The sequence below is a fragment of the Acinetobacter brisouioides genome (assembly GCF_004331075.1).
Classification (GTDB): Bacteria; Pseudomonadota; Gammaproteobacteria; order Pseudomonadales; family Moraxellaceae; genus Acinetobacter.
Map to the genome: position 1 here is coordinate 346,029 of NZ_SJNX01000002.1, position 57,671 is coordinate 403,699.

Consider the following 57,671-nt stretch of genomic DNA (forward strand, 5'->3'; position numbering starts at 1 on the left):
ATGATGCCCCACACATTCGGTGCATAAATCAGGATTGATCTCGTAAATCAGTTCCCCAAAGAAAATCGCTTCATTGGGGCACACTGGTTCACAGACATCACAGTTAATACATTCTTCAGTAATATATAATGACACGCTACCAACCTTGCTGATGTTTACGTTTAAATGCTTCAACCACATGCTTCGGTACAAATTTGGATACATCGCCATTGAGACGTGCAATTTCACGCACCATGGTGGATGAAATAAAAGAATACTGCTCGGCAGGTGTTAAAAATACGGTTTCAAAGCTAGCATCTAAAGTACGGTTCATATTCGCGAGCTGAAACTCGTATTCAAAATCCGAAACTGCACGTAAACCACGCAACACCGCTGTAGCTTTTTGCTCATTAAAAAAATTGACCAACAATCCATCGAAACCCATAAATTCAACATTATCGAGATGACTCAGCGAGTGCTGTGCCAGTTCCACGCGCTCTTCAAGGGAAAAAAGCGGATTTTTATGATGCCCCACAGCAATCGCAACCACAACTTCGTCAAACATTTTGGCTGCACGCACAACTAAATCAATATGACCTCTGGTAAATGGATCAAACGTCCCCGGGTAAATGATGCGTGATTTCGACATCCTAATCTTCTCTAGTTTCCGCTTTGGTGCAGCTATTCTAGCAAAAAGTTGTTTTTTAGCGAAGGAACTGCTTTGTTTTCTGTAGAAAAGCTTCACCTTGAGAAAAGTTTGCGGCACAATAGATGCAGTTTTGGAATGATTTAATTATGGCGAAAGCAACTGTAGTCAAGAAAAATAATGGCGGAACCATCGCACAAAATAAGCGTGCCCGTCATGATTATTTTATCGAAGAAAAATTTGAAGCGGGCCTTTCCCTACAAGGTTGGGAAGTCAAAGCCTTGCGTGCTGGGCGTATGAGTCTGGTTGAAAGCTATATTATTTTTAAAAATAATGAAGCATTTTTATTTGGTGCACAGATTCAGCCACTCTTGTCTGCCTCAACTCACGTAGTACCCGAAGCAACCCGTACTCGCAAACTGTTGCTGTCCCGTCGTGAACTGGAACAGCTTACAGGTGCAGTCAATCAAAAAGGTTACACTTGTGTACCTTTGGCATGTTACTGGAAAGGGCGTTTGGCGAAACTGGAAATTGCGCTGGTAAAAGGTAAGCAATTACATGATAAACGTGCCACTGAAAAAGACCGTGACTGGCAACGTGATAAAGCCCGTATCTTTCACCGCTAAAACAAATTTAAAAAAGCGAGATGATTTATCTCGTTTTTTTATGCCTAGACACATCATTTTTTTGACTGCATTTAGCTCAATTTCTGCATTACTTAGCAGTTTTTCTGTATTCCAGTTTTAAATCCAACAGAAACAAAATAAAAATATAAAACAATATCAACAACTTAAATTTTTAATTCCATTCTTATCTTATTTTTAGATTTTTATGCATTTTTTTACATAAGGTTTGCAACAAGCCTTATTTCTCAACAGTTTCATTTCTGATTAGGGTATGACAATGCAATCAAGGAGCTTGTCATGTCTACTATTCAGCCAAATTCCAATATTATTCAAAACGATCAAGAAGCGATTAATGCTGCCTATCAATTGGCAGATTTTGCTTTAGAACAACGAAATCTACGTGATCAACAACGCGTTTTACCTACCGATGTTATTCGGCAACTCAGCCAAAAAGGGCTGACAGGCATTCGTATTCCCAAAACCTATGGTGGTGCTTTTGTTTCCAATAAAACACTCAGCCATGTGTTTCGCATCTTGGCAAAAGCCGATGCCAATGTTGGTCAAATTCCACAAAACCAGTTTGGTGTACTCAATCTGATCGAGATTATGGGCACTGAAAAACAAAAAAGATGGGTTTATCAGCAAATCTTAACAGGGCGATTTCTCGCAAATGCAGGCCCTGAACGGCATAGTAAAGACACCAAAACTTTGCATACCACGCTCAGTCTGGTCAATGGTCAATATCTGCTGAGTGGCGAAAAATTTTATTCGACAGGCAGCAGCTTTGCAGACTTACTGGCAGTCAAAGCACTGCATCCTGAAGGTCATGTGGTGGTGGTCTTGGTTGAAAGACAACAACACGGCGTTGAAGTGATTGATGACTGGAATGGTTTTGGGCAACGTACCACATCCAGCGGTACAGTCAAACTGCATCAGGTACAGGTTGACCCCGAACTGATTTTTGATGAACGTAAGCTTAGTGAAAGCGCAAATTATCGTGGTGCATATTCACAACTACTACAAGTCTCGATTGATGTCGGGATTGCCGAAGCAGCTTTGCAAGATACGCTCAGTTCGGTACGCAAAGCCCGTCCAATCGTCGATGCTCAGGTAGAACGTGCCAATCAGGAATTATTTACCTTACAGGAAATTGGCAAGCTGGACATTTTACTCAATGCCAGCGTACTCCTACTCAATAATGCTGCTGAACTCCTCGATGAGCTTGATCAGCTGTCCAGTATAAGTGACGCTCAGGCTGCTCAAGCCTCGATTGCCGTTGCTGAAGCCAAAATTTATGCGCACCGTGCCGCACTGACCATTTCGGAAAAACTGTTTGAACTCGGTGGCAGCCGCTCTTCTTTAAGCCAATACAACCTCGACCAGCACTGGCGCAATGCACGCGTGCATACCCTGCATGACCCAGTACGTTGGAAATATCATGCCTTGGGCAATTATTACTTAAACGGCGTTTACCCTGCACGCCACGCATGGATTTAAGGAGAAAATCATGACCTCCTATCAAGATTTTTGGGCAGAGCAGCCTCAATTACACCACACCGCCCACATTATTAGCTCCGATACCGAAGCGCTGGCGATCGCACAGCAACTCAGTCAGGAATTCAAGCAACTGGCGGTTGAGCGTGATCAAGAGCGCCGCTTGCCTTTTGAAGAAATTCAAAAATTTAGCCAGTCTGGGTTATGGGCAATCACCGTGCCAAAGCAATACGGTGGTGCAGAAGTGTCAAGCTGGACAGTAGCTCAAATTGTGGCGTTATTTAGTGGTGTAGATGGTTCGATTGGACAAATCCCACAAAACCATTTTTATGCTTTAGAAGTGCTACGCAACACGGGCACAGAACAGCAAAAACAGCAGCTTTACCGTGAAGTATTGCAAGGTGCTCGTTTTGGCAATGCCCTTGCCGAATTTAAAACCAGAAATGCAGCCCAGAAACATAGCCAGATTCAGACCGTTGAAGGTGGCTATCTGATTCAGGGTGAAAAGTTTTACTGCACAGGCAGTTTGTTTGCCCATCGTATTCCCACGTTAGTGAAAGATGCACAAGAACGTGAGTTTTTGGCGTTTGTACCACGACATAGTGAAGGTCTAGAGCTGATTGATAACTGGTCAGGTTTTGGGCAACGCACCACAGGCAGCGGCACAGTCAAATTTAATCAGGTTTTTGTCGCAGAAGACGATGTGATTCCATTTGATTTGGCATTTACACAACCGACCTTGGTCGGGCCTTTTGCCCAACTGATTCATGCATCCATTGAAGTCGGGATTGCCCGTGCAGCTTTTGAAGAAACCCTGCAACGTGTGAAACAGGCACGTCCGTGGATAGATGCAGGAGTCGACTATGCTAGCCAAGACCCGCTGACATTATATGAACTAGGTCAAGTTGCTGTCGATATCAAAGCCAGTGAGCTGCTCCTGAAACAGGCTGCCTATACAGTCGATACTGCCAAACCGAAACCGACAGTAGACAGCATTGCCCATGCTTCGATTCAGGTTGCCAAGGTACGTGCGCATAGCACCGACATTGCCCTGCTGGCTTCATCCAAACTGATTGAACTGGCAGGTAGTCGTGGTAGTCAGCGTGATGATGGTCTTGACCTGTACTGGCGTAATGCACGGGTACATACCCTGCACGATGCTGCTCGCTGGAAATATTATTTTATTGGCAATTATGTGTTGAACCACATTTTGCCACCGCGCCGAGGAACGCTGTAATGTCCAAGCAAATTTTACTCAATGCCTTTGACATGAACAGTGTTGGACACATCAATCACGGTTTATGGACACATCCACGCGACCAGTCCTACCGTTTTGATGAGCTGAGCTACTGGACAGATTTAGCCAAAACCCTTGAAAAAGGCTTGTTTGATGGTTTGTTTATTGCTGACATTACAGGGGTTTATGATGTTTACCAAAACAACCTCGATGTGACCTTACGCGAATCAGTACAACTGCCGAGTCACGACCCTGCAACCCTGATTTCTGCGATGGCAGGTGTCACAGAGCATTTGGGTTTTGGCTTAACGGTGAATTTAAGTTATGAACATCCTTATCAACTGGCACGACGCTTTGCCAGTCTAGACCACCTGACTCGCGGACGGATCGGCTGGAATATCGTCACAGGCTACCTCGACAGTGCCGAACGCCTGATTGGTCAGTCAGGGCTGAAAGATCACGACTTACGTTACGAACAAGCCGAAGAATTTCTAGAGTTATCTTACAAGTTCTGGCAAGACTCATGGGAAGACGATGCTGTACTGAAAGACAAGCAGCAACGCATCTTTAGTGACCCGCGCAAGGTTCACCCAATTCAGCATCACGGGCGCTTCTTCCAAAGTGAAGGCGTGTTTCAGGTTGCGCCATCGCCACAGCGCACACCCGTGTTGTTTCAGGCAGGCGCATCGCCACGTGGCATGCAGTTTGCTACGCGCCATGCCGAATGTGTGTTTATTGGTGGCGATCGCCCTGAGAAAATCCGTCAGCAAGTACAGCGCCTGCGCCAACTGGCACAAGAGCAAGGACGCGATCCTCATTCGATTAAAGTCTTTGTCGGTATTACCGTGGTGACTGCGGCAACATCAGCCGAAGCTCAGGAAAAACTCATCGAATATCAACGCTATGCCAGCCCTGAAGCAGGCTTGGCGCATTATTCCAGTTCGGTTGGCATCGACCTTGCTCAATTTGCCGATGATGAAGCCATTCCTTATCAACACACCAACAGTATTGCTTCGGTCAATCAGAAATTTAAAGAACAGCGCATTACCCCAAAGGATTTGAAGCAACAACACATTTTAGGTGGACGTTATCCGCTCTTTGTGGGCAGCGGTGCTGAAGTTGCCGAGCAACTGATTGAACTGCTGGATCAAACCGACATTGATGGCTTTAACCTGACCCGTACCATCACCCCCGAATCACATGAAGATTTTATTCAGTATGTGATTCCTGAATGGCAGCAGCGCGGACGTTACAAAACTGCTTATGCCGATGGCACATTGCGTCACAAGATTTTTGCACAAGGCAATCAACTGCCTACTCAACATCCTGCACGTCAGGGCAAAACGCAAACACAGACATTATCAAATGCTGTCGCATTCGGCGGCTAAACACACAATTTTGAGATCTTTTTCATGGGACAAACACAGACATTATCGGGTAAGAAAATCGCCAGTATTGGCGTAGTGGTGGTTGCCGTCATCGCAGGCTTATTTGCATGGAATCAGCACCGCCAGGCACAAAGCAAAGAACTGGTGATCGGGATTACCCCCGCTTTTGCCAATACCTTGCAAGTCGCAGCCAATGAAGCCAAAAAACAAGGGCTGAATGTCAAACTGGTGGAGTTTTCTGACTGGAACACCCCCAACATTACCCTGAATCATGGCGATATTGATGCCAATTTTTTCCAGCATCAACCATTTTTAAATAATGCGATTAAAGAAGGTAAATACGAGCTTCAGCCTTTTGCCGCGGGCGCTGCATCACGCGTTGGGCTGTATTCGAAAAAATACAGCAGTCTGGATGCCTTGCCGAACAAAGCGCGTGTTGCTGTGCCGAATGACCCAGTCAACGAAGGTCGCGCCTTATTGTTATTACAACAAGCCAAACTGATTACCTTAAAAGACCCAAGCAATTATTTATCGGATTTAAAAGACATTGTGGCAAATCCAAAAGACTTACAATTCGTTGAAATGGAAGGCCCACAAACTGCTCGTGCCGTGGATGATGTCGATTTGGCATTCAGTTATCCGCATTATTTAAACCTTGCCAAAACCATCAACCCGAAAAAAGCCTTACTGCTCAATGCCCAAGAAGACAAACGCTATGCAATTCTTTTTGTAGTGCGTAAAGACTATAAAGATGAAGGCGGTCGCTTACAAAAATTTGTCGATATTTATCAACACTCACCACAAGTCAAAGCCTCACTGAATGCAGAAATTGGCTCTGGGCTGTGGTATGCAGGGTGGTAACAATGTCAGGACTATTAAAATCTCGCCCTTTAATTATAAGTTTTGTCGTGGTTTTGGCTATTTTTGGCTTGGCAGGCTATCGTTATATTCAGCAAAAAAATCAGGATAATGTGCTTACCATAGGCATTAGCCCACCCTATAAAGATCTACTTCAAAGCGTTGCAGATGATGTTGAAAAACAAGGCATTCATGTCAAACTGGTCGAATTTTCTGATTGGCAAGCACCCAATATTGCAGTGCAAAATGGTGATATTGATGCCAACTTTTTTCAGCAAAGTGTTTATCTAAAAAATGCGATTCGCCAAACTCATTTTAATTTACATGCTTTCGCTGTTGGAACTGGTAGCCATGTTGGGCTTTATTCAAAGAAATACCATTCGCTCGCAGAGTTACCTGAACATGCCCGAATTGTCATTCCAAGTGACCCAGTCAATTTGGCTCGCGCATTAATTTTATTAGATAAAGCGAAACTCATTCAGTTAAAAGATGTCAAAAATGAGCTTTCTACCCGACAAGATATTATTTCCAATCCTAAACAATTTCAATTTGTTGAAGTTGAAGGTCCTCAAACTGCACGTGCCATTGATGATGCTGATTTAATTTTTGGTTATCCACATTATTTAAAAATGGCAAAAACAGCAAACCCTAAAGATGCTCTTTTCTTAGATCCGATTGATAAAAAATATGCCATTCTTTTTGTAACACGCGGCGATTATCAAGATAAAAATCAAAAACTTGCTACTTTTGTTCAAACATTTCAACACTCAGCAAAAGTTCAACAAATTTTAGATAAAGATTTTGGTCAAGGTCTCTGGTTTAAAGGTTGGCAATAGGAGATAAGCAATATGGTTAGTTTTGGGACATCGCTCGAATTTAGTACACCACATATCAAAATTCGCAACCTGAATAAATACTATGCGGGACAAAGCCAACAGGTTCATGCCTTAAAAGACATTCAGCTGGATATTCCGCAAGGGCATATTTTTGGCATTATCGGTAAAAGTGGTGCAGGAAAATCCTCTCTGATCCGTAGCCTGAATGGTCTAGAACAGCCATCGAGTGGTCAAATCCTGATTCATCAACAGGATTTGACCCAGCTCAAACATGCCGAGCTGATTCAACTGCGTCAGAAAATTGGCATGATTTTTCAGCATTTTAATTTAATGTCTGCCAAAACCGTACGCGAAAATGTGGCATTGCCCCTAAAAATTGCAGGGGTTGCCAAAGCGGAAATATCTTCACGCGTCAATCATGTGCTGGAGTTGGTCGGGCTGAGTGAAAAAGCCGAGCATTACCCTGCCCAGCTTTCAGGCGGACAAAAACAACGTGTCGGAATTGCCCGAGCATTGGTACATCAACCAGAAATCTTGCTCTGTGATGAAGCTACCTCGGCACTCGATCCAGAAAGCACGACCACCATTTTGGCTTTGCTGAAAAAAATCAATCAGGAACTGGGTATTACCATTGTGCTGATTACCCATGAAATGCAGGTCATTCGTGACATTTGCGATGAGGTGGTGGTGATTGATCACGGTGAAATTGTCGAGTCTGGTGCGGTGTGGTCGGTATTTTCCAACCCTCAACAGCAGATTACCCAAGAACTACTGAACTTGGAACAACTGGATTTTGGTATGGCCTTAACTGCTGATGCCAGCCCTGAACATACCCAAAAAATTCTGCAAATTGAATATGCACATCGCGCCGATCAGGCATTTGACTTTAACCAACTTCTGCAACAGTTTCAGTCACCTGTACAGATTCTGCAAAGCCATATTGATCAGATTCAGCACTATATCGTGGCGCGTTTGGTGATTGCAGTTAATTCAGATCATCAAACACCTGATTTACAAGATTGGCAGCATATTCAGCATTTACAATTCAAGGAGCTCGGTTATGCAAGATCAGCTATTTGATTTATTACTGACAGGCACACTCGACACTTTAGTCATGGTCGGGCTGTCAGCAGTGATTGCCTTGCTGATCGGGTTGCCACTTGCGGTCATCTTGGTCAGCACATCTCCTCAAGGCATTTTTCCTTCCGTTAAGATCAATCAACCAATCGGCTGGATCATTAACATTACCCGTTCTGTGCCTTTTCTGATTTTAATGGTGGCACTGATTCCAATTACCCGTTGGGTTGTCGGGACGAGCTACGGCGTTTGGGCTGCAATTGTACCTCTATCACTGGCAGCCACACCATTTTTCGCGCGGATTGCCGAAGTGAGTTTAAGAGAAGTCGATCATGGTCTGATTGAAGCAGCTCAAGCCATGGGCTGTAACCGTAAGCAGATTATCTGGCATGTGCTGTTGCCTGAAGCTTTGCCCGGCATTGTGGCAGGATTTACCGTGACCATTGTCACCATGATCAACTCCTCCGCAATTGCAGGCGCAATTGGTGCGGGCGGTTTGGGTGATGTGGCTTATCGTTATGGTTATCAACGCTTTGACTTGCAAATTATGTTTGCGGTGATTGTAGTGTTGGTGATACTGGTGATGTTGATTCAAGCTACTGGCGATCAACTGGCACGCCAACTAGATAAACGTAAATTGTGATTGGCAATGAATACTGAACGTTCCTTCTCCCTTTGGGATGAGGAACACTGTTCCGCAAGAGGATGAAAGTATCCTCATTGTGCTTTTTTGCTTAAAAAATGACTTATGAAAGAAGCCTAATACTGTGAATACAGATTTAGGCTGAATGATTCAGGCGATTCAACATGAGCGCGATATATTCACCAAACCAGATAGCTGTATCCAGATCACCTTGCGGTGGGGTAATTTCGACAGGTGCATTGTTGGATTGGGTCATGAGTCCCAAATGGCTGGCCAAACGGTTTAAATCGGTGTCTTTTTGCCCTGTCGACAACAACGGTAAACCTGTCCAAAGCATGCCATGCTGCATGGCAAACAAGTTAATTTGCTGCAACACAGAAAGTTTGTCACCGCTTAAACCACCCGAATTGGTAAAGCCTGCGGCAAGTTTGCCTTGCCACAAACGGTTGATCCAGCGCTTCGAGGTTGAGTCCATAAACATTTTGAACTGCCCCGTAACACTGCCCATATAAGTTGGGCAGCCTAGAATAATGCCATGTGCCTGATCCAGCTTGTCCCAATCCACATGCTCAATCGACATGACATGCGTGGTCACGCCAATTTGCGCTGCGCCTTTGGCAATGTATTGGGCAACTTTTGCGGTATGCCCATACGGGCTGTGGTAGACAATAGCAAGGGATTTAGGCAACGTCGTCATTATTGAGAATCAATAGCAAAAAATCCCGAGCAGTTTAGCATGAATTATTCCTGCATAAACACGAATGTCGCCATGCGACCTGTTTTCGCATTACGGCGATAGGAGAAATAATCCTCCGTCTGGGTGTAGGTGCACTGATCCCCACCCGACACTAAAGCCACGCCATGCTGCTCTAAAATATAACGCGCAATCGCATACAGATCAGCATAATATTTCCCTGCCTGCTCGCCTGCTTTAAAGGCGAACTCTAACGGGTATTTTTCACAAAATGCCTGTTTGACTTCTGCGCCAATCTCAAAACAAGGCTGGCTAATACACGCACCGAGCCATGCCCATGTGGGTTGGGTCTGCATGGTAGCAATGGTATTTTCAATAATTCCGCCTGCCAGACCACGCCAGCCCGCATGCAGATTTGCTACTTCAGTGCCATCAGCATTACCTAAAACCACAGGCAAACAGTCTGCAGTCATCATCAAGATGGCATGCCCTTTTTGCTGGGTGACCAAACCATCCCCCACCAACGGCTCAAAGTAGACTTGCTGATTGACCGTATGGCAAATCGTGCTATGAGTTTGCGTCATCCACGTCAGCTTGTTGACGCCATATAGGGCAAACTCTTTCAATAATGCCATACGATGCTGTTGTACACGTTGCGGATCATCCTGCACATGCAATGCCAGATTAAACCCTGACAGTTCAGTACGTTCACTGGAAAGGCTTTCTGGATGCTGAACATGGGTTTGTCCAACATAAACGCCTTGGGGTAAACCTTGAACAAATTGCATGACTGAATTCTCCGATTGCGGTGTCACAGATACAGCCTGATTAGTAGGCTGCATTTTCTTCGCGTAATACTTGTACCAGATTTTTAAAGTCTTCTGGCCAAGGTGCTTCAAAAAGCATTTCTTCTTGCGTACGTGGATGAACCAAGCCCAGTTTCGCTGCATGTAAGGCTTGACGGCGGAAACCACGTAGCGTCTCGGCTAAACGCTCTGAAGCGCCAGCAGGCACACGAACACGACTCATATACACAGAATCGCCCACCAAACTATAGCCAATATAGGTGAAATGCACCCGAATCTGATGCGTACGACCTGTTTCAAGCTGTGCTTGCACACGGGTAAAATTCTGAAAACGCTCTTTGACATTATAATGCGTCACCGCATCACGCCCACCAGGCAGCACGGTCATTTTCACACGGTCAACAGGGTGACGTTTAATTGGTTCATCAATCGTGCCACCTGCAATAATGTTGCCATACACCACAAGGTCATAGACACGATAGACTGACTTATCACCGAGTTGCTTGGTCAATGAAAACTGTGCTTCCAGATTTTTCGCTACTACGAGCAAACCACTGGTGTCTTTATCGATCCGATGTACCAATCCGGCACGCGACAACTCTGCCGATTTTGGATAGTGATACAGCAAAGCATTGACCAGCGTTCCAGAGCCATTACCAGCGCCAGGATGCACCACCATACCAACAGGTTTATTAATGACAAGAATATCGTCATCTTCATAAACAATATCTAAAGGAATATTTTCAGGCTGGTTGTGAGTTTGCACCTCAAGCTCAACATCAAGCGTGAGCAATTCATGCCCTTCACAGCGATATTTCGGTTTAATTTTGTTACCGTCTACCAGCAGATGCCCATCTTTCATCCATTGTTTAAGTTTTTCTCGTGAAAAATCAGCCCAAACGGTTGCTGCAACCTGATCAATTCGCAGCCCAAGGTATTGTTCATCCACCTGAAATTGCAACGATAAATGTGTTGCAGTTACGCTCGAAGTATGATTATCTGCATCCTCAGCATCTTCAAGTAAATTGAAATCTGTTTCAGTGGAATTAGAATGAGAAGATTGTGTTGAAGTCATTTGGCTCATTAAGACAATAATGGTTTAATAATGCCATTGTAGCTCATTGGCCGTATTAACTGAGGAATTTTTATGTCGCTACCACGTTATAAAGTTACTATGCTTGTGCTTTGTTTAGGCATTGCTGGTACATTTGTGGGCTGTAGCAGCAATCCATCAAAAAAAGAAGTTGTCGATCTTGGACCACAAAACAGCGAACAAGCCTACTTTGATTCGGCTGAACAAGCGCTCAATAATGGTCAATATAATGAAGCGGCAAAAAATCTCCAAGCGATTGATACTTACTTTCCAACAGGCACACATGCTCAAAAAGCGCAGTTGGATTTAATTTATGTGAAGTTCCAACAAAAAGATTATCCTGGGGTTGTCACAGCGGCTGATCGCTTTATTCGTTTAAACCCAGACCATCCAAATGTTGCTTATGCTTACTATGCACGTGGCGTTGCCAACATGGAACAAAATTATGATGGTCTTGTGCGTTACACTTCACTTAAGCAGTCACACCGTGATATCAACTATTTAAAATTGGCCTATCAAAACTTTGTTGATCTAATTCGTCGTTTCCCATCAAGCCAATATTCTGTCGATGCTGCACAGCGTATGAAATATATTGGTCAGGAACTTGCAGAACACGAAATGACTGCTGCACGTTTCAACGTTGAACGTAAAGCATGGATCGCTGCAATTGAACGTAGCCAATGGGTAGTTGAACATTATCCAAATACACCACAAATTCCAGAAGCGCTGGCAACCATTGCTTACAGCTATAACCAGTTAGGTGATCAGCAAAGCGCTCAGCAATATACCAATGTCTTAAAACTAAATTATCCAAATTTAGTCAAAGCCAATGGCAGTGTGAACCTTGCAGCAGCACGTAAAGAAGGTAGCTGGTGGAACAAGGCGACTTTAGGTATTTTTGGTCGTAGCTCAGAAAACAACGTGCGCGATCAGAAAGCTAGTCATGATAATGCTACAGAAGAAAAACGTAGCTGGACCAATCGACTAAGCTTCGGTGTGCTCGACAAACCTGAAACAGAAGCAACAGCCACAGCGACCACTGCAACACCTTCGCCAGTGATTGCTTCCGAACCTGTTGCAGCACCTGTTAGCAATTCAAATGAAAAACCAAAGCGTAGCTGGACTAACCGCCTAAGTTTAGGTTTGCTCGATAAACCAGAAAGCAACTAATTTCGGTCTATCGTTCATAAAGGCAAGCTCATGAGCTTGCCTTTTATATTTTGTGTACCTTGAAAATTTGTTACACTGCTTAACCCGCATCGTATTGTTACATCCCTGATTATGGCGATTCCACAACAGACCATTGACCAAATTCTTGACCGTACAGATCTTGTCGATCTGATCAGTCAGCGTGTCAAACTCAAAAAAACTGGACGCACATATTCTGGCTGTTGCCCGTTTCATCAAGAAAAAAGCCCGTCTTTCCATGTGTATCGGGACAAGCAGTACTATCATTGTTTTGGTTGCCAAGCCAATGGGAATGCCATTAAATTCTTAATGGACATCGACAACCGTAGTTTTATCGATGTCATGAAAGACTTAGCCAGTCAGACAGGGATAGAGCTTCCTAAAGACAATCAGGACAGTAAGAAGCTTACTTATAAAAAAACAATTACACCAACACCAAGCATCAGTGCTCCACCTGTTGCTCCTGTAGCCGCACCCGACAATATTCAGGACTTTGAGCCATATCCATTCCCACACGATGATCCTTTTTTATTTGCAGAAAATCAGTTTTCTGAGATTACTCAAGAAGGAAACTTGTATGATTTACTGGAAAATATTGCCCAGTTTTATCAGCAGCAACTACCCAAAAGTGCCACTGCACAGCGTTATTTTAAACAGCGCGGTTTAAGTCCTGCAACCATTCAAGATTGGCGTTTGGGTTATGCACCAGAAGACTGGCAGCACTTAGAACAAGCATTTCCTCAAGATATTGATGGTTTAAAACAACTCGGTCTGATTCGCACCAGTGACAGCGGACGAGACTTTGACTTATTACGGGATCGGGTGATTTTCCCAATTCGTGACCCCAAAGGTCGAGTGGTTGGTTTTGGTGGTCGTGCCCTAAACGACGAAATCAAACCCAAATACATCAACTCACCCGATTCTGAAGTCTTCCATAAAAACCAGTTGCTATATGGACTGTATGAAGGCACCAAATTTAAAGCCCAAGACTGGCTATTGGTCGAAGGTTATATGGATGTAATTGCCTTACATCAGGCAGGTATACATGGTGCCGTCGCGACACTCGGAACCGCCAGTAACACCGAACATCTCAACATTTTATTCAAACGCAATCATCGAATTACCATCGCTTTTGACGGCGATAGTGCAGGGCAAAAAGCAGCGCAGCGTACCCTAGAAATTGCCCTACCCCTTCTCAATGATGGTCGCGAACTGAAATTCTTTATTTTACCCAATGACCACGACCCTGACTCTTTAATTCGCCAAGAAGGCGTAGAGAGATTCCAGCAGCTCTGGCAACAAGCGCCTTTGCTATCTGATTTTTTATTTGCTCTGTTGACCCAGCAGCACGATGTCAGTACACCCGAAGGAAAAAGTCAGGTGATGGGCGAACTGAAAAATATGACGCAATTACTGCCACCGCAAGGCTCTTATCGTTATTTGCTCAATCAGGCTTTTCGGGAAAAACTGGGGCTAGGTAAACGCTTTACCCCAAAAATCAGCCATGATGCTTCACTCTCTTTCAATATTCGCACGCGAGATGAAGACTTTGCGGTTGCCTTGCTCATGAGTAATCCGTTTTTATATACGCACTTTGAGCAATTACGCGCCTATATTCAGCAAGATGACTTATTGGCAGAAATTCTAGCAGTTCTTGATCAGGTCTTTGACAAACTACCTGAAGATCAGGAGCGCGCAATTTATTATGTTTTAGGCGCTTGCTATGCGTATCGAAATGAAATTGCAGAATTATTACAGCGCACCAACGTTTTAGATATTTTAAATTCGCCAGAACAGGCTTTTAATTTTGCCAAAGAAAATGCTTTAGCTTTACAAGAAAAGTTGCTTAGACAGCGTATGAAACGCCCTGCATCATTACAGGAATCGCAAAATTTACGAATACAGCTCAATGAACTTACCAAGAAAATCAGTTTAAGATTATTGCACTAATCAAAATAGCAGGTGAAATTTATCTCACCTGCTTTACATCATAACAATTAATTAAAAAATAAATGCTGATAAGCAGACTGAAAACACTTATGCACGCCAAGCTGTTGGACTTGCTGCTGGCGTGTCTGGGCATTTTCAAATTCACCATCAAAGACCCCAATCGAAATACTTTTTAAATCAGGGCAATACTGTGCGATTTGGCGCTTACCAAACTGCCACGGATGTAAACAGACCTGTGATAAACGAATGTGTGACGATGCAGAACTACGATATTTCATGTCAATCTCCTACCGCTAAAAATGAAATGCGAGCAGTGAAAATCAACCAATATCCTTTTCGGAGATTTTACAGCGGAGACAGTATAATGCGTCTAAAGCCTAATAGAACAACGTTAAAATTTCTCAGTATCATTTTAAAAATACACGACTTGACAACCAAGTACGCGTTAATCTTTTGAAGAATAATCATTATTTTTTTTAATATCTGAATGGTTTCAAGCAAATGACTTTATAGTCATCAAATCTAAAATATTGCACACTCACGATGCAGAACACAAAAAACTAACTTTTGGGTTTTCGGCGATGCTGCAACACACGTTGTAAATGATCCTGAATCCATTCCAAATATTCAGGATCTTCAGTTTGAGCAGCTTCGCGCAACAGCATAGAAGTTGGGTGAAGTAGTTTATGTGTTAAACGATGTGCAAGTTCCTGAATCACTTTTTCAGGTGTTTCACCTTCTTTTAAACATTGTAAGGCATGCTCAACTTCTTCTTGTTGCATCTGCTGCCCAGCTTCACGATAAGCACAAATTGAATGCCCTGCTTGCTTGACTTTTTCTTGAGTAAGTAACTGAGTTGCCAACTGATTGACCATGACTTCAGCTTCAACCGCGGCTTGACGGCGCTGAGCCAGATTTTCATCAATCACGCTTTGTAAATCATCGACACCGTATAGATACACACCATCCAAACTTTCAACTTTGGGGTCTATATCACGCGGAACAGCCAAATCCACCAGCAACATTTGCTGATAACGGCGCTTCTTTAAGGCTGCTTTGACATCCTGATAAGCAATTACTTGATGCAAACTGCCTGTACAGCTTGAAATCACATCGGCACGATGCAAATGCTGCGACAATTCTTCAAATGGAATAATTTCAACTTCTACAAATGGTGTGATTTCATTGGCAAGTTTTTCTGCACGTTCGCGACCACGGTTACAGATCAGGATTTTAGCAACTCCCATATCTGCCATATGCTTTGCAACAAGGCTGTTCATTTCCCCTGCCGCAACCATCAGCACCACCAGTTTTTCAGGGTGGCTAAAGACTTGCTGTGCTAACTGCGCTACGGCATATCCCATAGATACAGCATGATTGCCGACGGCGGTTTCTGAACGCACACGTTTAGCAGCATAGAACGCATATTCAAAGACACGATTTAAATTTCCCGACACCGTGCCCGACTCTTTTGCCAGCGACAATGCCGATTTCACCTGCCCTAAAATCTGTGGCTCACCAAGCATGAGCGAATCTAGTCCACTTGCAACCCGCATTAAGTGAGAAACTGCCTGAATATCTTCATAGCGATATACATGATTAAACAATTGGTTAACATCAATGCCATTGGTTTGCGCAAGCCAATTTAATAGCATGTCTGCTTCATCAGTCATCGCATAGACTTCTGTGCGGTTACAGGTTGACACCACCACTAAGTCATTGAATTGACTTTGATGACTTTGTTCAGCCAATAAAGTACGCAGTCGTTCTGCGTTGAACGCAACACGTTCACGCAACTCAACTGAGGCTGTTTGATGGTTGACACCTAAAGCAAAGAACGCCATGTCAGATCATCATTTCACTAAAATTATGCATGTGTTATTGTGCATCATCGGTGTCATAATAAGCATAAATATTTGGATAAAGAAATTTTGCAGCAAACAATTCGCCAACAATCATGTATGTTAATACGACGCTATTCTAGCACAATCTTATTGCTAGGAAGCATCACCTTATGTGCCTATAATTACACTTACGCGCAAAATACAGTGGCACACTATAATCCACTTCCGTTAAAACAAACCATGATTGCCGAATTTGCTTTGCAATATCAACAAACTGCCACAGCATTACACAACTACACAGTTCTGGCAATTCATAGCAGCTCCACAGCAATCAAACAACGTGCGCTTGACATCGCGCTCGATGAAAATGACCTGCCATCTGCACTCGATATTGCAACACATTGGGTCAATCAAGACCCAATAGATGTACCCGCTCTATTCTATTTAGCACACATTGCACTAAAAACACATAAATATGAGTTAACTGCACAAACACTTGATAAAATTTTAAACATCGACCCTGATGCCGATCTGGCTGAAATTGTCGCGGGGATTGCACCTGATTCACAAGAAGATCGAACCACACTGCTCAAAACCTTACGCAGTAGTAAAGCTAGAAGCAATCCATCAATTTTGGTCATGATTGCAAGCTTAGAAGCCCAAGATAATCAATTAGAACAAGCATTAAAAGACATACAGCGCGCTTTGCGAAAACGCCCAAATGTCACCAGTTTCATTTTACTCAAAGCCAATATCTTGGACGCATCGGGCAATCAGGATGCCACCATACAATGGTATGCAAAATCGAGTCGTCAGCATAACTACAACTTAGAAGTACGCCTTGCTGAAGCAAAATATTTAATCAAGATTGGTCAATCTGAACTGGGCTTAAAAAAACTCGAAGGTATTATTCGCAACTGGCCTTCTGCCGATGAACCTATTTTCATTGCAGGCTTAACCAGTATTGACTTAAAATGCTATGATCAAGCTGAAGGCTTTTTATTGCAGCTTAAAAATTCTTCACAATATCAAAATGATGCTTATTATTACCTCGCGATTAATGCTGAGCGTAAACAGCATTATGAAACAGCCAAAGCTTATTATCGCCTAGTCGATGGTAGTTTATACACAGTATCACGCCGAAGCCTCGTCACCATTTATGATAAAGAAGACAAGCTCAGCGATGCCTTACGCTTTTTGACACAAGAACGAGTTAATTACCCACAACACGCCAGTTTTTTATATCAACTGCAAGCAGAAATCCTGAAAAAACTAAATCATAAACTTGCAGCGATTGAACTGCTTGATGAAGCAATTCACAATCTCCCCGATGATCCTGATTTGATTTACGCACAAGTATTATTGCTCGACCCTTATCAGGATAAAGACCGTTTAGAACAAGATTTAAATAAGTTACTGAATATTGAACCCAATAGCCCCACTTATCTCAATGCTTATGCTTATACGTTGGCATTACAAAACCGTCGCTTGGGCGATGCACGCAAATATGTCGAACATGCTTTAGAGTACGCACCCGATCAAGCCTCTATTCTTGACACTTATGGCTTAATCACCTTTTTACAAAATGATCTTGCCACTGCAATCCCTGCCTTAGAAAAAGCCTACATGCTCAATGAAAATGTAGGTACAGGCGTTCGTCTAGCCAAAGCATTATATTTACGAGGGAATATGCAGAAATTTGCAGATTTGTTACAAGAACTCAAACAAAAACACCCGAACAATCCACAAGTAATTCAGTTAAATTCCTTGTTATTATCACACCAGCAAAAAATGAGTTTAGTTCACCATGCATCTGTTCACTAAAATTGGTTTAGGGCTACTGACCAGCAGCAGTTTGATTTTGACAGGCTGTCAGCAATACAGAAAGCCTCAACCTATGATCAATCAGTTGCCTACAACCAATACAATAGCATCGGCTCAAGAAACCAATTTTTCTCTGCAAGGTAAAATTGGAGTACGTACACCAAAACAATCTGGCAGTGCTTTTTTTACATGGGAACAACAACAGGATAATTTTGACATTGAGCTGAGTGGCGCACTGGGTATAGGCAAAACCCATATTCAAGGAATACCAGGACAAGTCACCCTAAATAGCGCAAAAACAGGCTTGATTCATGCAGCAACACCAGAAGAGCTTTTAGAAAAAGCGACAGGCTGGCAAGCGCCTATTACCGATTTGGTTCACTGGATTTTAGCACAACCCGCAACAGCTTCAGTTCAAATCGAAAAAGACCAACAACAGCGCCCAACTCAATTTATTGAAGATGGCTGGATCGTCCATCTCAGTTACAACAACGCTGCAACGCTACCTAACAAATTAATTTTAAAACAACAGCTTGATGATGGTCAGGAAAATCGTATTACAATGGTCATTCAAGACCGCTAACTAGATTTCAATTTATGATTCGCGTTCCTTCCCCTGCAAAACTTAATCTTTTTTTACATATCACTGGTCGACGAGCCGATGGTTACCATGAATTGCAAACCATTTTCCAACTCATCGATTTATATGACTGGCTTGAGTTTGAACCTAATGATAATCAAAACATTTGCCTCGATGGTTTATCTAGTGTCGAGCAGAAAGACAATCTGATTTTCAAAGCTGCTGAAAAACTCAAGCCTTTTGCCCAGCACTTTTGCGGATTAAATATCCATTTAGACAAACATATTCCCATGGGTGCGGGTCTAGGCGGTGGTTCATCTAATGCAGCAACGACACTCTTGGTACTCAATCAACTCTGGAAATGCAGCTTAAATATTCAGCAACTGGCAGAGATTGGGCAAAGTTTAGGAGCAGATGTACCTGTATTTGTGCATGGTCACAATGCATGGGCTGAAGGCATCGGTGAACAAATTACATTCATCAATTTGCCTAAAAAACAGTTCATTGTGCTTAAACCTGATTGTTTTATCAGCACTCAACTGCTTTTTTCACAAAAAACATTGACAAGAGATTCCAAGACCTCTAAATTTTGCGCCTATCAGCGAAAGCCATCGGATTTCGGAAATAACTTTGAGCCAATCGCAAGAAGTTTATATCCTAAAGTTGATGAAGCAATGCAATATCTCGATCAGTTCGGTATTGCAAAACTTACAGGAACAGGTGCCTGTGTTTTTGTTGAAGTCACTCCTGATATGCAAACAGAGCAAATTGTTCGCAATGCACCATGTAACGCTTACTTGGTACAAAGCTTAGATAAATCTCCTTTGTGTGACATACAGGTAGTACTATAGGGGCGTCGCCAAGTGGTAAGGCAGCGGGTTTTGATCTCGCCATCCGTTGGTTCGAATCCAGCCGCCCCTGCCATCATCTGAAGATTTTTGCATTATAGGGGCGTCGCCAAGTGGTAAGGCAGCGGGTTTTGATCTCGCCATCCGTTGGTTCGAATCCAGCCGCCCCTGCCATTGCAATTATCGAATTTAGGGGCGTCGCCAAGTGGTAAGGCAGCGGGTTTTGATCTCGCCATCCGTTGGTTCGAATCCAGCCGCCCCTGCCATTATTTGAAAAGACAGAAATTAAAGAAGAACCTCTTGTGATTTGTCCTTGACAAAACAGAGTAAAAACTTTAAAGTTCTGCCACATATTAGGGGCGTCGCCAAGTGGTAAGGCAGCGGGTTTTGATCTCGCCATCCGTTGGTTCGAATCCAGCCGCCCCTGCCAGATTCTCCTAAACAACACACCAACCGCCAAGGGTGCTTCATGCCCAATCTTGTCGTTTTTAGTGGAAATGCTCATCCACAATTCGCTCAAAAAGTCGTAAGCCATTTACACATTCCTTTAGGCTCTGCTTCAATTAACCGTTTTTCTGATGGTGAAATTGCTGTAGAAATTACTGAAAATGTACGTGGTAAGGACGTTTTCATCGTTCAGCCTACTTGCGCCCCAACCAATGATAACCTGATGGAAATCTTGGTCATGGCTGATGCACTTCGTCGTGCTAGCGCTGGACGTATTACTGCTGTTATCCCTTACTTTGGCTATGCTCGCCAAGACCGTCGTCCACGTTCTGCACGTGTGCCGATTACAGCTAAAGTCGTTGCTGACATGCTCACTACTGTTGGTATTGACCGTGTTGTGATGATCGATTTGCATGCTGACCAAATTCAAGGTTTCTTCGATATTCCTGTCGACAACATTTACGGCACACCTGCTTTGCTTGCTGACTTACGTCAACAACAACATGACAACCTGATGGTAGTATCACCAGATGTTGGCGGTGTTGTTCGTGCACGCGCTGTTGCAAAACAGATGGGTGATATTGATTTAGCAATCATTGATAAACGTCGTCAAAAAGCGAATGAATCTCAAGTGATGCACTTAATTGGTGATGTCAAAAATCGTGACTGCGTCATTGTAGATGATATGGTCGATACTGCTGGTACTTTATGCAAAGCAGCAGATGCGCTTAAACAGTTTGGCGCACGCCGTGTTGTTGCTTATGCAACTCACCCTGTGCTTTCGGGCAAAGCGATCGACAATCTACGTAACTCTGTGATTGATGAGTTGGTTGTAACTGATACCATTCCATTATCACAAGAAGCCATTGATTTGGGTAAAATTCGTCAAGTTTCTGTTGCAAGCATGGTTGCTGAAACCATTCGTCGTATTAACAACGAAGAATCCATCAGCGCGATGTTTGACAGCTATTTATAATATAGCTGCACAATTTTCCTAAAGCCCTGCTATAATGCGGGGCTTTCTATTAGCTAGATTGGTCGCAAATCTAGCTGTTTCGTAACTTAATGAGGATATCTCATGGCTAATTTCGTATTAAATGCTCAAGCACGTGCTGAAGACAAACAAGGGAAAGGTTCGAGCCGCCGCCTTCGTCGTGAAGCATTAGTTCCTGCTATCATCTACGGTGGTGACGCAGAACCTGTATCTGTAACTTTACAACTTCGTGAACTTGTTAAAGCTCTAGAAAGCAACGCTTTCTTTGCTGAAGTTGTAGAAATCAAAGTTGGTGACAAAACTGAAAGCGTTAAAATTCAAGCGCTTCAACGTCACCCAGCAAAAAACACTCCTATGCACGCTGACTTCAAACGCGCGTAATGGTAAGTGAGAGCGTAGTTTCGTGACTAAAATTTCGCTCATTGTCGGTTTGGGCAATCCTGGTAAAGAATATGCCCAAACCCGACATAATGCTGGCTTTTGGTTTGTTGAGCAACTCGCAGACCGTTATGGCATTAGTTTAAAAGCAGATCCAAAATTTTACGGGATCAGCGGTCGTGGTAGCATCGAAGGTCATGATGTCCGTTTGTTACTACCCACCACATTTATGAACCGTTCTGGGCAAAGTGTCGTTCCCTTCACCAAGTTTTATCAAATTCAGCCTGAAGCAATATTAATTGCACATGATGAACTGGATATGAACCCTGGTGTGATCCGCCTAAAAACAGGTGGTGGTCATGGTGGTCACAATGGTCTACGTGACATTGTTCCGCATATCGGTGCCAATTTTCATCGTTTACGAATTGGTATTGGACATCCTGGCGCTAAAGAACGTGTTTCTGGTCATGTTTTAGGTAAAGCACCTAAAAGTGAACAGGATCTTATAGATGCAGCAATTGATCATGCATTGTCGAAAACTCAGCTTTTGGTTGAAGGTCAAGTTTCGCAAGCCATGAATCAAATCAATGCCTATAAACCATAAATTCAATCTCTGATGGCATCTTTATGCACATCTCTTAAGTCTTTGAATGCCTTTTTTCTAGCAAACTGAGCAAATCGAGGAGATATTTGCATGTTATCACGTTTATTAAAATGCAAAATCCATCGCGCAATCGTCACCCATGCTGAACTTCACTATGAAGGTTCTTGCGCAATTGACGGCGTTTTAATGGATTTGGCAGGCATTCGTGAATATGAAGAAATTCATGTTTGGAATGTCACCAATGGTAAGCGTTTTTCAACCTATGCAATCCGTGGTGAAGATCATTCAGGTATTATTTCTGTTAATGGTGGCGCTGCGCATCAGGCTGAAGTGGGTGATATCGTGATTATTGCAACATTTGGCGACTTCAATGAACAAGAAGCCAATGTACATAAACCGCGCCTTGTCTATGCTAATCCTGACAATACGGTCAACCATACAGCCAACTGTATTCCTGTACAGGTTGCTTAAATTTTTTGATTTTGATCATGAGCATATTTCGATATGCTCAGATTACCGCTCATAGCAGATTATTTAATATTTATAGTACGAATCATTCTATAGAAAGGATGATTTTTCACAAAAAATGACGCTATAATTTTGTCACATCGCTTCAGGGCGGGGCGCAACTCCCCACCGGCGGTAAGCTCAATATGAGTAAGCCCGCGAGCCAATGACTGGTGTCATTCGCAGATTTGGTGCAAATCCAAAGCCGACGGTATAGTCCGGATGAAAGAAGTCGACGTTTCAGAAGATTCACTTTTCAAGCTTTTGTCACGACCCCATTTTTTCGATCAGTCCTGAAATGTTCCTGTATCTAAATTACGTGAGCGTTTCATTATGTCTATTTTAATTCAACCCGAATTATTTTTTTCCAGCCTAGCTCCTGCTGATCAGCGCATTCAACAAGCCTTAGAAGACATCCGTCAAGGTAAACCTGTTTTGGTCATGGATGATTTTGACCGTGAAAATGAGGCAGATTTAGTCATTGCTGCAGAAACTCTCAATGTGGAAACCATGGCACGCATGATTCGTGATGGCTCAGGTATTGTGTGTTTATGCTTAACTGAACAGCTTGCTGACCACCTAGAACTTCCACCAATGGTGAGCAACAACTCTAGTCATTTCCATACCGCATTTACCGTCACCATTGAAGCAGCTGAAGGCGTGACAACAGGTGTATCTGCAAAAGACCGCGTGACCACCATTCGTGCTGCAACCAAAGATGGTGCTGTAGCCAGCGACTTAAATCGCCCTGGACACGTATTTCCATTACGCGCACGTGAAGGTGGTGTTTTAACTCGCCGCGGTCACACTGAAGCTACGATTGATTTGGCTCGACTAGCAGGTTTAAAAGCGGCAGGTGTGTTGTGTGAATTAACCAACCCAGACGGCACAATGGCAGCAGGCATTCAGGTGTTATCTTATGCTCAAACTCATCATTTAACAGTCATTACCATTGAAGAATTGGTTCAATATCGTTTAGCTCAACACATTTAATTTTTTAGCATCATCATCACAACGATGGTGATGCATTTTTCTCACCGTATTTCTCAAATCTTTGCTGTAAAACATGCATCAGTTGAGCAATCACAACTAAAATAACCGCACCTGTCAGCACAGGGAAAATCAAAAAATCCCAGTCATAATGCACCGATGATGTACTCAATAAAATCAATAATGGATTTGCTCCTGCAGGCGGATGCATACATCCCAAAAGTTGCATTAATACAATCGCCAAGCCCACTGCAAACGCTATCATGACAATGTTAATCGAACGTAATGCACAAATGCCAAACCTACGGCTGCCGATACCACATGCCCGATAATCACATTTTTAGGCTGTGCCAAAGGTGACTGTGCCGCAGCATACAGCAAGACACAACTTGCACCGAACGGCGCCATAATCCACAACTGATGAGAAAGCTGAGTCAAATACAATAAAATGGCAATACTCAAACTTGCCCCCACCAATGCCGTCATTAAATCAGAAATTGAATACTGCAATGATTTCAACATCACTCCCCCCCTGTATTGATTTTTGTCGATTTGCACACTAAAATTTAAATGGTACAGATCTGTACCATTTACAAGATAAAAAAGTATGTCAAAATCCGCAGCTAAAATTCTAAGTACTGCCGAACAGTTATTTAATCAACACAGTTTTAACGCGGTTGGGGTAGATTTAATTCGAGATGAATCAGGTTGTTCTAAAACAACGCTGTACACGTATTTTAAAAATAAACAGCAACTTGTTGCTTCAGTACTTAAAAAGCGAGATATTCAGTTTCGGCAAAGTTTGTGTGATTTTGTTGGAGAGGCTCAAAGTTTAGCCGCAATTGAACAGATTTTTGACTGGCATGTTATGTGGTTTCAGCAAGATCATTTTAAAGGTTGCCTATTTGTACGGGCCGCTGGAGAGTCTTCGCAGCAAGATACTGAAATTCTTAATCTTGCTAAGCAACATAAGCACTGGCTATATGAATTTATTGCTCAGTACGCACAACACCCTCAAGCAACCTCAAGCAGTCACTGAATTGTGCTATAACTTTTTAGAGGGGTTGATCAGCCGATTTTTGGTTGAAGGCTTTCAAGCCGAAATTGCTGAACAGAACAAACAACTGATGCTCAGCTTAATAAAGAGTTTACAGGCTTAATCATCTGCCAACTGTAACAAGCTATAGTGAATGCCGTCAGCACGCAGCCAAGCGAATTCATAACTTGCTTTAGCAAGTGCCAATATACGTCGTTCAAACTCATCCCACAATGGCTTGACTTGTACCTGCTGAATGCCTAATCCACTCTCTTGAGCAAACTGACGATGTTTTTCACAAATTTTAAGCGCATGGTACAACTTGCGTCCAAGTGATGCATCAGGCAACAAGCGTATACGTTTTGAAACAATAAAACTCTCAACATCTCGCAGATTAGCATGTGGCAACATTGGCACTAAAATTTGATCTAATTGAGAATCCAGGCGCTTCCAAACCGCATGCTGTTGTTCAAGTGTATAAGTATTCCATTGAATCACTTCATGATTAAAACGTCGGCAACCTCGACAAACATGATCACCAAATACAGTAGAGCAACGCCCTGCACATGGGGTGAGTATCGCAATGCGACGATCTTTACTCAAACTACTCTCCTTCGCAAGAGCCATTCTCGCTTAATTTGTAAAATCACGCTAAAATACGCGCCTTGTTTTTCTATCTTAATACATTTGGAGTCTCGCATGAACGCTACTGTAGAACAGCTTGCACCTGTAGAACAGCAAGCGACCGCTGATTGGGTTGTTGCAGCACTATATCAATTCAAAGAAATTTCAGACTCTGCTGATTTGCAGCAACGTCTGCTTGATTTAGTTAAAACGATCAATCTATGCGGAACTCTAATTGTAGCCGATGAAGGCATTAATGGTACAGTTGCTGGAGACCGTCAGGCCATTGATACAATTCATCATTTTTTGATAAATGAAGGCTTTAACGCAATGGAATATAAAGAGTCTTATAGCTCTGACAAGCCATTTCGTAAAATGAAAATCAAGTTAAAAAAAGAAATTGTAACTTTAGGTGTTAAAGTTAAACCACGCGATTTGGTTGGTCATTATTTAGACCCAAAAGAATGGAATGAACTGATTGCACGTGATGATGTCATTCTGATTGACACCCGTAATGACTACGAATACAAAGCAGGTACATTCAAGGGTGCAATTGACCCGAAAACCGAGACTTTCCGCGAATTTCCAGAATACGTAAAAAAAGAACTTGAGCAACATAAAGACAAAAAAATTGCCATGTTCTGTACAGGTGGTATTCGCTGTGAAAAATCAACTTCCTTACTTTTACAAGAAGGTTTTGAAGAAGTTTATCACCTCAAAGGTGGTGTTCTAAAATACCTTGAAGAAACCCCAGCAGATGAAAGTTTATGGGAAGGTGAATGCTTTGTATTTGATGGTCGTACGGCTGTGACTCATGGTGTCGAAGAAGGTCAAAACATTAAATGCCACGCTTGCGGTTGGCCGCTTACTCCTGAAGAATCAGTACTGCCAAGTTATGAACATGGCGTGTCTTGCGTATACTGCATCGACAAAACCAGTGAAAAACAAAAAGCGGGCTTCCGTATGCGCCAATCCCAAATTGCAGCAGCAAAACGTAAACGCCTATAACCTTGCAATTATCTGAAAAATAACAACAAAAAAAGCACCTAAACAGGTGCTTTTTTTGTCATGCATACAAACTTAATTTGGTGTGTGATACATCAAATAAAGTTCATTTAGGTTATCTGGAATTTCTTCTGCAAGTTCATCCATCAACTGACCATTGCGACGGAAAGATTCCATTTGTGCATCTTCTTCATCAACGCCACTAAATATCATCATTGGCAAAGTCAGATCAACCAACTGTTCTTCAAACTCAGGCGTAAACCATGCCTCTTCGTTCAAGAACATGGCATCGACAAAACCGACACTCCAGTCACCCAAACTTGAGTCTACATCGGCTTCTTCAATTTCAAAAGGAAACTCGATTCCTTCTTCATTGGCAAGGCTTTGGCGTAACTGTTCGAGCCACAATTTGACCTGCGCCACAATTTCATTCGGCACTTTATTTGGGTTTCCATCAAACAAAGCATCAAGCCAAGTATCAAATTTCGGCCCAACCGCAATGGCACATAAAAATCCATGAGTTGCCGCAAAATCTAGACCATATTCGTTTTGGTCACCATCTAAATAATCACTTAACTGATCTAAATTCAAAGAACTCATTTTGATTCCATTATTGGTTACTAGAGTATGAGCATAGCATTGATAGGGATGATATTCTAAATGCTTTTATGCATCATCATCGCCTGAATCATCGTCGTCGAAATCATAATCAAAGTCTTTCAACTCGCGCTCCAAACGGCGTTGCGCAAGCAAGTCATCAATTAAACGACGCTTTTCCAATGACTCTTTGGCACTGATTTTATTCGATGCCTCATCAAAGCTAACGTCATCATCGTAGTTATCATCTAGTTCAAAATCTGTAGAAGACACTCAAACTACCTCAACATAAAAATATAAATGTTTTACGCGCTATTTAGCGTAGTTATTTGCTTTTGTCAAGATTTTTATGCATTTATATTTTTAAGATTCTCACTAAAATCTGCTTTTTTTCCGCGTTTTTTTTGTGTATTTATTAAGAATCTGGAGTTTTTCATCGCAAAATTACACGGACTTGAAAAAATTAAAAATGACACAATATTCATTCTACTTTAACAACACAAAAGATCTCATGAATTCGGTGCCTGCCCCATGATTTCTGAATTTTTTAAACAAATTGTGCTATCATGCACGGTTTTTCACTGCCACAGATTCAACAAAGAGTAAGCAAAAGATGAGCGATATGCATTCCCCTACTTCTCAAGTAGCGGCTCTGATTAGCCGAGGCAAAGAGCAAGGTTACTTAACTTACGCTGAGGTTAACGATCATCTCCCAGACTCAATCACGGAAAGCGAACAGATTGAAGACATTATTCAAATGCTTCAAGATGTGGGTATTCCTGTTCACGAACGCGCACCTGAATCTGACGATACAATGTTTGGCGAATCAACCGAAGCAGCCGATGAAGTTGCCGAAGAAGAAGCCGCTGCGGTACTTGCTTCAGTTGAAAATGAACCTGGGCGTACCACTGACCCTGTTCGTATGTATATGCGTGAAATGGGAACCGTTGAGCTGCTCACTCGCGAAGGTGAAATTAGCATTGCAAAACGAATCGAAGAAGGGATTCGTGATGTATTAAATGCGATTGCTTACTGGCCAAATGCAGTTGAAGTTGTCCTCCAAGAATACGAAGACTTTAACACTGGTGAACGCCGTTTAGCTGATATTTTGTCAGGGTATCTTGACCCTGAAACCGACGATGACATTCCAGAAGTCCTCGAGGAAGAAGAAACCGAATTGGCAGATGTAGTAGAAGAAGATACATCGAAACCAGCCAAAGAGGTCAAACTTGACGACGATGACGAGGAAGAAGAGTCAGAAGGTGATGACGATTCTGAAGGCGATTCAGGCCCAGATCCAGAAGTTGCAAAAGTTCGTTTTGCAGAGCTAGAGCAAGCTTGGAGCAAAACCAAAACAGCGATTCAACAACATGGTCGTAACTCGAAAGAAGCCGATGAAGCATTGGTCACTCTTGCAACTGTGTTTATGATGTTCAAATTTACGCCTCGTTTATTTGATATCATTTCTGAAATGATTCGTGGTACGCATGACCGTATTCGTACTGCTGAACGCGAAATCATGCGTTATGCCGTACGTCGTGGCCGTATGGATCGCAACCAGTTCCGCACCACATTCCCTAAACAAGAATCTAACCCAGCATGGCTTGATGCTCAGCTTGCTAAAGTTTCTCCAGACGTTAAACCATATTTGGAAAAAGTTCGTCCAGATGTCTTGGCATTCCAACAAAAAATTGCAGATATTGAAAATGAACTTGGTCTAAACGTTCAGGAAATCAAAGATATTTCTAAACGTATGGCGATTGGTGAAGCCAAAGCACGCCGCGCGAAAAAAGAAATGGTTGAAGCCAACTTACGTTTGGTGATTTCGATTGCGAAAAAATACACCAACCGTGGTTTGCAATTCCTCGACTTGATTCAGGAAGGTAACATCGGCTTGATGAAAGCGGTCGATAAGTTTGAGTATCGCCGTGGTTACAAATTCTCGACGTATGCAACATGGTGGATTCGTCAGGCGATTACCCGTTCGATTGCCGACCAAGCACGTACCATTCGTATTCCAGTACACATGATTGAAACCATCAACAAGATCAATCGTGTTTCACGTCAGCTATTACAGGAAATGGGCCGTGAGCCAACCCCTGAAGAGCTAGGTGAACGTCTGGAAATGGATGAAGTTAAAGTTCGTAAAGTTCTGAAAATTGCCAAAGAACCGATTTCGATGGAAACTCCAATTGGTGATGATGAAGATTCGCATCTTGGCGATTTCATTGAAGATCAAAACATCACTTCACCAGTGGATGCTGCAACGTCAGAAGGCTTAAAAGAAGCGACTCGTGAAGTGCTTGAAAACTTGACTGAACGTGAAGCCAAAGTCTTGAAAATGCGTTTTGGTATCGATATGCCAACTGACCATACGCTTGAAGAAGTGGGCAAACAGTTTGACGTAACACGTGAACGTATTCGTCAGATTGAAGCCAAAGCGCTACGTAAATTGCGCCATCCTTCACGCTCAGAACACTTACGTTCATTCTTGGAAAATGATTAATCGGGATTCTTGATTTTTCAGGAAACTATCCCCATCTTCTCTTTAAAGAATTAAAAAACGCCTGCTCTTGCAGGCGTTTCAACTGCTGAGAGCACCTATGTTAGATCGCACACCTTCTCGTGAACTCCGTGAAGACCTTTGGGTATTCCCAATGGATTATCCTATTAAACTCATTGGCAATGCAGGTATGGAACTTCGTATTGCTGTGGTAGAAATCTTGATCAAGCATTTCCCTGAGTTTGATGAAACCACTTTGGCTGTACAACCTTCACGTACAGGGAAATACCACTCGATTACTGCCCAACTGCGTTTTGAGGAACTTGAGCAAGTTCACGCATTGTATGCAGACTTGGCAGCTTGCCCTCATATCCGAACTGCGCTTTAATCCTAAACCAGATGCCTAAAACATCTGGTTTTGTTTTTTATATAAGGTTTTTCATTCCATGGATGCGTCTACTCTTCAGCAGTCACCAAAACTAATTATTCGTATTTTTAATAGCTTACAAGATTATCAAGCTAAATTTTCCGAAATGAAGACATTCACTGAAACACGTGAAGCAGATACTCACGATGAGTTATGGCTGTTGCAGCATCAAGATGTACTCACTCAAGGACAATCTGGAAAACCCGAACATATTTTGGTCAGCAGCAATATTCCAGTCGTGCAGTCAGATCGCGGTGGTCAGGTGACGTGGCATGGCCCAGGGCAAATGATTGCTTACTTTTTGTTTGACCTCAACCGATTAAAATGGCATGTGCGTACATTGGTCAGCTTTGCCGAGCAACTGATGATCGACCTACTCAACAAGTACCAAATCGAAGCGTATGCTAAACCTGATGCACCAGGTGTCTATGTGGATGGGCGTAAAATTGGTTCTTTAGGTTTTAAAATTCGTCGTGGGCGCAGCTATCATGGCTTATCATTGAATATTGACTGCGACCTGCATGGTTTTCAGACCATTAACCCGTGCGGTTACGCAGGTTTGGAAATGGTGCGTATTCAGGATCTTGTAGAAAACTATCCTAAATTTACACAACTCAGCCAAGACGTGATTGAATATTTAACACAAACTCAGTACTTTAAAGAAATTGAAGTGATTATGGAAATATAATCACTTTTAGAGTCACCCTTTCGCATCAATAAATACAAAAAAGGAAAAGCATGTGTTCAGCAAGTCGTTAAAACCAGCAATGCAGCAAGCTTATGTCAAGCTCATGATGAGTGTTATTGGCAACGGCTTGGTGATTGCCAGCCAAGTTGACCCTGAAATTCAGCAAGAAATTGCCAAATTCCCTGAAAACTTCACGCTATCCATGAAAGTTTTCCCACATGGCCCAGCCTTTACTGCGAGAGTCAATCAGCTCAAGCAACTTGAACTGATTGATCATCTGAATGGCAAACCTGATCTGTGCATTATCTTTAAGCATCTAGAACATGCTTTTTTAGTGTTTTCATTTCAGGAAAGTACCGCACGTGCCTTTGCCAATGACCGTATGATTGCTGATGGGGATGTTTCCTATGCCATCCGTCTCGTGCGTTGCTTAAATAAAATGGAATCGCTAATTTTACCCAAACTCCTCGCATCACTTGCTGTCAAACAATATCCAGAGCAACTTGGCTTTAAAGAAAAACTATCCAACGCCAGCCTGATCTATTTAAAACTTGCACAATCCTTTCTAAAACGGAGCGCATAAGCACATGACAAAATCATATTATGAATTTTTCTGCCCAGTCAAAGTCATTGCAGGTCATGCAGCGTTAGAACATATTCCTTTTGAGCTCGCTACTTTAGGTGCAAAACGCCCACTGATTATTACCGATAAAGGCGTACGTACTAACGGATTACTTGAACCAATTGAAATAGCATTTAGCTCAACCGATGCTGAAATTGGCTTTATTTTTGATGAAGTGCCACCCGATTCAAGCTTAGAAACTGTCAAAAAAGCCGCAGCTTTTTACCGTGAACATCAATGTGATGCCCTACTTGCCGTAGGCGGTGGCTCAGTCATTGATACCGCCAAAGCTACCAATATTTTAGTCACTGAAGGTGGTGATGATTTATTAAAATATTCAGGTGCACATAATTTACCTAAACCGCTGAAGCCCTTTTTTGTGATTCCAACCACATCAGGTACGGGCTCGGAAGTGACCATGGTGGCTGTGGTTTCTGATCCTGTCAAAAATGTCAAAATGGCATTTGCTTCTTACTACCTGATGCCACATGCAGCGATTCTAGATCCACGCATGACGCAAACCCTACCTGCACACCTGACTGCAATGACTGCTATGGATGCCATGACGCATGCCATTGAAGCCTATACGTGTATGGCGGCAAATCCACTGAGCGATGCTTATGCCACCGCAGCAATCAAGAAAATCAGCCAGAATCTGTTTAAGGTACTGGATAACCCAAAAGATGCACAGGCACGTTTAGAACTGGCACAAGCATCGACCATGGCAGGCATAGCCTTCTCCAATTCCATGGTTGGCTTGGTACATTCTCTTGGACATGCCTTGGGTGCAGTTGCCCACTTACCTCATGGTTTGTGTATGAACCTGTTCTTGCCTTATGTGCTTGAGTACAACAAGTCAGTGAATGGCGATAAAATTGCGGAACTGTTACTGCCTTTAGCTGGTGCAGATATTTATGCGCAAACCCCAGCCGATCAACGTACTAACAAAACCATTGAAACCCTCTATAGCATCCGTGACCATTTGTATGAACTCACCAAATTGCCACGCAATTTGCGCGAAACAGGCAAAGTCAGTGAAAGCCAGTTAGATGAAGTTGCTGAAAAGGCACTCAATGATGGTTCCATTATTTACAATCCTAAAGAAGCCTCTTTAGCACAGCTACGTGAGATTTTACAAAAATCGTGGTAAAGCGACAAAATAATAAAAAACGCCCATTGCCACTGGCACATTGGGCGTTTTTTGTTATATAAGAATCAACTAAAACGCAAAGATCATTGAATTGGCAGAAAAATTGCTAAAGGAATACTGCAATTAATTGCTGACAACGGATATCTATTTACGATAAAGTTGCGCTCTTTGTTAAAAATATGGGGGGGTCGTTCGTCCTAAACGATCCTAAAAATTGATAGCTGATCCTTGATCAACGATTATGAGGATAACGCCGTTGACACATTCTTCTGGGACTCAATCGGCAGCGAAACTGCAAAAATCACTCCTACTGGGCCATGTCATTGTTATAGGTCTTGCCTATATTCAACCCATGACCTTGTTCGATACCTTCGGTATGGTATCTGAAGCCAGTGCCCAACATGTACCAACATCCTATTTCTTTGCCTTGCTGGCGGTGCTGTTCACTGCGTTAAGCTATGGCTACATGATTAAACGTTATCCTTCTTCAGGATCAGCGTATACCTATGTACAACGTTCGATCCATCCAAATGCAGGCTTTATGGTCGGCTGGTCTTCCCTGCTTGACTATATTCTTAGCCCGATGGTCAATATTTTACTTGCAGTGATTTATTTAACTGACATGTTCCCAAGTGTTAACCACTGGGTATGGGTCATTGGCCTGACTGGACTCATGACATGGGTCAACCTACGCGGCATCAAGTTTGTGGCTAACCTGAATGGTCTAATCGTATTTTTCCAAATGCTGGTGATTGGGATTTTTGTCTTTTTAATTATTAAAGACTTGGCCCTTGGTCATACTGCACAAACCGCAATGGGTTTATCGACAGAAAATAATGGAACCTTGCTTTCATCTTCACCATTTTGGAATGATCAGGTCAAACTGGGCGCGTTAATTTCTGGGGCAACCATTTTGTGCTTCTCTTTCACTGGTTTCGATGCGCTAAGCTCACTGGCAGAAGAAACCCATGAAACCGATAAGGTCTTGCCTAAAGCAATTTTCTTGACTGCGCTAATTGCAGGGATTGTATTTATTGCTGCAACTTACTTTATGCAGCTTTACTTCCCTGGAAACCCTGCCCAATACTTCAAACATGTCGATGCCACCCAGCCTGATATTTTACGAATCGTGGGCGGTGAAATGTTTAAATCCGTGATCTTGGCATTTGCGATTGTGACTGTCATGGCATCAGGAATTTCTGCACATGCGGGAGTATCACGCCTGATGTATGTCATGGGTCGTGACGGTGTTTTTAACAAAAAATATTTTGGACATCTTAGCTCACAAACTCACGCACCCACCTTTAACATTATTTTGGTTGGTATTATCGCACTCTCTGCGGGCTTTACCGATCTTAACCATGTCATTAACTTAATTAGTTTCGGTGCATTGACTGCATTTAGTTTTGTGAACCTATGTGTGGTTTCACAATATATCTTACGTGAAGGGCGTACAAAAACCCCCGCAGATATTTTCCGTTACTTGGTGATTCCAATGCTCGGCTTTATCTCGATTGGTGCGCTGTGGCTTCAGATTAACCATACCGCGTTGCAATGGGGAATTGTCTGGGCTGTGATTGGGGTTTTATTCCTTGGCTACAAAACCAAAGGCTTTAAAATTCCACCACCACAGTACAAACACGACTAAAGCACACCCAATAAAAAAACCAGCGCGATGCTGGTTTTTTTATGACTTGTGTTTGCCAACTCAAACTTTAAATTAGCCTACCAATTTTTCAGTAATAGCTAGAACGCGTTTTGCATAGGCTTTAGCCGTATCTAAATCACCTGATGGAATCTCATCGACACTCGCATCGGCAGGAGACTGTACCAACAGACCGACTGATCCGCCCAAGTTATTAATATCTTGGCGAGTTGCTGCTTTTGTATTCGCAGGCAATAATCCCAAGCTCACCCAAAGACCACCATGTTGTGATGCCAAAGTTTGCAACTGAATGAGTGTTACTTGTTTGTCACCGTTAAAACTTGCACTGTTGGTAAAACCTGCAAACACTTTATCTTTCCATGCTTGAGTGAACCATGCTTTTGAAGTTGCATCAGCAAATTTCTTAAATTGCCAAGGCGCTGTACCCATGTAAGTTGGTGCACCAAATACAATTGCATCAGCCTGATTTAAGGTTTCCCAATCAGCTTCTTGAATATCGCCATTTTGATCAATTGCGATCAGTTGTGCTGCAATTTCATTTGCAAATGTCTCTGCAACCACTTTGGTATGACCATATCCAGAAAAATATACCACTGCTACTTTTGCCATGTTGAAGCCCTATTTTTTCGTTTTAGAAAGGAATTGCTATATAATATATTTTAGAAACTAACTGTCAATTAGTTACCAAAAGGTAACTACTGACATCTGATCAAACATAGCACGGAATATATTTCAAATATGACATCTTTACCGTCTTACAACATTTACAATCTGTATTGTCCAGCGCGCCTGTTTTTTGAAACACTTGCCAATAAATGGGTGTTACTGATCATGAATGTATTGGAATGTTCTCCCCAACATTTCAATCTTTTGAAAAAAAACATTGAAGGTATTTCTCCCAAAGTCCTGTCACAAACACTTAAAAACTTAGAACGTGATGGCTTTGTAAAGAGAACCGTGATCGATAGCAGCCCAATCCGAGTAGAATATGCTTTAACACCACTTGGAACAGATTTCTCAAAAACAGCATATTTATTAAAAGAATGGGCGGAACAGAATATTGATCGTGTTTTACATGCACAAAATGCTTATGATGCGAATCTGAAAAAAACATCAACTGACTAAGTCTTTGAATAATTTATGAGTTCTTAGTTGATAAAATGACTCACATGTATTTTATGTTTATTACAACACGATAAAAAATATTAAGCCGCGTTCATCAGGCTTGATACCTGCTTTATTTTTACCCCGAAGCAAAAAATATATTTCAATGAAGCACAAGAGAAATAAAATGGGCTGATGATACAAGCCTATTTATAAAATAAAAAAAGTGTCCTCATAAAGAAGACACTTTTTTTATTGATGTGACTCTGATCATTACAACACTTTGAAGCCTTGTTGACGCCAAGCTTCATACACGATAACTGCTGTGGCATTCGACAAATTCAAGCTGCGAGAGTTTTCTGCCATTGGCAGGCGAATCCATTGTTCTTTTGGAAACATGAGACGTACATGTTCTGGCAAGCCACGTGTTTCAGGCCCCATCAGCAATGCCACAGGACGATTTAAATCAACAGTATGCGGAATTGCTGAACCTTTGGTCGTCAATGGGAAAATATGCTCTACGCCCTGACTTGCCAAGTTCTCAAGGCACTGCTCAAAATTGTCCCAGATTTTCATACGTGCATATTCGTGATAGTCCAACCCTGCACGCTTGAGTTTTTTGTCATCCAGTTCAAAACCTAAAGGCTTGATCAAGTGTAACTGAGCACCCGTATTGGCACATAAACGAATGATATTTCCTGTATTACTTGGAATTTCAGGTTCGTACAAAACCACATGAATCACAACTTTTCTCGACTTTTTCTACAGAAGTTACTGCAACTACTGCCACTGTAACTGTTCACGTAAATGCACGACTTCACCAATAATGGTCAAAGTTGGTGCTTGAATTTGATATTCGGTGACTTTACTGGCAATATCCGCCAATGTTCCCACAACGACTTTCTGATCGGGTGTTGTCCCCTTAGAAATGAGTGCTACAGGCATATCTGGGCGCTGACCATGGGCAATCAGTTGTTGGCTAATTTTTTCCAGTCCCACCAAACCCATATACAACACCAGCGTCTGGTTTTCATACACCAGTTCATCCCAAGGCAGCTCAGGGGAACCTTCTTTAAGATGTCCTGTCAGAAAACGTACACTTTGAGCATAGTCACGATGTGTTAATGGAATACCTGCATAAGCTGAACAGCCTGATGCCGCGGTAATCCCTGGCACAACCTGAAAAGGTACACCCGCAGCAAATAATTCCTGAATTTCTTCGCCACCACGTCCAAAAATAAATGGATCACCACCTTTTAGGCGGCATACTCGTTTGCCCTGTTGTGCATATTCAACCAATAAGGCATTAATACCATCTTGAGGGACACTATGATTAGAACGTGCTTTACCTACATATAGCTTTTCAGCATCGCGGCGGCATAACTCTAAAATAGGTGCAGAGACCAAACGGTCATAAATCACCACATCCGCCTGTTGCATGAGGCGTAAGGCCTTGAGCGTCAATAGTTCAGGGTCACCTGGCCCTGCTCCGACCAAATACACTTCACCTTTGGGTGCTGTCCACTCTGCCAATGCCTGTTGTAGCATCTGATTGGCTTTTTCCAAGTTGTCATTAAACACTTGTTCTTTGAGAGGACTTGCATACAGTTCTTCCCAAAACACCCGACGCTGATCAGGGTTGGGAATTTTTTCTTTCACAGCTTTGCGCCAGTGTCCCGAAAATTTTGCCAGTTTGCCTAAACCATGCGGCAATAAACTTTCAATCTGGGTACGTAACTGACGGGACAGTACTGGAGATGTGCCATTTGAAGCAACAGAAACCACCAAAGGCGAACGATCAATAATCGCAGGCACCATAAAACGACAGTGCGGAATATCATCTACACTATTGACCAATAGGTTACGCTGCTCACACAAATCAAAAACCAGATGATTTACTTTAGCCTGATTTGTTGCGGCAATGACGAGACGATAAGGATGCTCTAAATCAGTTTCAACAAATGCATGTTGCAGGAATTTCCCTGTTGATTTATGCACAATCTCAAGCAGATTTTCATCGATTTCAGGTGCAACCACATCAATGATTGCCCCTGCTTTATGTAACAAAATCGCTTTGCGGTAGGCAATATGCCCACCACCAACGATCAAACAACGCTGCTGCTGCAACTTGAGCGAGATTGGAAAAATTTCCACAACAACTCCCTAACTTTCAATCTGATCGTCTTTAAGCAAAAATCGTGCACAAAATTAATCGATGTACTCTAAACCACCCATATATGGACGTAATACTTCAGGAATGACGATTTTGCCATCTTTTTGCTGATAGTTTTCCATAACCGCTAGCAAGGTACGACCCACAGCCAAACCTGAACCATTTAAAGTATGTACCAGTTCAAGTTTCTTTTGGTCAACACGATAACGTGCTTTCATACGGCGCGCTTGGAAGTCACCCATATTTGAGCAGCTTGAAATTTCGCGGTAAGTATTTTGGCTTGGCACCCAAACTTCCAAATCGTAAGTTTTGGTTGCACCAAAGCCCATGTCACCACCACAAAGGATAATCTTGCGGTATGGCAAACCCAGTGCCTGCAAAATACCTTCCGCATGAGAAGTCAACTCTTCCAAAGCCTGCATCGAGTCTTCAGGCTTCACGATTTGCACCATCTCAACTTTGTCGAACTGGTGCTGACGAATCAAACCACGTGTATCGCGTCCATAAGACCCAGCTTCACTACGGAAACATGGTGTATGTGCGGTGTATTTGAGTGGTAAACGGTCTGCATCAATAATTTCATCACGCACAAAGTTAGTGATTGGCACTTCTGCTGTTGGAATCAGGTAATACTCTTTCTCACCTTTTAATTTGAATAAATCTTCTTCAAATTTAGGGAGCTGACCTGTACCTCGCAATGTATCGGCATTGACCAGATACGGCACATACGCTTCAGTATAGCCATTTTTCAGAGTATGCGTATCAAGCATAAATTGGGTCAACGCACGTTGTAAACGCGCAAGTGGGCCTTTCAAAACACTGAAACGTGAACCAGTCAGTTTAGTCGCTGTTTCAAACTCCAAGCCACCCATCCACTCGCCAAGGTCAGTATGATCTTTGATTTCAAAGTCAAATTCACGAGGCGTACCCCATTTGTACACTTCAACATTGTCACTTTCATCTTTGCCATTTGGTACAGATTCATCTGGCAAGTTTGGAATCGACAAATATTTTTGTTCAATTTCGTTTTGCAATTCAGCCAGTGCAATTTCTGCCGCTTTAATTTCATCGGCAATCGCTTGCATACGGGTCATAATTTCGGAGGCATCGCCACCTGCTTTTTTGATTTGCCCAACCTGTTTCGCTCCAGCATTACGTTCTGCTTGGAGATTTTCAGTTTTAGACTGAATTTCTTTACGACGAGATTCTAAAGCAGCCCATTCTTCAACGTTCAGTTGTACACCACGTTTGGCAAGCGCTGCATTTACCGCCTCAATATTATTTCTCAGTAATTTCGGGTCAATCATAACCAATCAAATTGCATAAAAAAGACTGGGTATAGTGTAAGCGCTTCATTCTAAAAAATACAGTCACCTGTGATGAATCCTGCAGCTGAGCTACAGGATCAATGACTATTTAGGTAAATATTCAGCGCGAATCAAACCTTTTGCCATCGAATACGGTAGCGTGAGTTCTGTCATACCTTCGGCATAAGATGCAAGCTCATACAATGGATACACGAAAACAATACCATTGGCACCGTAATAAAAATTATCGGTAATTTCCAGTTTATCTTGGGTAATTTGATGCTGCGTAAACCAGTTCTGATTGGCTTCATACAAGGCATTCAGAAGTTTTTGCTGGACTTGGGTTTGTAACAGATCATCCACCATAATGCGTTTCTTGGTTTTTAGATCAAAAATCACATATTCCTTATGGTACATGCCATGCGCGGCGCCCTGATTATAAGTTTCCGACTCAATCACAAATGAGGCCAGGTTGGCATTTTGCCCTAAATAACGCACCAGAGCGCTGTTCGAACTTTGAGTTAAATGCTGTGCCTGACTGGCTGTTGGTTCAGATGCAGGTGGGTTAAACGCCAGTGGAAAATTTTTCTTAAACCGTTTTAAGAAGAACGCATCAATCCAATCTACATTGGTTTGTACCGTTGCCAATTGATAAGATGTGCATTCATCATTCTCACACACTTCCACTTTAGGCAAAACAATAGGCTGAGTTTTTGCCTGAATTAATGGAATGTTTGCAACTTGTGACTGACTTTGACTGGCCGATGAAGTTTCTTGAGTATGTTGAGATTGCTGACTGTCATGGCAAGCACTCAATACGCTTACTAAGACTGCCCCAACACAGCAATTGAGTATTTTATGCTTATAATTCAATGTGCAACTCCCTCAGATTCAGCGATCTTGTCACTATAAGGGATTTGACTGTTAAACTGTGTTGCATTCTTGATAAACAAAAAAAAGCCTGCGTATTGCAGGCTCTTTGACTTAAAAAATCATTACTGATCAATAATATCTGTGCCTTTAGGCGGGGTAAAATTAAAAATCGATGCAGGAATGCTGACGTTTTTCGCAGCATTGGTAAACCGTATTGTCGTGGTTTGCCCCAAAGAATCATTCAAAATCATAAACGCTGGCGTACCATTTGCAGAAAAGCTGATACTCAAATTCAGAAATGCACTGTCTTTGGCTTTTGGCGTCAAGATATAGTAGGTTTTACTGTGGTCTGGCTGACTCACTCGATAAGACTGCATAATCTGACTAGTATTGCCTGAAAGTAGCAATGCAGGCGTATTCGCGACCTGATCACTCAAACTTTGACGAACGGCTTGCTGTAAGTCTGGATCATAAATCCATACCGTTTTTCCTGTGGTTACAATGGTTTGTTTCGATGGTGCTGTGGTTTCCCAGAAGAATTTTCCTGGGCGAGCGACTTTCATCGTCCCACGGAATGTCTGGTTCAAATGCTGTGCAGTTAGCCCTTTCTTCTGTACTGTTTTTTTACCATTGCTTTTGGTTGTTTGTTCAAAGCTTGCACTCAAGCTATGCAAACCCGTTAATTGTCTGACTAAATTTTGAGTAGCTTGCTGTTCTGAAGCGGCAACTGGTGCTGCGAAAACTGTTGTACTTACTACTGGAGCCAAAGTCACGGCACCAAGCACCACGGCACAAAATGTTTTACGAAGCATATTCATTGATTCACCTTTTTCTTTATAAATGCAGTTGCATTGTTTGCCATACTACTCTAGATGATAAAATCTAAGAATAGAGAATATAAGCCATTTTGTATTTGTTATAGCGGCGATTTGTGAGCATTTTCGCGATTCATGAATAAAATATGAAAATTTAAAGCATAAAAAAGCCTGCAAAAGCAGGCTTTCTCAAATCAAAGCTTATACAGCTTCAATTTTTACGTAGCGACGGCCAAATTGACCTTTCACTTCGAATTTTACTACGCCGTCAGCAGTAGCAAATAGAGTATGGTCGCGGCCCATACCTACATTTGCACCAGCGTGGAATTCTGTACCACGTTGACGAACAATAATGCTTCCAGCTGATACAGTTTGACCACCGTAAGCTTTAACACCTAGCATTTTTGGGTTTGAATCACGACCGTTACGTGTCGAACCACCGGCTTTCTTGTGAGCCATGTCTCTTACTCCTCGTGATTAGCCTGAAATACCAGTAATTTTCAACTCGGTAAACCATTGACGGTGACCTTGTTGTTTACGGTAATGTTTACGACGACGCATTTTTACAATACGGATTTTGTCGTGACGACCATGACCAACCACTTCTGCAGTTACTTTAGCGCCAGCAACAACTGGAGCACCGATTTGAATGCTTTCGCCGTTTACAACCATTAATACATCATCAAATGTAATAGTTGAACCAGTTTCAGCTTTTAACAATTCTACTTTAAGGGTTTCACCCTCAACCACACGGTGCTGTTTACCACCGCTTTGGATTACTGCGTACATAATGTACTCCAAACCAAGCCCGTGTCGTCGTGTCGATAAAGGGATATATCGATCTTAAAACGAACGCCACTGGGGATATAAAGGGCTAGTATTTTAAGTAAAAAACATACAAACAACAAGTAGGCATATTTATTTTTATACATTAAAAGTTAAACAGAATTAAGTGTTTGTTTTTTATTGTTTTTTATTTATTGCTTGCAAATAAAAAACCAAGAACTAAGAAAAACATCTATTTTATGGTATAAAACATGCTTTCAGTCACAATGCATTTGCTTGTGACAGGCAGTATAAAAACGTTTTAAATAGATTTTAGGTTTTATGTTTATGGCCATCGATTTTAAGCAAGATATTCTCGCCCCTGTTGCAGCAGACTTTGCTGCAATGGATAAATTTATCAATGAAGGAATTAGCTCTAAAGTCGCACTGGTTATGTCTGTGAGCAAGCATGTGGTTGAGGCAGGTGGCAAACGTATGCGCCCGATCATGTGTCTACTGGCTGCACAAGCCTGTGGTGAAAATGATCTAACCCAGACTCAGCGTTTAGCAGCTGTTATCGAGATGTTGCATACGGCAACATTGGTTCATGATGATGTGGTGGATGAGTCTAATTTACGTCGGGGTCGACCTACTGCCAATGCCACATGGAACAATCAAACCGCCGTTTTGGTGGGTGACTTTCTGATTGCTCGCTCTTTTGATTTGTTGGTTGACCTCAACAATATGACCTTATTAAAAGAGTTTTCAACAGGAACTTGCGAGATCGCCGAGGGCGAAGTGTTACAGCTTCAGGCGCAGCATCAACCAGATACCACAGAAGCGACTTATCTCAGCATTATTCATGGTAAAACGTCGCGCTTATTTCAACTCGCGACAGAAGGCGCTGCAATTTTAGTGGGTAAACCTGAATATCGTCAGGCACTGCAACAATATGCAGGACACTTTGGCAATGCCTTCCAAATTATTGATGATATTTTGGACTATACTTCGGACGCTGAGACATTGGGTAAAAATATTGGCGATGATTTAATGGAAGGTAAACCGACTTTGCCATTAATCTCAGCGTTAAGTAAGACCTCAGGTACAGATCACGAAATTATTCGTAAAAGTATTGCCACAGGCGGCTTGACTGAACTTGATGACGTCATTCGTATTGTACAAAATTCTGGCGCTTTGGATTATTGTCGTTTACGTGCCCAACAAGAAACTCAGCTTGCAATTGATGCTTTAGCAATTTTACCAGAGAGTATTGCCCGTCAGGGATTATATAATTTAGCCATGTTGGCTCTGGATCGTATTCAATAATAGACCGTGGTGAGATGACTCAACAATCTATCAGCCAAATTCTGATTTATATACAGCAGCAGCTTGAATATCATTCAACTGCTGTAGATGAACAAATCCTGATTGATCTCGTTCAGCAGCTTCGTCCAGAAAACCCACGCAGTGTAGAAGAAACCAGAAGCAAGTTCGATTGTCTGTTGCAAGCATTACGACAAACACCACATAGTATTGTGAGCTTACAGCAGTATCTTTTATGTCTAATTACCCAATATCAGCAAACAAAACTGTATGCAGACATTGGGATTTTGTCCTTGGATGGTTTCTGGAATCAATTGGGACAGCGTTTTATGTCTCATATTTTGCCTCCGATTAATGACCATACTCAGTTGCAAAACTTGCTGGAAAAAGTCTTCTTTTTACCCACTGACCATTACTGGCTCGAACAAATTGAGCTTGTTGAATGGCGAGCACTATTTCAATTATTTAACCAGAATCAAAATCAGCAACAGCAAAAAACCCTGCTCAAACAAGATGTCATTAAAGCAATTAATGTCTTGAGTTATCGCATCAGTGGAATTGGTTTATTTCCAGAGCTCATTTATGCTGAGCCAAAGCTCACCGAATACGAATCTCCCTTTATCGCACAAAACCGTGAAATTATTGGTTTTATTAATAAGTTCAATAACATATTACTCTCAACTCATCAGGTGAACATAGAGCAGCCTCTGGATGCAGCACAGGCATTTGTGATGATTGAACAATGTCAGACTATTGTCAGTAATATTCGTAAATCCACCAAGCGGATTGGTGTCAGTTTAAACCTAACTTATTTGCTCACTGTTTTAGAACAGAGTCTTGAGCGGTTGGAGTTGTTACTAAAATTATTACAAGAGTCTAAAGAGACTCGTGCCGATGGTATCCATAAACTGATCTGTGATTTGGTCACTGCCAACCACAATGAAAAAAGTGTTGGAGCGTTACTCTCTGCTAACAGCGAATTACTAGCTTTTCAAGTCACTGAAAATGCCAGCAAGACTGGCGAAAATTATGTCAGTACTGACAAACAAGGTTTTTTTAGTATGTACTGGGCAGCCGCAGGTGCAGGTTGCATTATTGCGTTGATGGCAACCCTAAAGATTCTGTTGTCTCGCCTAACACTTGCTCCATTCGCTCATGCATTAAGCTATAGCCTGAACTATGCTTTCGGGTTTGTATTTATTCACATCTTGCATTTCACCGTTGCCACCAAACAACCCGCCATGACTGCTGCGGCATTGGCAGCTACAGTTCAGCATCGTAAGGGCTCACGTACAGCACAGCTTGCAGAGCTGGCCGAGTTGATTGTCAATATTATACGTACACAGTTTATTGCGATTTTAGGCAATATATCGATTGCCCTACCCACTGCAGCACTCATTAGCTTTTTATGGGAAAAGATGACCGATGAGCCTTTACTCAAACATACCAAAGCTGCTGACTTGCTACACAGCCTTGACCCATTTACTTCTCTAGCAATCCCCCACGCAGCAATTGCGGGAGTATGTTTGTTTTTATCGGGCTTAATTGCAGGTTACTTTGATAACATGGCGATTTACCGCAAAATTGGCCCACGTCTAAAAGCACATCAGCGCTTACGCGATTGGCTAGGTGAAGAACGCCTCATTAAATTTGCTGACTATGTCGAACGTAATCTGGGTGCGCTTGCGGGTAATTTCCTATTTGGAATGATGCTCGGCAGTATGGGTACGATTGGTTTTATTCTAGGCTTGCCATTAGATATTCGGCATATTGCTTTTGCTTCTGCCAATCTCATACAAGGTTTAATGTCGATCAATGAACCCCCTGATTTGGGGTTAATTCTCGTGTCTAGTTTTGGCGTCTTACTCATTGGGCTCACGAACCTGTTTGTCAGTTTTTCATTGACCATTCTTGTGGCATTACGTGCTCGACGAGTTCGTTTTGAACAATGGAAACCTCTGGCCAAACTGGTACTTACCCATTTTGTGACCCGACCAAGTGACTTTTTTTGGCCGCCTAAAACAACATCTGAAACTTCCGAACATCCTCAAAAATAATACCCAATACAATGTTATAGTGGCTGAAAATGCATGTATTTATAACGAAACCATGCTGATTTTTTGTTATGTTTGTTTACTTAATGTTAAAAAAAACTTGAAATAAAATTACTATAAATTTTCAGACTTGAAAAAAAGTGTACTGGAAAGTACACTTTACTTTCTTAAAAATACCGTTATTCGGTGACCTCAATTGCAAGGTTTATGCATGCCGTATCTAATGTTTTGTATTGGCTGTGTTTTTTTTATTTTCAGTGTCAGTGTACTGAATTTAATGCACACTCAAATCTTAGATTATCAAATTGTCAGAATATTGAGCCTACATCGAATTGAGTGGTTAGATGTTATTGCAAAAGGCTTATCTGATCTGGGTAGTATGCCTTTTGTATTGATATTTACAACACTTTGGTGTGTTTACTGGTTGCGCATTCGACAGTATGCAATAGTCACAACAATCATTTTAGCAGTGAGTGGGAGCAGTATTATTGGCTGGACTTTAAAGTGGTATTTTGATCGTCCACGCCCTGCCTCTATCTATCATATGGTCAATAGCTATGGCGCATCCTTTCCTAGTGGTCATAGTGTCTCTGCCGCAACACTGGCATGCCTTGCAATGATGATTTACCGACAACATCAACATTTCCGTAGTATCGCACTAATAGCATGTCTCTGGTTCATATTAATGGGAATTTCTCGAATATATCTAGGTGTGCATTACCCAACAGATGTATTGGCAGGTTGGGGCATTGGCTTTTTATGGGCCGCCTTGATTTGGCTTGGATTCATACGAATTCACATGAGTAAAAAACAATTTAATTTTTAGAAAAAATCTAAAAGAGGTGTAAGAATGATGGCAGCTAAGCTTTGGGTTCCAACCCTTACTGCTTGCGCATTGGCAACAAGTATCGCACTTGTTGGTTGTAGCAATGACAAAAAGGATGCGCAGCAAGCTGCCGCTTCCCAGCAAGCACCTATGGTTGAAGTTGGTGTAATTGTTGCTCAACCACAAAATGTGGAAAAAACGGTTGAACTCGCAGGTAGAACATCGCCTTATGAAGTCTCTGAGGTTCGTCCTCAGACAGGTGGTGTCATTTTAAAACGTCTATTTGCTGAAGGTAGCTATGTCAAAGCAGGGCAACCTTTGTATCAAATCGACTCTCGTGCTAACCGTGCTAGTGTTGAAAATGCCCAAGCGAGTTTGTTACAGCAAGAAGCCAATCTAAATAGCTTAACCACCAAAATGAATCGTTATAACCAGTTGGTTGGCATTAATGCTGTCGCCAAGCAGGACTATGATGATTTGGTTGGCCAAGTCAAAGTTGCAAAAGCTCAGGTTGAAGCAGCACGCGCAGCATTAAATTCTGCACAAATCAATTTAGGCTACTCTACAATTCGTGCGCCTATTTCAGGTCAAACTGACCGTTCATCATTTACCGCAGGTGCTTTAGTCACTTCGGGACAAGCCGATGCACTGGTTAAAATTCAACGTCTAGATCCAATTTATGTCGATATTACCCAGTCGAGCAGTGACTTGTTGCGTTTGCGTCAGGAACTGAAAAAAGGCAGCTTAGACAACAGCAATAACGCCAAAGTTAAACTTAAACTCGAAGATGGAAGCACATATGGCAATCAGGGCAACCTTGCCTTTGCCGATGCCAGTGTAGACACCAGCACCGGAAGTATTACCATTCGTGCCGTGTTCTCTAATCCAGATCGCTTGCTCCTTCCTGGTATGTACGTCACCGCTCAAATTGTGGAAGGTGTTGTTCCAAATGCTTATCTTGTGCCACAAATTGCCGTGTCTCGTACACCAGCAGGCCAAGCAACGGTATTTGTTGTCAACGCAAAAGGGATCGTAGAAACCCGCAATGTTCAGACTTCTGCTGCTCAAGGTCAAAACTGGATTGTAACCAGTGGTTTAAAATCAGGCGATAAAGTAATTGCCGATGGTGTTGCTAAAGTGAAAGAAGGTCAACAGGTGAAAACTACACCGTATCAACCTGCCCCTGCTCAAGCAGCAACGCCAACCAATCCTGTTACTCCTGTCGCAAAACCAAATGCATCGGCACCTGCTCAAAGCTCATCTAAACAGCAAGCACAGCAACATGCTTAAGGGGTAGATTGAATGGCTCGCTTTTTTATTCATCGCCCAATTTTTGCATGGGTGATTGCATTGGTGATTATGTTGGCGGGGGTTATTACGCTGACACAAATGCCAATTGCACAATATCCAACAGTTGCCCCACCGAAAATTACAATTTCGGCGATGTATCCAGGGGCATCTGCTGAAACTGTTGAAAACACCGTTACACAGGTCATTGAACAGCAATTAAATGGCTTGGATGGTTTGCGCTATATCAGCTCACAAAGTGCAGCAAATGGCTCAGTGTCAATTGCAGTGAACTTCAAGCAAGGCGTTGACCCGAACATGGCACAGGTTCAGGTGCAAAATAAGTTGCAGACTGCAACAGCATCTTTACCTCAAGCCGTACAGCGTCAAGGCGTGACCGTTAAAAAATCGGGCGCCAGCTTCTTGCAAGTCGTTGCATTCTATTCACCTGATGACAGCTTAAGCGGTGCATACATCAAGGACTATGTGAACTCGCATATTTCTGAACCGCTCAGCCGTGTTGCGGGTGTAGGTGAAGTTCAGGTCTTCGGTGGTCAATATGCGATGCGTATCTGGCTCGATCCTGCCAAGCTGACCAATTATCAGCTCACACCAAGTGATGTAAGTAGCGCGATTCAAGCACAAAACACTCAGGTTTCTGTCGGTCAGCTCGGTGGCTCACCTTCAGTCAATGGTCAGATGATCAATGCGACAGTCAATGCGCAAAGCCTATTACAGACACCAGAGCAGTTTAAAAATATTATTCTGAAAAACACCACATCGGGCGCTCAAGTCCGCTTGGGTGATGTGGCGCGTGTAGAGCTTGGTGCTGAAGACTATCAGTATGATACTAAATATAATGGTAAAGCTGCTGGTGGTGTTGCGATTCGTCTGGCAACAGGTGCAAATGCACTCGATACTGCCAACAACGTACAGGCTGCTCTTGCAAAATTGCGTCCAAACTACCCTGCAGGGATGAAAGATACGATTGCATTTGACAGTACACCATTTATCAAACTGTCAATTGAAAACGTGGTACATACTCTCGTTGAAGCGATCGTACTGGTGTTTATTGTCATGTTCCTGTTCTTACAGAACTGGCGTGCAACTATCATTCCAACGCTTGCAGTTCCTGTGGTGGTATTGGGTACATTTGCAATCATTAACCTGTTCGGCTTCTCCATTAACACCTTAACCATGTTTGCGATGGTACTTGCGATTGGTTTGCTGGTAGATGATGCAATTGTGGTGGTAGAAAATGTCGAACGACTGATGCAGCAAGAGCATCTTGACCCTGTCACGGCCACCGAAAAATCGATGGGACAAATTACAGGGGCATTGATTGGTATTACCAGTGTATTAACTGCCGTGTTTATCCCAATGTCGTTTTTTAGTGGGACAACTGGGGTTATTTATCGACAATTCTCGATTACATTGGTCACTGCGATGGTCTTGTCATTGATTATTGCCTTGACCTTTACGCCTGCTCTTTGTGCCACCATTTTGAAACAGCATGATCCAAATAAAGCACCAAGCAACCATGTTTTTGCGCGTTTCTTTAGAGGATTTAACAACGGTTTCGACAATTTATCACAACGCTATCAAAACGGCGTCAATCGCATGACACACAATAAAGTGCTCTCTACGACATTTTATGTGCTTGTGATTGGGCTTTTAGGCTTCTTGTTTAAATCACTGCCAACAGCGTTCTTACCCGATGAAGACCAAGGTGTCGTCATGGCATTGGTACAATTACCAACCAATGCTTCTTTGGAACGTACAGGCAAAACGCTTGACACTATGACCGATTATTTCATGAATAAAGAAAAATCGAGTGTTACATCAGTGTTTAGTGTGGCAGGCTTCTCGTTCACAGGGGTTGGTCAAAACCAGGGTATTCAGTTCGTCAAACTCAAAGACTGGAGCGAACGTAAAACACCAGAAACCCAAATCGGTGCATTGGTTGGACGCGCAATGGCACTCAATGGCATGATCAAAGATGCTTCTATGATCTTCCCATTACAATTGCCATCAATGCCTGAACTGGGTACAAGTTCTGGTTTTGACTTTATGCTCAAAGATGTAAATGGTCAGGGGCATGCCAAACTGCTTGAAGCACGTAATGCGATTTTGGGCATGGCATCCCAAGACAAACGCTTGATGGCAGTACGTCCAAATGGTATGCAAGATACTTCGCAGTATCAAATTCAGATTGACCAAGCCAAAGCGGGTGCAATGGGTATTAGCCTGTCAGACATTAACAACACCATGAGTATTGCTTGGGGGGGTAGTTATGTAAATGACTTCCTTGATCATGGTCGTATTAAGAAAGTCTATGTCCAAGGTGATGCACCAAATCGCATGATGCCTGAAGACTTAAATAAATGGTACGTTCGCAACACTGCAGGTACAATGGTTCCATTCTCTAGCTTTGCTACTGGCTCTTGGACATATGGTTCACCGCGCTTAGAGCGTTATAATGGTGTATCGTCTATTAACATTCAGGGTGCGCCAGCACCAGGTGTGAGTTCAGGTGAAGCCATCAAAGCCATGCAGGAAATCATGCAGAAATTGCCTGCAATGGGCTTAAAAGGCTTCGACTATGAATGGACAGGTCTATCACTTGAAGAACAAGATTCTGGTAAACAAGGTCCTTACCTATATGCCCTTTCATTAATGATTGTCTTCTTGTGCTTGGCAGCGTTATATGAAAGCTGGTCAGTTCCTTTCTCAGTATTATTGGTTGTACCACTCGGTGTACTCGGTGCATTAGCACTCACCTTTGTTGGCTTGATGATCTTGAAGAATCCAAATCTTGCCAATAACATCTACTTCCAAGTGGCAATTATTGCGGTGATTGGTCTTTCGGCGAAAAACGCGATCCTGATTGTCGAATTTGCAAAAGAACTGCAAGAAAAAGGTGAAGATCTGTTTGAAGCCACCATGCATGCAGCAAAACTGCGGTTACGACCAATTATCATGACCACGTTGGCATTTGGTTTTGGTGTCTTGCCGCTTGCCATTTCAACAGGTGCCGGTGCAGGTAGCCAGCATTCCGTTGGCTATGGTGTATTGGGTGGCGTACTCAGTTCAACATTACTTGGTATTTTCTTCATTCCTGTATTCTTTGTTTGGATTCGTAGTATCTTTAAATACAAACCAAAGAATACCCAAATTCAGGAGCATAAATCGTGATGCAAAAAATATGGTCTCTTACAGGTCGTAGCATTGCCGTCTCCACGCTTGCGCTTGCTTTGGCTGCCTGCCAAAGCATGCGCGGTCCAGAGCCTGTTGCAAAACCCGATATTCCAAATCAGTTTGCATCGCAAAATACTGCTGGATCTTCTGTTGCAGAGCAAGGCTACAAAGATTATTTTTCAGACCCACGTTTGTTAAAAGTCATTGAAATGAGTTTGGACAATAACCGTGATTTGCGTACTGCAGCATTGAATATTCAAAAAGCACAGTTGCAATATCATGTGACTGAACTTGATCAACTGCCCACTGTTGGTACACAAGCCGATTACGCTCGTGCCCAAACAGCCAGCTCCAATTGGAAACCATATTCGGTCTATCAGGTTTCTCTTGGGGTAACGTCTTATGAATTAGACTTCTGGGGGCGTGTGCGCAGTCTAAAAGATGCAGCACTCGATAGTTATCTGTCGACGCGTGCAGCGAAAGACTCAACTCAAATTAGCTTAATTAGTCAGGTGGCTGAGGCGTGGGTGAGTTATTCTTATGCCAATGCCAACTTACATCTGGCACAGCAAACGCTTAAAGCACAGCAAGAGTCGTATAACCTCAACAAAAAACGCTTTGATGTCGGTATCGACAGTGAAGTGCCACTGCGCCAATCTCAAATTTCTGTAGAAACTGCACGTAGTGACGTTGCGAATTATAAGACTCAGCTTGAACAAGCCAAAAACTTGCTTGATCTTTTAGTCGGTAAACCTGTTCCAACAGAGTTACTACCAACCGACACCTTGAAACAGATTACCTCACAAAAAGTGTTGGCAGCGGGCTTGCCAAGTGACTTACTGAACAACCGTCCAGATATTGTGTCGGCTGAATATCAATTAAGTTCGGCGGGTGCCAATATTGGTGCAGCGAAAGCAGCTATGTTCCCAACTATTAGCTTAACTGCAAATGCAGGTTTCGCGAGTTATCAGTTGAGCGACCTGTTTAAATCGGGTTCAGCCGTTTGGCAATTTGCACCGTCGATCAATCTACCAATTTTTGACTGGGGAACTCGTAAAACTAACGTCAAGATTTCAAAAGTCGATCAACAACTGTATTTGACTGCTTATGAAAAAGCCATTCAAACGGCTTTCCGTGAAGTGAATGATGTGTTAGCAACCCGTGCCCACATTAATGAACGTTTGGCAGCACAACGTAGTTTGGTACAGGCAACCAACAAAAACTATCAACTCTCAACGGCCCGTTTCCGTGCAGGGATTGATAATTACTTGACGGTTTTGGATGCACAGCGCTCAAACTACTCTGCAGCACAGGGCTTACTAGCTCTTGAAAAAACCAATCTGAACAACCAGATTGAATTGTATAAAACCTTAGGTGGTGGTGTGAAAGCCAACACTTCAGACAAAGTACAATACCCTGCTTCAAGCGCAGAACGTAATCAGAAAAAATAAGTCAGACAAAAAAAAAGCCCACTTCGGTGGGCTTTTTTATTACTTCACTTCAGCTTTACGAATCTGTTTATACAAAATGGATGGTGACAAACGTGACAGCATTACACCCAGTTTTTCTTTTCTACCACCAATCACAATATATTCCTGATTTTGCAACAAGGCCTTGACTGTCTGCTGAGCAAATTCATCTGCATCTAAACCTTGCTCAATGGCTTGATCCTGAAAACCTTGCGCTTCACCATTGCCTGTTAATGCATTTAACGACACATTGGTTTTGACAAATCCAGGAAATACCACAGCAACGCCAATTCCCTGTGCGGAAACTTCGGCACGCAAACTGTTTGCCCACATATGAATCGCAGCTTTGGCAGCCGAATAGGTGGCACGATATTGAGTTCCAATCAGCCCTGCTACACTCGACATAAACACCACCCGACCCGACTTTTGCTTGAGCAACGTCGGTAAAACGGTTTTGGTCATGGCAACTTGGGCAAAATAATCCACTTCCATAATTTTGCGCTCAGTCTCCATGGAAGTCTCTTGAATTAAAGCGCGCTGACTTAGACCTGCATTGTTAATGAGCCAGTCGATTCTGCCTTTTTCTGCCAAAACTTGCTGTAACGCATGTTCAACCTGTGCGGCATTGGTAATATCAAGCGCAATACAAATATGTTTCTCTTGGTTTGCCAACAAAGCTTTGACCCGCTGCAACTCACTGTCACGACGTGCCGATAAAACCACCTGCGCTCCCAACTCTGCAAATGTAATCGCAAGCGCTTGCCCAATTCCCGAAGATGCCCCTGTAATCCAAACCACCTGATCTTGCAAATTTTGTGTTTTCATAAACTGCCTTATTGTGTATGTCCATCACGAATCAAAAATTTCAGGAAATGATCGATATAATAGGGCGCAACGTGTAGATCAACTTCCTTGCCTAAACCCTGTAACCGCTTATAACCCATATGTGTGGTCATCTGTATGACCCCATTTAAAGTTTTATCCACCACAAAATTAAAATCCAGCATGGCTTTGGGTGTGCGGATTAGGTGCGTTATCCCTTGATCAATAATATCGGTGAGCGCATGGAATGCAGGGCTAATCTGACTGGCCTCACCTGCCTGAACCTGTTGAACCAGTTTTAAACTATGCTCGACCAATGCTTCACTCACAGGATAACGTAAAAACACCTGTTCCTGTTGCAGGGTAATCAGCTCAGCAAAGTAATTCACAATACGTGCCAAGCGTGCATTACTCAGCAAAGCCACTGACCATGGCAAATATTTTTGCAGGGCATCTAAAACGTGCTGCACGACTTTTTCCGATTCCTGTGCAATTTGATGCCCTTCGGGAAGTTGTACACGCTGCTTTTGCTGAACCAATAAATCCACAAACACTTGCTGAATAATTTGTACCGCAACATCGGCAAGCAGTTGCCCCAACTCATGTGCCAGTTTTTGTTTTGTTGCGGCATTAAGTTTCTGTTGTAATGCCAAAAATTGTGCATAACTTTGCGGGTTGACCTGCAAACTGACCACATACCCCATAAAAAATCCTGCTTCAAGCATCCAATTTATCGCTTAACTGAATATTGTCGCATGATATGCCACAGATTGCCGACGCTTTGTAGCTTAATCTTGTGGATTTTTTTGCTACAATGGAGCCAATTTTTTTGCACTTTTGATCTGTTAACTATGACTGACGCAACTGCGAATTCCGCTCAGAATATTGCTACAACCTACGATCCTACCGAGATCGAAAAAAAATGGTATCAAACCTGGGAAGAGAAAGGCTATTTTAAGCCATCTGGTCAGGGTGACTCGTTTTGTATCGTGATTCCACCACCAAACGTCACAGGTAACCTGCACATGGGGCATGGTTTTAACAATGCCATTATGGATGCCCTCACCCGCTACAACCGTATGATGGGTAAAAACACTTTGTGGCAACCAGGAACTGACCATGCAGGTATTGCCACACAAATGGTGGTTGAACGTCAACTTGCGGCACAAAACATTAGCCGTCATGACTTAGGTCGTGAACAGTTCATCGACAAAGTCTGGGAATGGAAAGAACAATCTGGCGGTAACATTACCCGTCAAATTCGTCGTTTGGGTTCTTCTGTTGACTGGTCACGTGAACGCTTCACCATGGATGAAGGATTGTCTAACGCAGTTAAAGAAGTTTTTGTTCAGTTACACGAACAAGGTCTGATTTACCGTGGCAAACGTTTGGTGAACTGGGATCCAAAACTTCAAACGGCACTGTCTGACCTTGAAGTTGAAAATCACGAAGAAAAAGGCTCATTGTGGCACTTCAAATACTTCTTTGAAGACAAAAACCTCAAAACCAAAGACGGTTTAGATTACTTGGTGGTTGCAACAACACGTCCAGAAACTTTACTGGGCGATACAGCCGTTGCGGTTCACCCTGAAGATGAACGCTATGCGCACCTGATTGGCAAAAACATCATCCTGCCAATTACAGATCGTTTAGTGCCTGTCGTTGCTGACGAATACGTTGAAAAAGACTTCGGTACAGGCTGTGTAAAAATCACGCCTGCCCATGACTTCAACGACTATGAAGTGGGTAAACGCTGCAACTTGCCAATCATCAACATTTTCAACAAAAATGCAGAAGTGTTAGCTGAGTTTGAATACATTGCCAAAGCAGGCGAACAGATTTCGCAAACCATCGCTGCCCCTGCCGACTATGTGGGCTTGGAGCGTTTTGCTGCACGTAAACAATTGGTTGCGCAAGCAGAAGCGGAAGGCTGGTTAGACCAAATCCAGCCGTATGACTTGAAAGCACCACGCGGTGACCGTTCAGGCGTGATCGTTGAGCCATTATTGACCGATCAATGGTACGTAAAAATTGCACCGTTGGCTGAGCCCGCAATTGAAGCGGTGAAAGATGGTCGCATCAAATTTGTGCCAGAACAGTACACCAACATGTACATGGCGTGGATGAACAACATTCAAGACTGGTGTATTTCACGTCAGTTATGGTGGGGTCACCGTATTCCTGCTTGGTACGATGCCGAAGGCAATGTTTATGTGGGTCGTGACGAAAAAGAAGTTCGCGCGAAACATAACCTTGCGGATAGCGTGAGTCTGCAACAAGATGAAGACGTCCTTGATACATGGTTCTCGTCAGGTCTATGGACATTCTCGACTTTAGGCTGGACTGGCGACGCGGCAAAAGACGCTGCCAATGACATTCTCAAAACTTTCCATCCGACCGATGTGTTGGTGACTGGTTTTGACATCATTTTCTTCTGGGTTGCCCGTATGATCATGATGACCATGCACTTCATGAAAAATGAAGATGGCACACCACAAGTTCCGTTCAAAACTGTGTATGTACATGGTTTGGTGCGTGATGGTGAAGGTCAGAAAATGTCGAAGTCTAAGGGTAACGTCCTTGACCCACTCGACTTGATTGACGGTGTAGACCTTGAAACCCTCGTTGAAAAACGTACCACAGGTTTGATGAATCCGAAACAAGCAGCGAAGATTGAAAAATCGACCCGTAAAGAGTTCCCAGAAGGCATTCAGGCTTATGGTACTGACGCAGTACGTTTTACGTTCTGTGCGCTTGCCAACACAGGTCGTGACATTAAGTTCGACATGAAGCGTGTTGAAGGTTATCGTAACTTCTGTAACAAAATCTGGAATGCGACCCGTTTTGTATTAATGAATGTCGAAGGTCAAACTGTAGGTCAAACTGCACGCCCTGATCTTTGGGAATTGCCTGAGCAATGGATCATCAGCCGTTTACAAAAAGCGGAACAAGCGGTTCAGCAAGCATTTGCAACCTATCGTTTAGACTTGGCTGCGCAAGCAATTTACGACTTTATCTGGAATGAATATTGCGACTGGTATGTGGAACTCACCAAGCCAGTATTGAACGCTGCTGAAGTTTCTGAAGAGCGTAAAGCGGAAGTTCGTCGTGTGTTATTGGCGGTGATGGAAGCATCTTTACGTTTGGCGCATCCAATTATGCCGTACTTGACTGAAGAAATTTGGCAAACCCTTGCACCGATGTTAGGTATTCAAGGCGAAACCATTATGACTGCGGCATACCCTGTACCTGCTCAAGAGAAAATCAATGACCAAGCTGAAGCAGACATGCAATGGTTGCAAGGTTTGATTGGTGCGGTGCGTAACATTCGTGGTGAAATGGGCTTAGGTAATGCACGTTTATTGCCTGTGCTGCTGCAAAACACCACAGATGCCGAAAAAGCACAGATCACCCGTATTGAAGCGTTGTTTAAAGCATTGGCAAAAGTTGAAAGCATTACCTTCCTTGCTGATGCTGAGCAACCACCATTGTCATCTTCAAGTGTTGTAGGTCACGTGTCTGTATTTGTACCGATGAAAGGCTTGATCGACCCGAAAGCGGAATTGGGTCGCCTTCAAAAAGACTTGGACAAAGTGCAAAAGCAGCATGACCAGATTGCCACTAAACTTGGTAATGAAGGTTTTGTGGCGAAAGCACCTGCGGCTGTGGTTGAGGGTGAAAAAGCGAAATTGGCTGAGTTTGCTGACCAGTTAGCGAAGATTAAGGCGAATATGGATCAGATTGCAGCGCTTTGATGCTGTAGTTTGATATAAAAATCCCCTCGAAATGAGGGGATTTTTTTATTTCACTCTTTGATTAATTCTTTCAAAAGGAGAATCATGGAATACGTTATTCAATGTCATATAATCTTTTTCAAAAATATTAAGAAGATCTGTAACCTTAGATTCAGGAAAAGAGATTCTTACTAAATGTGAACTGCTCACACTAACATCAAACTCATCATATTTTTCTGCAAGCCTTGGAGTAGATAGTCTTTTTGTCGTTTCTCTATCTAAAGGATTTTCATTATTTTGTATTAGTTCATCTAAATGTTCCGCATCAAGCTGGAAAGAAAAAGATAATAGTTGATCTAAACTCTGATTATTTTTTTCAATCATTGCGTGAACTATTTCATCAGTTAAACAGTTTGAACCAATATTTCTATTCTTTTCTAATACCTCATTCCGTACCCAATACTGTAAAACCATAGATATATGTTGTGAAAGCGTACTATACATAATTGTGACAGGAAGGTTATAGTCAGCTTGATGCGTATTGAATCCATTTATTTTTCTAGAACTTGATACTTTTGTATAAAATGTTCCTGCACCATAAATATCTTTTGCCCACTCATATTTTTCATTAAGTTTAGACATTATCTGAGGATAAACTGTACTCCAAATACCGCTAACAGCAGGTCCTTGATCCTCAGTATAAAGTTTTTTTACTTTTATTAAAGTACATTGTTGCATAGCAATGTAATGATCAAGAACCCTTTTAAATTCAGGTTTAATTTTCTCACCATTTTCATCAACAATTAGAATTAGATAGAAGTTATTAAGATGATTTTCCTTAAAGTGTTCAATAATCTCGCAAATAGCTTGCCCTGAAACTACAGTATCAATAAAAATAAATTTATCATTAGGCAAATTATAATGAAGTGAATGATACCATTCTTCATGAGCAACTTTTTCAACTAAAAATCTGTAAAATTTCAAATAAATGCTATCTTTTTTAGCATCAATTAAATCTTTAAGTACTTTTACCCAAAAACCTCTTATAGATTTAGAATTAAATTCATCGAAAGGATCTGCCGAGAAAGGTAATACACAGTAGTTACCCAAACAATCCTTTAAACTTTCCATTTTAAAAGCAAATCTTTCATCTCTATTTTCAAATGTTTGTAATTTTAAATAATTTAATGAAGATGCATTTCTTAAAAATGGCATAGCTCCACGACTTGGAATTACAATACTATTATATTCACCATCAAGAGATTTTAGATAATCATATAAATCCATTGAAGCTTTAGCATAACTATAAACATTCTCTTTATTAAAAAAATCTTTCCAAGTGTTATTTAATTCAGGCATTATAACTCCTTTAAGTTTTTTGATTCACTTATAAAATAGATGTAATTATAATTTTTTAGTAAAAAAATATACATCGGAACATAAACCCTATCCTATTTTAAGAAAGGGTTAGAGAGAAAGACTTTTCCGTTCAAAGCATATATTCCACAAATCCATCAAAACTGCTTCTGTATTTCCCAGTACATCATTATTCTAATACCTCACCACTTTTAAGCCCAAAACCTCTAAAAATTTGGTTCGCTCAGCATCATAAGCTCGACCATCTTCGGTATTGTGCTGACCGCCATCTAGCTCAATCACTAAACCCAACTCATGACAGTAAAAATCCACAATATATGGAGCAATCACATGCTGTCTGCGAAATTTAAAATTTATAAATCGTTTAGCGCGAAGTAGTTGCCAGATTAAGTGTTCTGCATCTGTGGCATTGCTTCGCATGGTTTTGGCGAATTCTAATAATTGTGGATTTAGTTTCATTTTTTATTTTCCATTTTAATTTCCCTCTCCTTCTAGGAGAGGGCTAGGGAGAGGTATTCTAAAATAATTTTTCTTGAACTCTACCCTCACCCCGACCCTCTCCCATAGGGAGAGGGAGAAAAGCATTAAAGCGCTCCTTGCTCCATCAACATCCCCAATCCACTCACCTTTTTCATATGCTTTAAACGCTCCATTTCCCACTTCAACTGCTGCTTTAACGTCGCACAGTCGGCATC

The 57,671-nt window shown here is 42.4% G+C and carries 55 protein-coding genes, 4 tRNA genes, 3 pseudogenes and 1 riboswitch (2 of these 63 cut by a window edge); of the genes and pseudogenes, 38 read left to right on the forward strand and 24 right to left on the reverse strand.

Features of this window, described 5'->3' with window-relative positions; genetic code table 11:
* Both E0H77_RS04540 and coaD read right to left on the reverse strand, forming a co-directional pair.
* Positions 1-135, reverse strand: partial view of a YfhL family 4Fe-4S dicluster ferredoxin gene (locus E0H77_RS04540; protein WP_004751130.1) — the 5' end (the start) only. 135 nt of this gene lie to the left of the window's left edge; the window shows 135 of its 270 coding nt (coding positions 1-135); the start codon lies at positions 133-135; its stop codon lies beyond the left edge, outside the window.
* Between the two features lies 1 nt (position 136).
* A complete protein-coding gene (gene coaD, locus E0H77_RS04545; protein WP_004900045.1) occupies positions 137-628 on the reverse strand; it encodes a pantetheine-phosphate adenylyltransferase in 492 nt (163 codons plus the stop codon).
* 146 nt (positions 629-774) lie between these two features.
* On the opposite strand from coaD, the gene smpB reads away from it, so the two are divergent.
* The 8 genes from smpB (at position 775) to E0H77_RS04585 (ending at position 8,784) form a co-directional block, all read left to right on the forward strand.
* The gene (gene smpB, locus E0H77_RS04550; protein ID WP_131375362.1) at positions 775-1,251 is read left to right on the forward strand and encodes an SsrA-binding protein SmpB; all 477 of its coding nucleotides are present in this window, start codon (positions 775-777) and stop codon (positions 1,249-1,251) included.
* Positions 1,252-1,548: 297 nt separating this feature from the next.
* A complete protein-coding gene (locus tag E0H77_RS04555) occupies positions 1,549-2,748 on the forward strand; it encodes an SfnB family sulfur acquisition oxidoreductase (protein ID WP_131375364.1) in 1,200 nt (399 codons plus the stop codon).
* Between the two features lie 10 nt (positions 2,749-2,758).
* Positions 2,759-3,982, forward strand: coding sequence for an SfnB family sulfur acquisition oxidoreductase (locus E0H77_RS04560; RefSeq protein ID WP_131375366.1), 1,224 nt, complete (start codon positions 2,759-2,761; stop codon positions 3,980-3,982).
* Positions 3,982-5,370, forward strand: coding sequence for an LLM class flavin-dependent oxidoreductase (locus E0H77_RS04565; RefSeq protein ID WP_131375368.1), 1,389 nt, complete (start codon positions 3,982-3,984; stop codon positions 5,368-5,370). Before E0H77_RS04560 ends, E0H77_RS04565 begins: the two co-directional genes overlap by 1 nt.
* Before the next feature lie 24 nt (positions 5,371-5,394).
* Positions 5,395-6,231, forward strand: a complete 837-nt coding sequence (locus E0H77_RS04570; RefSeq protein WP_131375370.1) for a MetQ/NlpA family ABC transporter substrate-binding protein — start codon at positions 5,395-5,397, stop codon at positions 6,229-6,231.
* Between the two features lie 2 nt (positions 6,232-6,233).
* Positions 6,234-7,064, forward strand: coding sequence for a MetQ/NlpA family ABC transporter substrate-binding protein (locus E0H77_RS04575; RefSeq protein ID WP_131375372.1), 831 nt, complete (start codon positions 6,234-6,236; stop codon positions 7,062-7,064).
* Between the two features lie 12 nt (positions 7,065-7,076).
* Positions 7,077-8,144: a methionine ABC transporter ATP-binding protein gene (locus E0H77_RS04580; RefSeq protein ID WP_131375374.1), complete on the forward strand. Its 1,068-nt coding sequence runs from the start codon at positions 7,077-7,079 to the stop codon at positions 8,142-8,144.
* The gene (locus tag E0H77_RS04585) at positions 8,125-8,784 is read left to right on the forward strand and encodes a methionine ABC transporter permease (RefSeq protein WP_131375376.1); all 660 of its coding nucleotides are present in this window, start codon (positions 8,125-8,127) and stop codon (positions 8,782-8,784) included. The genes E0H77_RS04580 and E0H77_RS04585 overlap by 20 nt, the downstream gene beginning before the upstream one ends.
* 136 nt (positions 8,785-8,920) lie before the next feature.
* Here E0H77_RS04585 and E0H77_RS04590 read toward each other — a convergent pair whose 3' ends face one another.
* The 3 genes from E0H77_RS04590 to rluD are packed head-to-tail and all read right to left on the reverse strand — an operon-like array spanning position 8,921 to position 11,359.
* The gene (locus E0H77_RS04590; protein WP_045792716.1) at positions 8,921-9,481 is read right to left on the reverse strand and encodes a flavodoxin family protein; all 561 of its coding nucleotides are present in this window, start codon (positions 9,479-9,481) and stop codon (positions 8,921-8,923) included.
* Between the two features lie 44 nt (positions 9,482-9,525).
* The gene (gene pgeF / locus E0H77_RS04595; protein WP_131375378.1) at positions 9,526-10,266 is read right to left on the reverse strand and encodes a peptidoglycan editing factor PgeF; all 741 of its coding nucleotides are present in this window, start codon (positions 10,264-10,266) and stop codon (positions 9,526-9,528) included.
* A 40-nt stretch (positions 10,267-10,306) separates the two neighbouring features.
* Complete coding sequence (rluD, locus tag E0H77_RS04600; RefSeq protein ID WP_131375380.1) at positions 10,307-11,359, reverse strand: 23S rRNA pseudouridine(1911/1915/1917) synthase RluD; 1,053 nt, start codon at positions 11,357-11,359, stop codon at positions 10,307-10,309.
* Positions 11,360-11,431: 72 nt separating this feature from the next.
* Between rluD and E0H77_RS04605 the strand changes: the two genes are divergently transcribed.
* Both E0H77_RS04605 and E0H77_RS04610 read left to right on the forward strand, forming a co-directional pair.
* Positions 11,432-12,547 carry an outer membrane protein assembly factor BamD gene (locus E0H77_RS04605; protein WP_131375382.1) on the forward strand — a complete coding sequence of 372 codons (1,116 nt, stop codon included), beginning with the start codon at positions 11,432-11,434 and terminating at the stop codon, positions 12,545-12,547.
* A gap of 111 nt (positions 12,548-12,658) precedes the next feature.
* Entirely contained in the window at positions 12,659-14,515 is a 1,857-nt protein-coding gene (locus E0H77_RS04610) for a DNA primase (RefSeq protein ID WP_131375384.1), read from the forward strand.
* 47 nt (positions 14,516-14,562) lie between these two features.
* Here the strand turns inward: E0H77_RS04610 and E0H77_RS04615 are convergent, their stop codons facing one another.
* Positions 14,563-14,793 carry a hypothetical protein gene (locus E0H77_RS04615; RefSeq protein ID WP_131375386.1) on the reverse strand — a complete coding sequence of 77 codons (231 nt, stop codon included), beginning with the start codon at positions 14,791-14,793 and terminating at the stop codon, positions 14,563-14,565.
* 282 nt (positions 14,794-15,075) lie between these two features.
* Positions 15,076-16,359: a glutamyl-tRNA reductase gene (hemA, locus tag E0H77_RS04620; RefSeq protein WP_131375388.1), complete on the reverse strand. Its 1,284-nt coding sequence runs from the start codon at positions 16,357-16,359 to the stop codon at positions 15,076-15,078.
* Between the two features lie 117 nt (positions 16,360-16,476).
* Here hemA and E0H77_RS04625 point away from each other — a divergent pair, with 117 nt between their 5' ends.
* The 12 genes from E0H77_RS04625 (at position 16,477) to ribB (ending at position 23,534) form a co-directional block, all read left to right on the forward strand.
* Positions 16,477-18,183 (forward strand): tetratricopeptide repeat protein, encoded by a 1,707-nt coding sequence (locus E0H77_RS04625; protein WP_131375501.1) that lies wholly within the window; start codon positions 16,477-16,479, stop codon positions 18,181-18,183.
* Complete coding sequence (gene lolB / locus E0H77_RS04630; protein WP_131375390.1) at positions 18,167-18,766, forward strand: lipoprotein insertase outer membrane protein LolB; 600 nt, start codon at positions 18,167-18,169, stop codon at positions 18,764-18,766. The genes E0H77_RS04625 and lolB overlap by 17 nt, the downstream gene beginning before the upstream one ends.
* A gap of 14 nt (positions 18,767-18,780) precedes the next feature.
* The gene (gene ispE / locus E0H77_RS04635) at positions 18,781-19,614 is read left to right on the forward strand and encodes a 4-(cytidine 5'-diphospho)-2-C-methyl-D-erythritol kinase (protein ID WP_131375392.1); all 834 of its coding nucleotides are present in this window, start codon (positions 18,781-18,783) and stop codon (positions 19,612-19,614) included.
* Positions 19,613-19,687 (forward strand) — tRNA-Gln (locus E0H77_RS04640). Before ispE ends, E0H77_RS04640 begins: the two co-directional genes overlap by 2 nt.
* A 23-nt stretch (positions 19,688-19,710) precedes the next feature.
* Positions 19,711-19,785 (forward strand) — tRNA-Gln (locus E0H77_RS04645).
* Positions 19,786-19,802: 17 nt separating this feature from the next.
* Positions 19,803-19,877, forward strand: a tRNA-Gln gene (locus E0H77_RS04650).
* A gap of 89 nt (positions 19,878-19,966) precedes the next feature.
* Positions 19,967-20,041 (forward strand) — tRNA-Gln (locus E0H77_RS04655).
* A 39-nt stretch (positions 20,042-20,080) separates the two neighbouring features.
* Positions 20,081-21,034 carry a ribose-phosphate pyrophosphokinase gene (locus E0H77_RS04660; protein ID WP_131314475.1) on the forward strand — a complete coding sequence of 318 codons (954 nt, stop codon included), beginning with the start codon at positions 20,081-20,083 and terminating at the stop codon, positions 21,032-21,034.
* Between the two features lie 102 nt (positions 21,035-21,136).
* Entirely contained in the window at positions 21,137-21,433 is a 297-nt protein-coding gene (rplY, locus tag E0H77_RS04665) for a 50S ribosomal protein L25 (RefSeq protein WP_131375394.1), read from the forward strand.
* Between the two features lie 22 nt (positions 21,434-21,455).
* Positions 21,456-22,034 (forward strand): aminoacyl-tRNA hydrolase, encoded by a 579-nt coding sequence (gene pth / locus E0H77_RS04670; RefSeq protein ID WP_131375396.1) that lies wholly within the window; start codon positions 21,456-21,458, stop codon positions 22,032-22,034.
* Positions 22,035-22,124: 90 nt separating this feature from the next.
* On the forward strand, positions 22,125-22,505 hold the full coding sequence (gene panD, locus E0H77_RS04675) for an aspartate 1-decarboxylase (protein WP_131314481.1): 381 nt from the start codon (positions 22,125-22,127) through the stop codon (positions 22,503-22,505).
* A 135-nt stretch (positions 22,506-22,640) separates the two neighbouring features.
* Positions 22,641-22,779, forward strand: a riboswitch (FMN riboswitch).
* Between the two features lie 95 nt (positions 22,780-22,874).
* Positions 22,875-23,534 (forward strand): 3,4-dihydroxy-2-butanone-4-phosphate synthase, encoded by a 660-nt coding sequence (gene ribB / locus E0H77_RS04680; protein ID WP_131375398.1) that lies wholly within the window; start codon positions 22,875-22,877, stop codon positions 23,532-23,534.
* Between the two features lie 16 nt (positions 23,535-23,550).
* On the opposite strand, the pseudogene E0H77_RS04685 reads toward ribB, so the two are convergent.
* Positions 23,551-24,053: pseudogene (locus E0H77_RS04685) on the reverse strand (HPP family protein).
* Positions 24,054-24,138: 85 nt separating this feature from the next.
* Here E0H77_RS04685 and E0H77_RS04690 point away from each other — a divergent pair.
* Positions 24,139-24,691: pseudogene (locus tag E0H77_RS04690) on the forward strand (TetR/AcrR family transcriptional regulator).
* On the opposite strand, the gene E0H77_RS04695 reads toward E0H77_RS04690, so the two are convergent.
* Positions 24,688-25,170, reverse strand: a complete 483-nt coding sequence (locus E0H77_RS04695) for a DUF1289 domain-containing protein (RefSeq protein ID WP_131375400.1) — start codon at positions 25,168-25,170, stop codon at positions 24,688-24,690. The pseudogene E0H77_RS04690 and the gene E0H77_RS04695 sit on opposite strands and share 4 nt — an antisense overlap.
* A 96-nt stretch (positions 25,171-25,266) precedes the next feature.
* On the opposite strand from E0H77_RS04695, the gene trhO reads away from it, so the two are divergent.
* A complete protein-coding gene (gene trhO / locus E0H77_RS04700) occupies positions 25,267-26,199 on the forward strand; it encodes an oxygen-dependent tRNA uridine(34) hydroxylase TrhO (RefSeq protein WP_131375402.1) in 933 nt (310 codons plus the stop codon).
* Positions 26,200-26,271: 72 nt separating this feature from the next.
* On the opposite strand, the gene E0H77_RS04705 is transcribed toward trhO, so the two are convergent.
* Together E0H77_RS04705 and E0H77_RS04710 are read right to left on the reverse strand one after the other, a co-directional pair.
* Positions 26,272-26,796: a YecA/YgfB family protein gene (locus tag E0H77_RS04705; protein WP_131375404.1), complete on the reverse strand. Its 525-nt coding sequence runs from the start codon at positions 26,794-26,796 to the stop codon at positions 26,272-26,274.
* Between the two features lie 66 nt (positions 26,797-26,862).
* Positions 26,863-27,066, reverse strand: a complete 204-nt coding sequence (locus E0H77_RS04710) for a PA3496 family putative envelope integrity protein (protein WP_004751071.1) — start codon at positions 27,064-27,066, stop codon at positions 26,863-26,865.
* A gap of 283 nt (positions 27,067-27,349) precedes the next feature.
* Here E0H77_RS04710 and rpoD point away from each other — a divergent pair, with 283 nt between their 5' ends.
* The 6 genes from rpoD to E0H77_RS04740 all read left to right on the forward strand — a co-directional run bounded on the left by rpoD (position 27,350) and on the right by E0H77_RS04740 (position 33,831).
* Positions 27,350-29,299 (forward strand): RNA polymerase sigma factor RpoD, encoded by a 1,950-nt coding sequence (gene rpoD / locus E0H77_RS04715; protein WP_228258292.1) that lies wholly within the window; start codon positions 27,350-27,352, stop codon positions 29,297-29,299.
* Between the two features lie 97 nt (positions 29,300-29,396).
* The gene (locus tag E0H77_RS04720) at positions 29,397-29,684 is read left to right on the forward strand and encodes a YbeD family protein (protein WP_131314490.1); all 288 of its coding nucleotides are present in this window, start codon (positions 29,397-29,399) and stop codon (positions 29,682-29,684) included.
* Positions 29,685-29,742: 58 nt separating this feature from the next.
* Positions 29,743-30,411 carry a lipoyl(octanoyl) transferase LipB gene (gene lipB, locus E0H77_RS04725; RefSeq protein ID WP_131314491.1) on the forward strand — a complete coding sequence of 223 codons (669 nt, stop codon included), beginning with the start codon at positions 29,743-29,745 and terminating at the stop codon, positions 30,409-30,411.
* 79 nt (positions 30,412-30,490) lie between these two features.
* Complete coding sequence (locus E0H77_RS04730) at positions 30,491-30,994, forward strand: hypothetical protein (protein WP_131375503.1); 504 nt, start codon at positions 30,491-30,493, stop codon at positions 30,992-30,994.
* Positions 30,995-30,998: 4 nt separating this feature from the next.
* Entirely contained in the window at positions 30,999-32,183 is a 1,185-nt protein-coding gene (locus E0H77_RS04735; protein ID WP_131375409.1) for an iron-containing alcohol dehydrogenase, read from the forward strand.
* 241 nt (positions 32,184-32,424) lie between these two features.
* Positions 32,425-33,831, forward strand: coding sequence for an APC family permease (locus E0H77_RS04740; protein WP_131375411.1), 1,407 nt, complete (start codon positions 32,425-32,427; stop codon positions 33,829-33,831).
* Positions 33,832-33,903: 72 nt separating this feature from the next.
* On the opposite strand, the gene E0H77_RS04745 is transcribed toward E0H77_RS04740, so the two are convergent.
* Positions 33,904-34,458: a flavodoxin family protein gene (locus E0H77_RS04745; RefSeq protein WP_116726466.1), complete on the reverse strand. Its 555-nt coding sequence runs from the start codon at positions 34,456-34,458 to the stop codon at positions 33,904-33,906.
* A 129-nt stretch (positions 34,459-34,587) separates the two neighbouring features.
* Here E0H77_RS04745 and E0H77_RS04750 point away from each other — a divergent pair, with 129 nt between their 5' ends.
* Positions 34,588-34,974 (forward strand): winged helix-turn-helix transcriptional regulator, encoded by a 387-nt coding sequence (locus E0H77_RS04750; RefSeq protein WP_131375413.1) that lies wholly within the window; start codon positions 34,588-34,590, stop codon positions 34,972-34,974.
* Between the two features lie 252 nt (positions 34,975-35,226).
* Here the strand turns inward: E0H77_RS04750 and E0H77_RS04755 are convergent, their stop codons facing one another.
* The 7 genes from E0H77_RS04755 to rplU all read right to left on the reverse strand — a co-directional run bounded on the left by E0H77_RS04755 (position 35,227) and on the right by rplU (position 40,910).
* On the reverse strand, positions 35,227-35,697 hold the full coding sequence (locus E0H77_RS04755; RefSeq protein WP_004751054.1) for a tRNA (cytidine(34)-2'-O)-methyltransferase: 471 nt from the start codon (positions 35,695-35,697) through the stop codon (positions 35,227-35,229).
* Positions 35,698-35,733: 36 nt separating this feature from the next.
* On the reverse strand, positions 35,734-37,107 hold the full coding sequence (gene cysG, locus E0H77_RS04760) for a siroheme synthase CysG (RefSeq protein WP_131375415.1): 1,374 nt from the start codon (positions 37,105-37,107) through the stop codon (positions 35,734-35,736).
* Positions 37,108-37,161: 54 nt separating this feature from the next.
* The gene (gene serS, locus E0H77_RS04765) at positions 37,162-38,433 is read right to left on the reverse strand and encodes a serine--tRNA ligase (RefSeq protein WP_131375417.1); all 1,272 of its coding nucleotides are present in this window, start codon (positions 38,431-38,433) and stop codon (positions 37,162-37,164) included.
* 105 nt (positions 38,434-38,538) lie between these two features.
* The gene (locus E0H77_RS04770) at positions 38,539-39,306 is read right to left on the reverse strand and encodes an RsiV family protein (protein ID WP_131375419.1); all 768 of its coding nucleotides are present in this window, start codon (positions 39,304-39,306) and stop codon (positions 38,539-38,541) included.
* 122 nt (positions 39,307-39,428) lie between these two features.
* Positions 39,429-40,124, reverse strand: a complete 696-nt coding sequence (lolA, locus tag E0H77_RS04775; protein ID WP_131375421.1) for an outer membrane lipoprotein periplasmic chaperone LolA — start codon at positions 40,122-40,124, stop codon at positions 39,429-39,431.
* A 198-nt stretch (positions 40,125-40,322) separates the two neighbouring features.
* Positions 40,323-40,580 carry a 50S ribosomal protein L27 gene (rpmA, locus tag E0H77_RS04780; protein ID WP_004751045.1) on the reverse strand — a complete coding sequence of 86 codons (258 nt, stop codon included), beginning with the start codon at positions 40,578-40,580 and terminating at the stop codon, positions 40,323-40,325.
* 18 nt (positions 40,581-40,598) lie between these two features.
* Positions 40,599-40,910, reverse strand: a complete 312-nt coding sequence (gene rplU / locus E0H77_RS04785; protein WP_004751043.1) for a 50S ribosomal protein L21 — start codon at positions 40,908-40,910, stop codon at positions 40,599-40,601.
* 324 nt (positions 40,911-41,234) lie between these two features.
* On the opposite strand from rplU, the gene sdsA reads away from it, so the two are divergent.
* From sdsA to adeC, 6 genes are all read left to right on the forward strand, one after another.
* Complete coding sequence (gene sdsA / locus E0H77_RS04790; RefSeq protein ID WP_131375423.1) at positions 41,235-42,212, forward strand: All-trans-nonaprenyl-diphosphate synthase; 978 nt, start codon at positions 41,235-41,237, stop codon at positions 42,210-42,212.
* Between the two features lie 14 nt (positions 42,213-42,226).
* Entirely contained in the window at positions 42,227-44,266 is a 2,040-nt protein-coding gene (locus E0H77_RS04795; RefSeq protein WP_131375425.1) for a site-specific recombinase, read from the forward strand.
* A gap of 208 nt (positions 44,267-44,474) precedes the next feature.
* On the forward strand, positions 44,475-45,089 hold the full coding sequence (locus E0H77_RS04800; RefSeq protein WP_131375427.1) for a phosphatase PAP2 family protein: 615 nt from the start codon (positions 44,475-44,477) through the stop codon (positions 45,087-45,089).
* Between the two features lie 24 nt (positions 45,090-45,113).
* Entirely contained in the window at positions 45,114-46,379 is a 1,266-nt protein-coding gene (locus E0H77_RS04805; protein WP_171478311.1) for an efflux RND transporter periplasmic adaptor subunit, read from the forward strand.
* A gap of 12 nt (positions 46,380-46,391) precedes the next feature.
* Positions 46,392-49,571: an efflux RND transporter permease subunit gene (locus E0H77_RS04810; protein ID WP_131375429.1), complete on the forward strand. Its 3,180-nt coding sequence runs from the start codon at positions 46,392-46,394 to the stop codon at positions 49,569-49,571.
* Entirely contained in the window at positions 49,571-51,025 is a 1,455-nt protein-coding gene (adeC, locus tag E0H77_RS04815; protein ID WP_131375507.1) for an AdeC/AdeK/OprM family multidrug efflux complex outer membrane factor, read from the forward strand. Before E0H77_RS04810 ends, adeC begins: the two co-directional genes overlap by 1 nt.
* Positions 51,026-51,064: 39 nt before the next feature.
* On the opposite strand, the gene E0H77_RS04820 is transcribed toward adeC, so the two are convergent.
* Positions 51,065-51,868: an SDR family oxidoreductase gene (locus E0H77_RS04820; protein ID WP_131375431.1), complete on the reverse strand. Its 804-nt coding sequence runs from the start codon at positions 51,866-51,868 to the stop codon at positions 51,065-51,067.
* A gap of 8 nt (positions 51,869-51,876) precedes the next feature.
* Complete coding sequence (locus E0H77_RS04825) at positions 51,877-52,569, reverse strand: hypothetical protein (RefSeq protein WP_131375433.1); 693 nt, start codon at positions 52,567-52,569, stop codon at positions 51,877-51,879.
* A 147-nt stretch (positions 52,570-52,716) separates the two neighbouring features.
* Between E0H77_RS04825 and E0H77_RS04830 the strand changes: the two genes are divergently transcribed.
* Positions 52,717-55,620 (forward strand): valine--tRNA ligase, encoded by a 2,904-nt coding sequence (locus E0H77_RS04830; RefSeq protein ID WP_131375435.1) that lies wholly within the window; start codon positions 52,717-52,719, stop codon positions 55,618-55,620.
* Between the two features lie 45 nt (positions 55,621-55,665).
* Here E0H77_RS04830 and E0H77_RS04835 read toward each other — a convergent pair whose 3' ends face one another.
* From E0H77_RS04835 to E0H77_RS04845, 3 genes and pseudogenes are all read right to left on the reverse strand, one after another.
* Positions 55,666-56,958 carry a hypothetical protein gene (locus E0H77_RS04835; protein WP_131375437.1) on the reverse strand — a complete coding sequence of 431 codons (1,293 nt, stop codon included), beginning with the start codon at positions 56,956-56,958 and terminating at the stop codon, positions 55,666-55,668.
* A 195-nt stretch (positions 56,959-57,153) separates the two neighbouring features.
* Positions 57,154-57,435 (reverse strand): annotated as a pseudogene (locus E0H77_RS04840) (endonuclease domain-containing protein); the annotation flags it as partial.
* Between the two features lie 125 nt (positions 57,436-57,560).
* On the reverse strand, positions 57,561-57,671 hold the final stretch of the coding sequence (locus E0H77_RS04845) for a coiled-coil domain-containing protein (RefSeq protein ID WP_131375441.1). 912 nt of this gene lie beyond the right edge of the window; 111 of the gene's 1,023 nt are visible here — the last part of the coding sequence; the start codon falls outside the window, past its right edge; its stop codon occupies positions 57,561-57,563.

Coding starts and splice junctions, on each gene's coding strand:
- coaD (WP_004900045.1), bottom strand. CDS start 628: ATGTCGAAATCACGCATCATTTACCCGGGGACGTTTGATCCATTTACC.
- smpB (WP_131375362.1), top strand. CDS start 775: ATGGCGAAAGCAACTGTAGTCAAGAAAAATAATGGCGGAACCATCGCA.
- E0H77_RS04555 (WP_131375364.1), top strand. CDS start 1,549: ATGTCTACTATTCAGCCAAATTCCAATATTATTCAAAACGATCAAGAA.
- E0H77_RS04560 (WP_131375366.1), top strand. CDS start 2,759: ATGACCTCCTATCAAGATTTTTGGGCAGAGCAGCCTCAATTACACCAC.
- E0H77_RS04565 (WP_131375368.1), top strand. CDS start 3,982: ATGTCCAAGCAAATTTTACTCAATGCCTTTGACATGAACAGTGTTGGA.
- E0H77_RS04570 (WP_131375370.1), top strand. CDS start 5,395: ATGGGACAAACACAGACATTATCGGGTAAGAAAATCGCCAGTATTGGC.
- E0H77_RS04575 (WP_131375372.1), top strand. CDS start 6,234: ATGTCAGGACTATTAAAATCTCGCCCTTTAATTATAAGTTTTGTCGTG.
- E0H77_RS04580 (WP_131375374.1), top strand. CDS start 7,077: ATGGTTAGTTTTGGGACATCGCTCGAATTTAGTACACCACATATCAAA.
- E0H77_RS04585 (WP_131375376.1), top strand. CDS start 8,125: ATGCAAGATCAGCTATTTGATTTATTACTGACAGGCACACTCGACACT.
- E0H77_RS04590 (WP_045792716.1), bottom strand. CDS start 9,481: ATGACGACGTTGCCTAAATCCCTTGCTATTGTCTACCACAGCCCGTAT.
- pgeF (WP_131375378.1), bottom strand. CDS start 10,266: ATGCAATTTGTTCAAGGTTTACCCCAAGGCGTTTATGTTGGACAAACC.
- rluD (WP_131375380.1), bottom strand. CDS start 11,359: ATGACTTCAACACAATCTTCTCATTCTAATTCCACTGAAACAGATTTC.
- E0H77_RS04605 (WP_131375382.1), top strand. CDS start 11,432: ATGTCGCTACCACGTTATAAAGTTACTATGCTTGTGCTTTGTTTAGGC.
- E0H77_RS04610 (WP_131375384.1), top strand. CDS start 12,659: ATGGCGATTCCACAACAGACCATTGACCAAATTCTTGACCGTACAGAT.
- E0H77_RS04615 (WP_131375386.1), bottom strand. CDS start 14,793: ATGAAATATCGTAGTTCTGCATCGTCACACATTCGTTTATCACAGGTC.
- hemA (WP_131375388.1), bottom strand. CDS start 16,359: ATGGCGTTCTTTGCTTTAGGTGTCAACCATCAAACAGCCTCAGTTGAG.
- E0H77_RS04625 (WP_131375501.1), top strand. CDS start 16,477: ATGTTAATACGACGCTATTCTAGCACAATCTTATTGCTAGGAAGCATC.
- lolB (WP_131375390.1), top strand. CDS start 18,167: ATGCATCTGTTCACTAAAATTGGTTTAGGGCTACTGACCAGCAGCAGT.
- ispE (WP_131375392.1), top strand. CDS start 18,781: ATGATTCGCGTTCCTTCCCCTGCAAAACTTAATCTTTTTTTACATATC.
- E0H77_RS04660 (WP_131314475.1), top strand. CDS start 20,081: ATGCCCAATCTTGTCGTTTTTAGTGGAAATGCTCATCCACAATTCGCT.
- rplY (WP_131375394.1), top strand. CDS start 21,137: ATGGCTAATTTCGTATTAAATGCTCAAGCACGTGCTGAAGACAAACAA.
- panD (WP_131314481.1), top strand. CDS start 22,125: ATGTTATCACGTTTATTAAAATGCAAAATCCATCGCGCAATCGTCACC.
- ribB (WP_131375398.1), top strand. CDS start 22,875: ATGTCTATTTTAATTCAACCCGAATTATTTTTTTCCAGCCTAGCTCCT.
- trhO (WP_131375402.1), top strand. CDS start 25,267: ATGAACGCTACTGTAGAACAGCTTGCACCTGTAGAACAGCAAGCGACC.
- E0H77_RS04705 (WP_131375404.1), bottom strand. CDS start 26,796: ATGAGTTCTTTGAATTTAGATCAGTTAAGTGATTATTTAGATGGTGAC.
- E0H77_RS04720 (WP_131314490.1), top strand. CDS start 29,397: ATGTTAGATCGCACACCTTCTCGTGAACTCCGTGAAGACCTTTGGGTA.
- lipB (WP_131314491.1), top strand. CDS start 29,743: ATGGATGCGTCTACTCTTCAGCAGTCACCAAAACTAATTATTCGTATT.
- E0H77_RS04730 (WP_131375503.1), top strand. CDS start 30,491: ATGCAGCAAGCTTATGTCAAGCTCATGATGAGTGTTATTGGCAACGGC.
- E0H77_RS04735 (WP_131375409.1), top strand. CDS start 30,999: ATGACAAAATCATATTATGAATTTTTCTGCCCAGTCAAAGTCATTGCA.
- E0H77_RS04740 (WP_131375411.1), top strand. CDS start 32,425: ATGAGGATAACGCCGTTGACACATTCTTCTGGGACTCAATCGGCAGCG.
- E0H77_RS04745 (WP_116726466.1), bottom strand. CDS start 34,458: ATGGCAAAAGTAGCAGTGGTATATTTTTCTGGATATGGTCATACCAAA.
- E0H77_RS04750 (WP_131375413.1), top strand. CDS start 34,588: ATGACATCTTTACCGTCTTACAACATTTACAATCTGTATTGTCCAGCG.
- serS (WP_131375417.1), bottom strand. CDS start 38,433: ATGATTGACCCGAAATTACTGAGAAATAATATTGAGGCGGTAAATGCA.
- lolA (WP_131375421.1), bottom strand. CDS start 40,124: ATGAATATGCTTCGTAAAACATTTTGTGCCGTGGTGCTTGGTGCCGTG.
- rpmA (WP_004751045.1), bottom strand. CDS start 40,580: ATGGCTCACAAGAAAGCCGGTGGTTCGACACGTAACGGTCGTGATTCA.
- rplU (WP_004751043.1), bottom strand. CDS start 40,910: ATGTACGCAGTAATCCAAAGCGGTGGTAAACAGCACCGTGTGGTTGAG.
- sdsA (WP_131375423.1), top strand. CDS start 41,235: ATGGCCATCGATTTTAAGCAAGATATTCTCGCCCCTGTTGCAGCAGAC.
- E0H77_RS04795 (WP_131375425.1), top strand. CDS start 42,227: ATGACTCAACAATCTATCAGCCAAATTCTGATTTATATACAGCAGCAG.
- E0H77_RS04800 (WP_131375427.1), top strand. CDS start 44,475: ATGCCGTATCTAATGTTTTGTATTGGCTGTGTTTTTTTTATTTTCAGT.
- E0H77_RS04805 (WP_171478311.1), top strand. CDS start 45,114: ATGATGGCAGCTAAGCTTTGGGTTCCAACCCTTACTGCTTGCGCATTG.
- E0H77_RS04810 (WP_131375429.1), top strand. CDS start 46,392: ATGGCTCGCTTTTTTATTCATCGCCCAATTTTTGCATGGGTGATTGCA.
- adeC (WP_131375507.1), top strand. CDS start 49,571: ATGCAAAAAATATGGTCTCTTACAGGTCGTAGCATTGCCGTCTCCACG.
- E0H77_RS04820 (WP_131375431.1), bottom strand. CDS start 51,868: ATGAAAACACAAAATTTGCAAGATCAGGTGGTTTGGATTACAGGGGCA.
- E0H77_RS04825 (WP_131375433.1), bottom strand. CDS start 52,569: ATGGGGTATGTGGTCAGTTTGCAGGTCAACCCGCAAAGTTATGCACAA.
- E0H77_RS04830 (WP_131375435.1), top strand. CDS start 52,717: ATGACTGACGCAACTGCGAATTCCGCTCAGAATATTGCTACAACCTAC.
- E0H77_RS04835 (WP_131375437.1), bottom strand. CDS start 56,958: ATGCCTGAATTAAATAACACTTGGAAAGATTTTTTTAATAAAGAGAAT.